Annotated in this window: 45 protein-coding genes, 9 tRNA genes, 1 other RNA gene and 1 pseudogene (1 of these 56 cut by a window edge); 49 read left to right on the top strand and 7 right to left on the bottom strand. The window is 47.6% G+C overall.

Annotation, left to right across the window (positions count from 1 at the left end; translation table 11 throughout):
• Positions 1-79 precede the first annotated feature (79 nt).
• From GC097_RS18555 to GC097_RS18520, 8 genes are all read left to right on the top strand, one after another.
• Positions 80-171, top strand: a tRNA-Ser gene (locus tag GC097_RS18555).
• A 28-nt stretch (positions 172-199) separates the two neighbouring features.
• Positions 200-276: transfer RNA gene (locus GC097_RS18550), tRNA-Met, on the top strand.
• A gap of 16 nt (positions 277-292) precedes the next feature.
• Positions 293-368, top strand: a tRNA-Val gene (locus GC097_RS18545).
• A gap of 6 nt (positions 369-374) precedes the next feature.
• A tRNA-Thr gene (locus tag GC097_RS18540) sits at positions 375-450 on the top strand.
• A 28-nt stretch (positions 451-478) separates the two neighbouring features.
• Positions 479-555, top strand: a tRNA-Asp gene (locus GC097_RS18535).
• Positions 556-599: 44 nt separating this feature from the next.
• Positions 600-672, top strand: a tRNA-Phe gene (locus GC097_RS18530).
• Positions 673-718: 46 nt separating this feature from the next.
• Positions 719-800 (top strand) — tRNA-Tyr (locus GC097_RS18525).
• 9 nt (positions 801-809) lie between these two features.
• Positions 810-882 (top strand) — tRNA-Lys (locus GC097_RS18520).
• Between the two features lie 285 nt (positions 883-1167).
• Here the strand turns inward: GC097_RS18520 and GC097_RS18515 are convergent.
• On the bottom strand, positions 1168-1470 hold the full coding sequence (locus tag GC097_RS18515) for an MTH1187 family thiamine-binding protein (RefSeq protein ID WP_171684783.1): 303 nt from the start codon (positions 1468-1470) through the stop codon (positions 1168-1170).
• A gap of 194 nt (positions 1471-1664) precedes the next feature.
• Entirely contained in the window at positions 1665-2261 is a 597-nt protein-coding gene (locus tag GC097_RS18510) for a gluconate 2-dehydrogenase subunit 3 family protein (protein ID WP_171684782.1), read from the bottom strand.
• 209 nt (positions 2262-2470) lie between these two features.
• Between GC097_RS18510 and GC097_RS18505 the strand changes: the two genes are divergently transcribed.
• From GC097_RS18505 to GC097_RS18390, 24 genes are all read left to right on the top strand, one after another.
• A complete protein-coding gene (locus GC097_RS18505; protein ID WP_171684781.1) occupies positions 2471-3586 on the top strand; it encodes a PucR family transcriptional regulator in 1116 nt (371 codons plus the stop codon).
• A 113-nt stretch (positions 3587-3699) separates the two neighbouring features.
• Positions 3700-4821, top strand: a complete 1122-nt coding sequence (locus GC097_RS18500) for an ABC transporter ATP-binding protein (RefSeq protein ID WP_171684780.1) — start codon at positions 3700-3702, stop codon at positions 4819-4821.
• A gap of 182 nt (positions 4822-5003) precedes the next feature.
• Positions 5004-5945, top strand: a complete 942-nt coding sequence (gene hprK, locus GC097_RS18495; protein ID WP_171684779.1) for an HPr(Ser) kinase/phosphatase — start codon at positions 5004-5006, stop codon at positions 5943-5945.
• Positions 5946-5987: 42 nt separating this feature from the next.
• Positions 5988-6965, top strand: a complete 978-nt coding sequence (gene lgt, locus GC097_RS18490) for a prolipoprotein diacylglyceryl transferase (protein ID WP_171684778.1) — start codon at positions 5988-5990, stop codon at positions 6963-6965.
• A complete protein-coding gene (gene ppaX / locus GC097_RS18485; RefSeq protein ID WP_171684777.1) occupies positions 6943-7602 on the top strand; it encodes a pyrophosphatase PpaX in 660 nt (219 codons plus the stop codon). Before lgt ends, ppaX begins: the two co-directional genes overlap by 23 nt.
• Positions 7599-8093, top strand: a complete 495-nt coding sequence (locus tag GC097_RS18480; RefSeq protein ID WP_171684776.1) for an acyltransferase — start codon at positions 7599-7601, stop codon at positions 8091-8093. Before ppaX ends, GC097_RS18480 begins: the two co-directional genes overlap by 4 nt.
• Before the next feature lie 222 nt (positions 8094-8315).
• Positions 8316-9530 (top strand): ATP phosphoribosyltransferase regulatory subunit, encoded by a 1215-nt coding sequence (locus GC097_RS18475; RefSeq protein ID WP_171684775.1) that lies wholly within the window; start codon positions 8316-8318, stop codon positions 9528-9530.
• Positions 9531-9605: 75 nt separating this feature from the next.
• Positions 9606-10244, top strand: a complete 639-nt coding sequence (gene hisG, locus GC097_RS18470) for an ATP phosphoribosyltransferase (RefSeq protein ID WP_171684774.1) — start codon at positions 9606-9608, stop codon at positions 10242-10244.
• A gap of 18 nt (positions 10245-10262) precedes the next feature.
• Positions 10263-11549: a histidinol dehydrogenase gene (hisD, locus tag GC097_RS18465; RefSeq protein WP_171684800.1), complete on the top strand. Its 1287-nt coding sequence runs from the start codon at positions 10263-10265 to the stop codon at positions 11547-11549.
• The gene (gene hisB / locus GC097_RS18460; protein WP_171684773.1) at positions 11549-12157 is read left to right on the top strand and encodes an imidazoleglycerol-phosphate dehydratase HisB; all 609 of its coding nucleotides are present in this window, start codon (positions 11549-11551) and stop codon (positions 12155-12157) included. The genes hisD and hisB overlap by 1 nt, the downstream gene beginning before the upstream one ends.
• 2 nt (positions 12158-12159) lie before the next feature.
• Complete coding sequence (gene hisH, locus GC097_RS18455; RefSeq protein WP_171684772.1) at positions 12160-12762, top strand: imidazole glycerol phosphate synthase subunit HisH; 603 nt, start codon at positions 12160-12162, stop codon at positions 12760-12762.
• 75 nt (positions 12763-12837) lie between these two features.
• The gene (gene hisF / locus GC097_RS18450) at positions 12838-13596 is read left to right on the top strand and encodes an imidazole glycerol phosphate synthase subunit HisF (RefSeq protein ID WP_171684771.1); all 759 of its coding nucleotides are present in this window, start codon (positions 12838-12840) and stop codon (positions 13594-13596) included.
• Positions 13593-14249, top strand: a complete 657-nt coding sequence (gene hisIE, locus GC097_RS18445; protein ID WP_171684770.1) for a bifunctional phosphoribosyl-AMP cyclohydrolase/phosphoribosyl-ATP diphosphatase HisIE — start codon at positions 13593-13595, stop codon at positions 14247-14249. The genes hisF and hisIE overlap by 4 nt, the downstream gene beginning before the upstream one ends.
• A gap of 26 nt (positions 14250-14275) precedes the next feature.
• Complete coding sequence (hisJ, locus tag GC097_RS18440) at positions 14276-15082, top strand: histidinol-phosphatase HisJ (protein ID WP_171684769.1); 807 nt, start codon at positions 14276-14278, stop codon at positions 15080-15082.
• Positions 15083-15157: 75 nt separating this feature from the next.
• Positions 15158-16108 carry a ribose-phosphate diphosphokinase gene (locus GC097_RS18435; RefSeq protein ID WP_171684768.1) on the top strand — a complete coding sequence of 317 codons (951 nt, stop codon included), beginning with the start codon at positions 15158-15160 and terminating at the stop codon, positions 16106-16108.
• 102 nt (positions 16109-16210) lie between these two features.
• Positions 16211-17947, top strand: a complete 1737-nt coding sequence (locus tag GC097_RS18430; RefSeq protein ID WP_171684767.1) for a tetratricopeptide repeat protein — start codon at positions 16211-16213, stop codon at positions 17945-17947.
• 101 nt (positions 17948-18048) lie between these two features.
• Positions 18049-18996 (top strand): thioredoxin-disulfide reductase, encoded by a 948-nt coding sequence (trxB, locus tag GC097_RS18425; RefSeq protein WP_171684766.1) that lies wholly within the window; start codon positions 18049-18051, stop codon positions 18994-18996.
• A gap of 154 nt (positions 18997-19150) precedes the next feature.
• Positions 19151-20098, top strand: coding sequence for an ROK family glucokinase (locus GC097_RS18420; RefSeq protein ID WP_171684765.1), 948 nt, complete (start codon positions 19151-19153; stop codon positions 20096-20098).
• Between the two features lie 76 nt (positions 20099-20174).
• Complete coding sequence (gene rapZ, locus GC097_RS18415; protein ID WP_127458363.1) at positions 20175-21062, top strand: RNase adapter RapZ; 888 nt, start codon at positions 20175-20177, stop codon at positions 21060-21062.
• 32 nt (positions 21063-21094) lie between these two features.
• A complete protein-coding gene (gene mgfK / locus GC097_RS18410; RefSeq protein WP_171684764.1) occupies positions 21095-22078 on the top strand; it encodes a gluconeogenesis morphogenetic factor MgfK in 984 nt (327 codons plus the stop codon).
• A 5-nt stretch (positions 22079-22083) separates the two neighbouring features.
• Entirely contained in the window at positions 22084-23016 is a 933-nt protein-coding gene (gene whiA, locus GC097_RS18405; protein ID WP_171684763.1) for a DNA-binding protein WhiA, read from the top strand.
• 148 nt (positions 23017-23164) lie between these two features.
• Positions 23165-23434: an HPr family phosphocarrier protein gene (locus GC097_RS18400; protein WP_028555561.1), complete on the top strand. Its 270-nt coding sequence runs from the start codon at positions 23165-23167 to the stop codon at positions 23432-23434.
• Between the two features lie 210 nt (positions 23435-23644).
• Entirely contained in the window at positions 23645-25414 is a 1770-nt protein-coding gene (locus GC097_RS18395; protein WP_171684762.1) for a stalk domain-containing protein, read from the top strand.
• Between the two features lie 96 nt (positions 25415-25510).
• Positions 25511-25702 (top strand): hypothetical protein, encoded by a 192-nt coding sequence (locus GC097_RS18390; protein ID WP_171684761.1) that lies wholly within the window; start codon positions 25511-25513, stop codon positions 25700-25702.
• A 138-nt stretch (positions 25703-25840) separates the two neighbouring features.
• Here GC097_RS18390 and clpP read toward each other — a convergent pair whose 3' ends face one another.
• On the bottom strand, positions 25841-26422 hold the full coding sequence (gene clpP / locus GC097_RS18385; RefSeq protein ID WP_127457107.1) for an ATP-dependent Clp endopeptidase proteolytic subunit ClpP: 582 nt from the start codon (positions 26420-26422) through the stop codon (positions 25841-25843).
• Positions 26423-26570: 148 nt separating this feature from the next.
• A tRNA-Arg gene (locus tag GC097_RS18380) sits at positions 26571-26642 on the bottom strand.
• A gap of 235 nt (positions 26643-26877) precedes the next feature.
• Here GC097_RS18380 and GC097_RS18375 point away from each other — a divergent pair.
• The 16 genes from GC097_RS18375 (at position 26878) to GC097_RS18300 (ending at position 43901) form a co-directional block, all read left to right on the top strand.
• Positions 26878-27900 (top strand): sugar-binding transcriptional regulator, encoded by a 1023-nt coding sequence (locus GC097_RS18375; RefSeq protein WP_171684760.1) that lies wholly within the window; start codon positions 26878-26880, stop codon positions 27898-27900.
• Between the two features lie 78 nt (positions 27901-27978).
• On the top strand, positions 27979-28983 hold the full coding sequence (gap, locus tag GC097_RS18370; protein ID WP_127457105.1) for a type I glyceraldehyde-3-phosphate dehydrogenase: 1005 nt from the start codon (positions 27979-27981) through the stop codon (positions 28981-28983).
• Between the two features lie 137 nt (positions 28984-29120).
• Complete coding sequence (locus tag GC097_RS18365; protein WP_167053106.1) at positions 29121-30302, top strand: phosphoglycerate kinase; 1182 nt, start codon at positions 29121-29123, stop codon at positions 30300-30302.
• Positions 30303-30327: 25 nt separating this feature from the next.
• On the top strand, positions 30328-31080 hold the full coding sequence (gene tpiA / locus GC097_RS18360; protein WP_171684759.1) for a triose-phosphate isomerase: 753 nt from the start codon (positions 30328-30330) through the stop codon (positions 31078-31080).
• Position 31081: 1 nt separating this feature from the next.
• Positions 31082-32620, top strand: coding sequence for a 2,3-bisphosphoglycerate-independent phosphoglycerate mutase (gene gpmI, locus GC097_RS18355; protein WP_171684758.1), 1539 nt, complete (start codon positions 31082-31084; stop codon positions 32618-32620).
• A gap of 36 nt (positions 32621-32656) precedes the next feature.
• Positions 32657-33949 (top strand): phosphopyruvate hydratase, encoded by a 1293-nt coding sequence (eno, locus tag GC097_RS18350; RefSeq protein WP_171684757.1) that lies wholly within the window; start codon positions 32657-32659, stop codon positions 33947-33949.
• An 86-nt stretch (positions 33950-34035) separates the two neighbouring features.
• Positions 34036-34752: a M50 family metallopeptidase gene (locus GC097_RS18345; RefSeq protein WP_171684756.1), complete on the top strand. Its 717-nt coding sequence runs from the start codon at positions 34036-34038 to the stop codon at positions 34750-34752.
• A gap of 108 nt (positions 34753-34860) precedes the next feature.
• On the top strand, positions 34861-35097 hold the full coding sequence (gene secG, locus GC097_RS18340) for a preprotein translocase subunit SecG (RefSeq protein WP_145668116.1): 237 nt from the start codon (positions 34861-34863) through the stop codon (positions 35095-35097).
• 162 nt (positions 35098-35259) lie between these two features.
• Positions 35260-35970 carry an alpha/beta hydrolase gene (locus GC097_RS18335; RefSeq protein ID WP_246294323.1) on the top strand — a complete coding sequence of 237 codons (711 nt, stop codon included), beginning with the start codon at positions 35260-35262 and terminating at the stop codon, positions 35968-35970.
• 41 nt (positions 35971-36011) lie between these two features.
• On the top strand, positions 36012-38936 hold the full coding sequence (gene rnr / locus GC097_RS18330) for a ribonuclease R (protein WP_171684754.1): 2925 nt from the start codon (positions 36012-36014) through the stop codon (positions 38934-38936).
• Positions 38937-39033: 97 nt separating this feature from the next.
• The gene (smpB, locus tag GC097_RS18325; RefSeq protein WP_171684753.1) at positions 39034-39516 is read left to right on the top strand and encodes an SsrA-binding protein SmpB; all 483 of its coding nucleotides are present in this window, start codon (positions 39034-39036) and stop codon (positions 39514-39516) included.
• A gap of 168 nt (positions 39517-39684) precedes the next feature.
• Positions 39685-40049: a transfer-messenger RNA gene (ssrA, locus tag GC097_RS18320) on the top strand.
• Positions 40050-40183: 134 nt separating this feature from the next.
• Positions 40184-41320 (top strand): DUF262 domain-containing protein, encoded by a 1137-nt coding sequence (locus GC097_RS18315; RefSeq protein WP_171684752.1) that lies wholly within the window; start codon positions 40184-40186, stop codon positions 41318-41320.
• Positions 41317-42438, top strand: a complete 1122-nt coding sequence (locus tag GC097_RS18310) for an AAA family ATPase (protein ID WP_171684751.1) — start codon at positions 41317-41319, stop codon at positions 42436-42438. The genes GC097_RS18315 and GC097_RS18310 overlap by 4 nt, the downstream gene beginning before the upstream one ends.
• A 3-nt stretch (positions 42439-42441) precedes the next feature.
• Entirely contained in the window at positions 42442-43392 is a 951-nt protein-coding gene (locus tag GC097_RS18305) for a hypothetical protein (protein WP_171684750.1), read from the top strand.
• A gap of 173 nt (positions 43393-43565) precedes the next feature.
• Positions 43566-43901, top strand: a complete 336-nt coding sequence (locus GC097_RS18300) for a helix-turn-helix domain-containing protein (RefSeq protein ID WP_171684749.1) — start codon at positions 43566-43568, stop codon at positions 43899-43901.
• Between the two features lie 27 nt (positions 43902-43928).
• On the opposite strand, the gene GC097_RS33940 is transcribed toward GC097_RS18300, so the two are convergent.
• Together GC097_RS33940 and GC097_RS33935 are read right to left on the bottom strand one after the other, a co-directional pair.
• Complete coding sequence (locus tag GC097_RS33940) at positions 43929-44282, bottom strand: hypothetical protein (RefSeq protein WP_216625811.1); 354 nt, start codon at positions 44280-44282, stop codon at positions 43929-43931.
• Positions 44283-44420: 138 nt separating this feature from the next.
• Positions 44421-44609, bottom strand: coding sequence for a hypothetical protein (locus GC097_RS33935; protein WP_216625810.1), 189 nt, complete (start codon positions 44607-44609; stop codon positions 44421-44423).
• 227 nt (positions 44610-44836) lie between these two features.
• Between GC097_RS33935 and GC097_RS18290 the strand changes: the two are divergent.
• A pseudogene (locus tag GC097_RS18290) lies at positions 44837-44998 on the top strand (IS5/IS1182 family transposase); the annotation flags it as partial.
• Positions 44999-45271: 273 nt separating this feature from the next.
• On the opposite strand, the gene GC097_RS18285 reads toward GC097_RS18290, so the two are convergent.
• Positions 45272-45863, bottom strand: partial view of a DMT family transporter gene (locus GC097_RS18285; RefSeq protein ID WP_246294332.1) — the 3' portion only. Its footprint extends 323 nt past the window's final position; the window shows 592 of its 915 coding nt (coding positions 324-915); its start codon lies off the right edge, out of view; its stop codon occupies positions 45272-45274.

Here is a 45863-nt window from a genome sequence, read left to right as displayed (position 1 = left end):
TTTAAACCTAAGGATTCAACTTTACAAACGTTTCGTATCTAGTTTTCAGGGAATAATAATCCTTGATTATATATGTCTTGGAGAGATACCCAAGTGGCTATAAGGGGACCCTCTGCTAAGGGGTTAGACTGCGTAAGTGGTGCGAGGGTTCGAATCCCTCTCTCTCCGCCAGTTCCAAACATATATATCCCTTTTATGTGGCGGCGTAGCTCAGCTGGCTAGAGCGTACGGTTCATACCCGTAAGGTCGGGGGTTCGAGCCCCTCTGCCGCTACCATAAAACCAATCCAGATGGAGGCTTAGCTCAGCTGGGAGAGCATCTGCCTTACAAGCAGAGGGTCGGCGGTTCGATCCCGTCAGCCTCCACCATCTTATGCCGTTGTAGCTCAACTGGTAGAGCAACTGACTTGTAATCAGTAGGTTGGGGGTTCAAGTCCTCTCGACGGCACCATTTTGTATGGTGCAACTTGAATTGTCATGGAGCCGTGGTGTAGAGGCCTAACATGCCTGCCTGTCACGCAGGAGACCGCGGGTTCGAATCCCGTCGGCTCCGCCATTCATGTTTTTTCTTGAATGGGACAAACTATTGGAAGTACATAAGGCTCGGTAGCTCAGTCGGTAGAGCAGAGGACTGAAAATCCTCGTGTCGGCGGTTCGATTCCGTCCCGAGCCATTGAGATGGTTGTGCTGCTTACACGCAGTACGGTTATCTCGCATCTGGAGGCTTAGTGAAGTGGCTAAACACGGCAGACTGTAAATCTGCTCTCTCCGAGTTCGGTGGTTCGAATCCATCAGCCTCCATTTCCTTAAGAGCCATTAGCTCAGTTGGTAGAGCACCTGACTTTTAATCAGGGTGTCGTAGGTTCGAATCCTACATGGCTCACTTTTATAAGCAAACACAGAAGACCATGAGGGTCTTTTTTTGTTTTAAGAGGAGTTTCTCCAGTTAATTCCTATCAACTTAGCCTATCTTTACCGATTAACAGTAAAATCTCCTGTTAAATTGTTTTCTAAACGCTGTATCAGGTTAATTAGTATCAAATAAAAGGAGAATTTCCTGCTAATCGATTGATAGCACTAAGAACCAAAGTATTTAGCGGTAGTTTTTCCCTGTATTCAACTGCGCGGTCAAATACACAAAAAAAGCATCCCTAGTTGGGATGCTTTTTTAATTTAACTTCTCGGCGACCGACTGCATTTTCTGAGTCATCGATGCTGCTTTGTCGCGGCGATCGTCAATTTTGATAGAGGTGGAGACGCGCTGTGCACCATTTGTGAAAGGAACTTCATGCACGGCACGAATAACTTCAAAAAGCCGCTCTAGGGGGCCTTCCAAGATGGTGCCCATGGGGGTCATTTCAAAGGTGACATCTGTGTGCTTTTCCAATTCCTTATGTAAATCTGCAACATAACCGCTAAGGCTGGTGGTTGCCGTCCCAATGGGGATAATGGTGAATTCCGCGATAGCCATGGATGTGACGATCTCCTTTTCTCATATTGTCCCTGGGCGCACGTGGCGCAGCATGGAAGCAAATTCGCTCTCACTCATTTTAATTGAGTTAGCATCAGTAATGCAATCTAAAGGAGAGTGCCTAGCGAGCACTCCGCCAGCTACGCTTGCCCCAACAACATAAGATATCTACGGCTCTCGCACATATCTCCTCTTCACAGCGTTTTAACGGCCTCCCAAGGGTCAAGTAGGCCCGGGTTCGCGCGAACATATCCACGGGGATAGGCCGGACCGCCATAACCGATTTCGGACCATATCAAAGGATGAGAATAATAGGCTTCAACACTGAGCGTAAGGAGTTTTTGAAATAAGGCTTTCTGTGGGATGCCATCCCAATTCGCAGTAGGAGGATAGCTGCCGCTGCTGATTTGGAGCATGATTTGACGCTGTGATTGCTCATCCAGATGGATGAAAGGTTTACTGCTGGCGATCCAGCCGGTCTCATCAATGCCTTTGAGTCCTTGACGCAGGAGGGTGCGAATAGGGGGAACGTTGACGTTGCGCTGAGCCTCGCCCTTGTCCTCAGCAAGGACTTTATCGATATGACACAGGACGTATTGAATAATGTCTCCCCGGTGATCATCCATAAGCAGCCCGCACCAAGCTCGCAGGGTTTCAGCTTCAACAAGCGTGAGATACTGATATCCATTTTCGCGCAGTAAGCGGGCGTTTACGATGTCCCGTGTGTGGGCGTCCCATTCCTTTTGCTCATCCATGACGTTATAAGTCGGATAATGGCTCTGAGTTGTCATTGTCAATCAACCTCCATAAATGGCGTATGTCCACCCTTGTACAATTATTTCCAAAAAAGCGAAGTTTATGAGCACGCTAATCTTTCGTAAATTTTCCACCCCACGCTTACGCAGCCTAGACGCAGGAGGGTTCTTTCCCATTAGGCTAGTGACATATGGTACAATAGAGAGATAGAGATAGAAGAAGCTAGGAGCAGGGAGCGAGGCAGATGGATTGGGAGCGCATAAAAGAGCGTTTGGAAGCGGTTTTACAGACACCTATGCACATCGGTTTGATATCTGAAGCAGATTGGACGCACTTGTCCGAAGAACAAGCTGAACATCCGGCAAGCTTTTGCCGAAGTATTGAGCGTGGTCAAGATGTATTGTTTTATTTAGCTAAGGAACACAAAGATATACGGGTTCTGCAGATAGCTGGAGCAAAGCTGACGGCTTCTGAGCGCAAACTCGTAGAGATGACCGTCGAATCCAAGCAAGCACAAGAGAAGAAGCAAAGGGGCGCGTTTCTGTCTGAAGACGAAAGAAAAGCGTATCAGTTAAGGGATTGGCTGCTGCTGCAGATGGAACGCGGCTCCACTTATGCGGAGCTTCCGGATGCGCTTGCTTCGCAATCCTCTCTCTATTCAACGAAGATTCCGCTGCTCTTATACGGGGACTACTCCCAAAATCAAAGCGTATCCTACGCTGATCTGAAGAAGCTGCTGGAATCTTTCTTTGAATCGGAAATCATTCTGATTCCTTTGCTGGACAAAGAATGGCTGATTCTGGCGCCGGAAGGCTTGCTTACGAGCGGCAGCGAAGAGCGCGAGGGCGACGAAGAAGAAAGTGTCGAACAAATTCTGGATGCCCTTGGCTCAGGTCTGTATGAAATGCTTGCCAATGAATGGGTAGGGGAGTGCCATCTCGCGATCGATTATCCGGTGAAACCCGCGAAATCACTGTTTGCGACTATTCTCAAGCTGAGGGAAACGATCATGCTGGGCCGTTCTTTTCATGTCGGAAGCTTCATTCATCTTCGGTGGGAGCTTCGTTTGGAAAAGCTGCTTCATCTCATCGGGGAAGAGGAGAAAGCCGAATTCCTGGAGCAGGTGCTGCGCGGCACCGACCATGCGCTTGATGCGGAGACGGTGACGACGCTTGAACACTTTTTCTCCTTGGACTGCAATGTGAGCGAAACAGCTAAGAAGTTGTACATTCACAGGAACACGCTGCTGTACCGGCTGGACAAGTTCAAAAACGAGACCGGATTGGATGTCCGTACGTTCAATCATGCGGTTTTAGTGAGACTTGCTCTATTATTGTACAAAGTAACGAAAAGAAAGTGATTTTTTTGTAGGTATTGTGCATAGTCAGTCCGGCATTCGTGGGGTAAGATGAGTATAGTCAAAAGTTGATGAACAAGTAATGTACATCGATAAACCGTAGGGGGAATGAACACATGGCAGGCGTACGTTTAAATCATATCGTAAAAAAATATTCTGGTGCAGAAGAATCCACGGTTAAGGATTTCCATCTTGAAATTGAAGATAAAGAGTTCGTCGTATTGGTTGGAGCATCCGGTTGCGGAAAATCCACAACTCTTCGTATGATCGCAGGATTAGAGGAAATCACTGAAGGTGAACTTTACATCGGAGACCGCCTTGTAAATGATGTTGCTCCTAAAGATCGCGATATCGCGATGGTTTTCCAATCCTATGCCCTTTATCCGCATATGACTGTTTATCAAAACATGGCGTTCGGTTTGAAACTTCGTAAATTCAAAAAAGCAGATATCGATGCTCGCGTTCGCGAAGCAGCGAAAATCTTGGATATCGTTCACTTGCTGGACCGCAAGCCTAAAGCTCTTTCCGGTGGTCAACGTCAACGTGTTGCCTTGGGCCGTGCGATTGTTCGTGAGCCGCAAGTATTCTTAATGGATGAGCCGCTTTCCAACTTGGATGCGAAACTTCGCGTACAAATGCGTGCGGAAATCACAAAATTGACAAAACGTCTTGGTGTTACGACAATCTACGTAACGCATGACCAAATTGAAGCAATGACAATGGGCGATCGCATCGTTGTTATGGATAAAGGTATCATTCAACAAGCAGCTACACCTGAAGAAATTTACAACTTCCCAGTGAACATCTTCGTTGCGGGCTTCATCGGATCCCCATCCATGAACTTCATGACAGGTTCATTGACACAAGAAGGAAGCGGAATTTTCTTCAAAGCAGGTTCCGTTAACGTTGAAGTACCAGCTGGCAAAGCACAAGTATTGAAAGATAAAGGCTACGTTGGCAAAGAAGTGATTCTGGGAGTTCGTCCAGAAGATATCCACGAAGAGCCAGTATTCTTGGAAGCATCCCCGAACACAGTATTCAACGTAAACGTTGAGTTGACTGAGAACTTGGGTCACGAAATGTACTTGTACCTGAACGGTATCGGCTCCAACACCGTTATCGCTCGTGTAGACGGCCGTTCCGGAATCAAAGAAGGCACAAACGTGAAATTGGCTTTGGATATGAACAAAGTTCATTTCTTCGATAAAGAATCCACATTGTCCATCTTAGCTAAATAAGTTGGATCAGAAAGGCCAGCCGATAACGGCTGGCTTTTTTTCTTTTGATGCGAAAGATGGAGTTTGTGAACACTTTAGTTGATTTCGGTATCGTATTCCATTACGATGAAACTACTGGAAAGAAAAGAGTATGAGCAGATGAAGCAGGTTTTGCTCAGGCAAAACGCAGAGGAGATAGGACGATGGCCAAAAAGGTGAAGGTTTCCGAATTAGTGGAACAACTCCATATGGAGGTTCTTGCAGGTGAATCTGGACTTAAACGTGCGATAACAACCGGAGATTTGTACCGTCCCGGTCTCGAAATGGCGGGATATTTCAACTATCACCCGAGAGAACGTATCCAAATGCTAGGGAAGACGGAAGTCACCTTCATGGAAATGTTAACGACAGGTGTTCGCCGGAATCGCGTAGAGCAGCTGTGTGCTCCCGAAGAAACACCTTGCATCATTGTGACAAGAGGGCTCGATGTTCCGGTCGAACTGTTGGAAGAAGCAACGAAGCGAGATCTTCCGGTGCTGCGCAGTCAAATGTCGACGACCATTTTTGCAAGCCGTCTAACAGGGTTTCTGGAGAATAAATTAGCGCCAAGCACAACGATTCATGGTGTACTCGTCGACGTATACGGTATCGGTATGCTGATTACAGGAAGCAGCGGTATCGGGAAAAGTGAAACGGCTCTTGAACTTGTAAAAAGAGGGCATCGCCTCATTGCCGATGATGCGGTGGAAATTCGCCAAAACGGCGATAAAGTGCTGACAGGGAATGCACCGGAGCTGATTCGTCATTTGCTGGAAATTCGCGGTGTAGGTATCATCAATGTGATGACCTTATTCGGCGCGGGTGCCGTTCGTAATGTGAAGAAGATTTCCGTTGTGGTGAAATTGGAAAATTGGCAGCAAGACAAGCAGTATGATCGTTTAGGCTTAGATGAGGAGCTGACGCGCATCATCGACACGGATCTGCCGCTCGTAACAATTCCGGTACGACCAGGCCGAAATTTAGCAGTTATCGTAGAAGTGGCTGCGATGAACTACCGCTTGAAACGGATGGGGTATAACGCGGCGCTTCAGTTTACGAATAAATTGACGGAATCGCTGAACGAGGATTACGAAGACTTTGATTGAGAGCCTGGTATCGTAATATCTTACATTTAAAGGAGTGAAACTATGTTAGAAAGTGTTGCATTTTCCCTTGGACCGATACATGTCCGCTGGTATGGCATTATTTTAGGTACAGCAGCATTAGTCGGGTTGTTATTGGCCATTCAAGAAGGGAAACGATTCAAGCTTATTCCTGATTTTTTCATGGATTTATTGCTGGTCGGCGTGCCTTCGGCGATTATTGGGGCAAGATTATACTATGTTGCCTTCCAATGGTCGGATTATAAGAACAATTTAGCTGAGATCTTCATGATTTGGCATGGAGGGATCGCCATCTACGGCGCGTTAATCGGGGCCATTATCGGCGTGTTCTTCTACGTCAGAGCCAAAGGCTACAATTTCTTGCGGATTGCAGATATTTGTGCGCCTGGTTTAATTGTAGGTCAAGCTATTGGCCGCTGGGGCAACTTCATGAATCAGGAAGCGCACGGAGGTCCTGTTTCGGAATCTTTCCTGAGAGATACGCTGCATTTGCCGAATTTCATCGTGAATCAAATGAATATTCAGGGCACGTTTTATCATCCGGCGTTTCTTTATGAATCCTTATGGAACCTTGTAGGCTTATGTGTACTCTTGTGGCTTCGCCGCAGACCATTCCTCCGGACCGGGGAGCTGTTTTTCAGCTACTTCATTTGGTACTCCATCGGTCGTTTCTTCATCGAGGGAATCCGTACGGATAGTCTGGATTTCACAGGCCCTTCATGGCTGGCATCTCTAATGAACTCGCTTTGGTCTCCAATGACCGTTGTCTTTGAGCCGGGTGTAATGACATATGGCGGAAACATTAGATTCTCGCAGCTTTTAGCGTTCCTGCTTGTGATCGTTATGGTCATCGTCATTATCGTTAGACGGAAAAAAGGGTATGCCAATGTTCGTTACGCGGACCCCATTGTTTCTTCCAAAAAGTTAGAGAAAAACAAAGTAGTGAAAGATCAAGAGCAGCAGGATAAAGGAGCAGATTATGATTCAAACCGTACTGTTTGACCTGGATGGCACGATTGTCGATACCAATGAGTTGATTGTTCAATCTTTTTTGCATAGCTTGGAAGGCGAAACGCCAGAGCCTTTGAGCCGGGATCTGATTATCCCGAATATGGGACGTCCGCTCGTCGAGCAAATGGAGTTTTTTACAGGCAAAAAAGAAGTTGAAGAGCTGATCAAGAAATATAGAACGTTTAATTTGTCGAAGCATGATGAGCTGGTTAAAGAGTTTCCTAATGTCCATACCGTCATGAAGAAGTTGTACGAAAACGGCATTAAGATCGGCATCGTGACCAGCAAAATCAGACAAACGACGCTAATGGGTCTGAAGCTGTGCGGACTAGATCAATATGTGAGCACAATCGTTACCGTTGAAGATGTCAAAGAAGCGAAACCGCATCCGGAAGGGATACTCGCTGCGCTTCAAGTACTGGGAGGTACGCCGGATCAAGCCGTGATGGTGGGAGACAGCCATTATGACATTGAGGCCGCGAAAAATGCGGGAGTTACCTCAGTCGGCGTTACATGGTCATGGAAAGGGCGTTCTTATTTGGAGGCGTACAATCCGGATCACCTGATTGACGATATGTTTGACCTGCTACCTATCGTGGGTCTTACGTCGGATGTGGATGCCCGTTGAGAAAAACGGATAGGTACCCGGTTGAGGGACCTAATGCCCTATGGCAAATCTATCATACCGTCAGCAAATGGAAGGCGATCCGCAATTTCGTTTTCATTCAGATTACGCGGTACTCGCCTTCGCTGCGGATGAAAAACTGGATCTACCGGAATATCCTCGGGATGAAGGTGGGGGAGCACACCGCTTTTGCCTTGATGGTGATGGTGGATGTGTTTTTTCCAGAGAAGATCCATATTGGGAATAATACGATTATCGGGTATAACACGACGATACTGGCCCATGAATATTTGACCAAAGAATACAGGCTTGGGGATGTTCATATCGGCTCCCATGTGATGGTCGGGGCGAACACCACAATTCTTCCGGGTGTAACGATTGGAGACTATGCTATCATTGGCGCAGGATCAGTGGTACACAAGGATGTGGCCCCGCATAGCTTCGTCGCCGGGAACCCGCTGCAAACGATACGTCAATTGCAAAATGAGAAATAAGGAAGGAGAGTTGTGCGCTAAAGAGCTGTGCGGCTCTCTTTCTTTGCGCTTATATAGATTTGTAAATTTTGGGAAAAAGGGAAAGAGGCAATTGACGGTACTAAGGTTCCGTGATAAAATATCCGTACATTCTTTATTTTGGTAGCATGGTAGCACGTTAACGTACTAAAGTAAACAAAAAAGAGAAATCAGAACTGAATTCCAAGATGTTGAGGTGAGACGGTGTCAAAGCCAAAAGTATTTGAAAAGCCGTTAGGGGTCAAAGATTATTTGCCTGAGGCGGTTACGAAGCTGCGCAATATAGAATACCGTGTACTGGCTTGTATGGAACGCTGGGGATACAACCAGATTCTTACACCCACACTTGAATATTACGATACCGTTGGGGTGGCAAGCTCCACAGAAGATAAGAAGCTTTTTAAATTGCTTGACCGTAAGGGGAAGACATTAGTTCTGCGCTCAGAATTGACAGCGCCGATTGCGCGTGTAGCTTCCTCACTGTTAAAAGAACATGCGTTCCCACTTCGTCTATCCTATCACTCGAACGTCTTCCGTGCCATTGAAGAGGAAGCGGGGCGGGACTCGGAATTTTTCCAAACCGGTGTGGAGCTCATCGGAGACGCTACATCGGAAGCTGACGCAGAGGTAGTAGCCTTAGCCATTGCTTCCCTGCAAGCCGCAGGCGTGGGCACATTCAAAATTGCGCTCGGCCATGTCGGCTTCCTCAACGGTCTGTTCCAGGAAACGCTGGAAGGGCGCAGTGACGCGCAGCAGAGCCTGAAGGAGCATTTGCTAGGCCGTGATTATGTCGGATACCGTGACGCGATTAAGTCGTTGGCGCTTACGCCAGAAGTAGAGCGGGAGCTTATCGGCGTCTTAAGACTTAGAGGCGGAGACGAAATCTGTGAACAGGCCAGATTGGTGTCTAAGCACCCGATCGCGCAGGATGCGATCCGGCATTTATGTGAAGTGTGGGATGTGCTGAAAGCTTACGGGGTAAGCGAGCATGTCGTTATTGATTTAACGATGATTGGAGATTTCTCGTACTATACAGGTATGACGTTTGAAGGCTATGCGGCTGATTTGGGCTTCCCTGTTTGCAGTGGCGGCAGATATGACAATTTGCTGAGTCAGTTTGGGCGTCCTGCGCCGGCAACGGGTTTTGCGTTGAAGACGAATCGCATCCTTGAAGTAACCGGGGAAGACGTTGTTGCAGCGCCAAGGCGCATACTGATTGCTTACGATGCCGAGCACCGTGAAGAAGCGCTTCAATTGGCGAAATCAAAGCGGGCCAGCGAGGATGCGGCTGTGATTATTACGCAATTGGTGAGCGAGCCTGAGAGCTGGTCGAAGAAACTGACGGCGAAAACGATGGACGGCGACTACGAAGTTTGCGGCACGAAGTATCAGGATGTTATGACGTTGTTGGCCCAATAAAGCAAACACAATGCGGAGAGGCGGGAACTGCACTGCTGAAGTCCTCTCCCGTTGATCGGAAGGTAGGTTGGAACGGTGGATGAAATTCTTAAAGTAGCGATGCCGAAAGGCCGTATTTATAAACAGGCAGCGAAGCTTTTTCATAAAGCGGGGCTGCCGATTCCGGAAGACTTGGAAGAAGGACGCCGTTTAATTATTCCGGTGCCTGAAGCGAGAATGGAATTCATTTTGGCCAAACCCGTGGATGTTCCGACGTACGTCGAATACGGCGTTGCGGATATCGGGGTTGTTGGCAAGGATGTGCTGATGGAGGAAAATCGTAACGTTTACGAGCTACTTGATCTAGGCATCGCACGCTGCCGCATGTCGGTTATCGGGCTGCCGGACTGGAAGCAAGTGATCAATCCCCGGGTAGCGACGAAGTATCCGAATGTGGCGTCACAGTATTTCCGCGAGCAAGGGCAGCAGGTGGAGGTCATTAAGCTGAACGGTTCCATCGAACTAGCGCCGCTAATCGGTCTTGCTGACCGCATCGTCGACATGGTCGAAACGGGTCAAACGCTCAAGGAGAACGGACTTGTGGAGCAAGAGGAGATTTTTCAAATTACGAGCCGCTTAATTGCGAATCGGGTTAGCTACCGTATGAAGAACGAGTCCATTCAGCGGTTGTGTGATATGCTGCAGGCGGTGCTTCCTGCGTTCACGAAGGTTTAGATAGAGAGGAAGATGGATATGCGGATACTACCCGCCTCGGAATTTGAATTGAAGCGAGAGGTCGAATACGGTTCACCCGAGCAAAATGAGACCGTCCGCCGCATCATCGAAGAAGTGCGGCAGGACGGCGATGCCGCGCTGCGGCGCATGGCACAGCAGTTCGACCGCGTCGAAGTCGCTGAGCTTCGCGTCAGCGACGAAGAGATCCAGGCGGCATACGCGCAAGTCGACGCCGGGTTTCTGGCGGCGCTGCGTCAAGCCGCCGCTAATATTCGTGCGTTTCATGAGAAGCAGAAACGCACGTCGTGGATGGACCTGCAGCCGGACGGCAGTCTGCTGGGCCAAATCATCCGACCGCTGAAGCGGGTCGGATTGTACGTGCCCGGAGGGAAGGCGGCGTATCCGTCCTCCGTGCTTATGAACGCCATCCCCGCGATCGTGGCGGGGGTGCCGGAGATTGCGATGGTGACGCCTCCGGCCACCGCAGGGGAAGAGGGCATTAACCCGCATATCCTCGTGGCGGCAGCCGAAGCGGGTGTGAAAGAGATTTACCGCGTAGGCGGAGCTCAGGCGGTAGCGGCACTGGCCTACGGGACGGAGTCGATCCAACCGGTCGACAAAATCGTCGGCCCCGGCAACATCTACGTTGCGCTGGCGAAGCGCTTCGTGTTCGGCGTCGTCGATATCGACATGATCGCCGGGCCGACAGACATCGTGGTGCTGGCGGACGAACACGCCGATCCCGAATACGTGGCGGCTGATTTGCTGGCGCAAGCCGAGCACGATGAGATGTCACCGGCGATTCTGGTGACACCGTCGCAAGAACTCGCCGAGTCGGTGCGGCTCGAGCTGTGGCGGCAGCTGGATGTGCTGCCGAAGAAAGCGATCGCTGCGGTGTCCACAGCGACCAAAGGGGCGATCCTCCTCGTGGATAACTTGGACGAAGGCGTTGACGTAGTCAACCGCTTGGCGCCGGAGCATTGCGAGCTGTTGGTGCAGGAGCCTTTCAACCTGTTGCCGCGCATTGAGAATGCAGGCGCTATTTTCTTGGGGGCGTACAGCACGGAGCCAGTCGGCGATTATTTTGCCGGCCCTAACCATGTGCTGCCGACGAACGGAACCGCCCGATTCTCATCGCCGCTGAATGTGGACGATTTTCTGAAAAAATCAAGCGTTATTCACTATAGCAAGGAAGCGCTCCTCGCGAACGGAGATATGATTATGACTTTGGCCCGGAATGAAGGGCTGGAAGGTCACGCGAGAGCGGTGGAAGTACGACTGAAGAAGGAAGGGAAGTTGACCTAATGGCTGAACAGGATAATGGGAGGGCCCGCTCGGCGAGTGTAGCCCGCAAAACGAATGAGACTGACATTAAACTTTCGTTCCAAGTGGACGGAACCGGGATTTCGGAGATCCAGACGGATGTTCCTTTCTTGAATCATATGCTCGACTTATTCACGAAGCATGGGCACTTCGATTTGAAAGTGGATGCGAAAGGCGATATCGAAATTGACGACCATCATACGGTTGAAGATATAGGGATTTGCTTGGGTCAGACGCTGCGTGAGGCGCTCGGCGACAAAAGAGGCATCAAACGCTATGCGAGCGTATTCGTGCCGATGGATGAGGCGCTTGCGCAGGTTGTCATTGATATCAGCAACCGGCCGCATTTTGAATACCGTGCACAGTATCCTACTGCTAACGTGGGAAGCTTTGAGACGCAGCTTGTTCACGAGTTCTTATGGAAGCTGGCGCTGGAAGCCCGCATCACGCTTCATGTTATCGTGCATTACGGGCAAAACACGCATCACATGATTGAAGCGGTGTTTAAAGCGTTAGGCCGTGCCATAGATGAAGCGACATCGATTGATCCTCGGGTGCAGGGGGTTCCTTCGACGAAGGGAGTGCTGTAGGAATGATCGCAATTATTGATTATGGCATGGGGAACTTACACAGCGTCAGCAAGGCGGTAGAGCGCCTTGGATATGAAGCTGTAGTGACCGGCGATGCCGAGCAGATTCTTGCCGCAGAAGGAGCGATCCTGCCTGGCGTGGGCGCCTTCGGCGATGCAATGGAGCAGCTTCGCGAGTCGGGGCTGGGCGATGTGGTGAAGCGGTACGCGGCGACCGGCAAGCCGCTGCTCGGCATTTGCCTCGGCATGCAGCTGCTGTTCGCTTCCAGCGAGGAGCACGGGGATCACGAGGGGCTGGGCCTTCTACCCGGTTCGGTTGTGCGCTTTCGCGGCGACTATAAGGTGCCGCATATGGGTTGGAACAAGCTGAGCTTCAAGCAAAGCGGGAGTCCGATTTTCCAAGGGATTGAAGAAGGACACGTGTACTTCGTGCACTCTTACCACGCCAAGCCTGAGCGCGAAAGCGACCTGCTGGCGGTGACGGACTATTATCAGCAGGTGACGGCGATTGTCGGCAGAGACAATGTATACGGCATGCAGTTTCACCCTGAGAAGAGCGGCGATATCGGCATGCAGCTGTTGAAAAACTTCCTGGCCCTGTGTTAGGAATAGGCGGGGAATAGCAGTTTTGCAATAATAGAATCCATGGCTAGGCTCTGAAGTTAAGAAGGAGGTGCCAACATGTTAGCCAAAAGAATTATCCCTTGCCTCGACGTCAAGGACGGCCGGGTGGTCAAGGGCGTTAATTTCGTGAATTTGCGCGATGCTGGCGACCCGGTGGAGTTGGCGGCGATTTATGATAAAGAAGGCGCTGATGAACTCGTGTTTCTCGATATTTCGGCATCCGTCGAAGGACGCGCAACGATGGTGGAGGTTGTCCGTCAAACGGCGGGAGAGATCACGATTCCCTTCACGGTAGGGGGAGGCATCTCCAGCGTGGACGATATGAAGCGGCTGCTGCGTGCCGGAGCGGATAAGATCGGCATCAACACGGCGGCGGTTCGTAACCCTCAGCTTGTATCTGACGGGGCGCGGAAGTTCGGCTCCCAGTGTATCGTCGTAGCCATTGACGCGAAGTTCAACGCGGAGTGGGGCGAGTGGGAAGTATTCACGCACGGTGGGCGTAATGCCACGGGCATTAGAACGCTGGAGTGGGCGAAGCGCATGGAAGAGCTTGGCGCAGGCGAAATCCTGCTGACCAGTATGGACGCGGACGGAACGAAAGACGGGTTCGACTTGAAGCTTACGCGCGCTGTTTCCGAGCTGCTCACGATTCCTGTGATTGCTTCCGGCGGAGCGGGCAAAACGGAGCATTTCTACGATGTATTTACCGAAGGCAAAGCCGACGCGGGGCTGGCGGCTACGATTTTTCACTATAAAGAGCTATCGATTCAAGGGGTCAAGGCTGAACTGAAAGGTAAAGGGGTTGAAATCCGATGACATTTTCACTGGAACAAATCAAATATGACGCACACGGACTTGTACCTGCCATTGTGCAGGATGCCGTCAGCAAAGAAGTACTCATGCTGGCTTATATGAACAGCGAGTCTTTGGAGCGTACGATTCAAACAGGTGACACTTGGTTCTGGAGCCGTTCCCGCGGGGAGCTTTGGAATAAAGGGGCAACTTCCGGTCATACGCAAAAGGTCAAAGCACTTCGCTACGACTGTGACGCGGATACGCTGCTTGTTCTTGTAGAGCAAGTGGGTCCTGCCTGCCACAACGGCACTTATACATGCTTCACGGAAAACATTCCGGTTGAAGGCGCAGCGCAAGAAGGAACGGAGACGGCGGTCTCCGGAGATCGTTTTGCCATCCTGGGCGAGCTGGAAGCGGTCATCGCGTCGCGTGACGCGGAACGTCCGGAAGGCGCGTATACGACTTACCTTTTTGAGAAAGGCGTCGATAAGATTCTCAAAAAAGTAGGCGAAGAAACCGCTGAAGTCATTATTGCTGCCAAAAATAAAGACAATGACGAGCTTCGCTATGAAGCGAGCGATCTTATTTTTCACTTAATGGTCCTTTTACGTAATAATAAATTGCCATTGGATGATATTATGAAAGAGCTTGCGAACCGGCATGTCAAAAAATAAATAAAACGACCTGGAGTGAATTCACGATGTTGATTGATTATCATACACATCATGTGCGCTGCGGTCATGCCTCCGGGGAACTGGAGGAGTACGTCAAACGCGGCATCGAGATCGGGCTCACGCAATTAGGGCTGTCTGATCATATGCCGCTTTTGCATGTGGATCCGCAAACGTATTGGCCTGAGATGGCGATGCCGATGGAGGAATTGCCTCGCTATGTCGAAGAGTGCTTGTTTTTGAAAGAAAAGTATAAGGATCAAATTGATATTCGCGTCGGCCTTGAGGGCGATTACATTGAAGGGCATGAGGCGGAGATCGAAGCGATCATCAAGGCGTATCCGTGGGATTATGTGATTGGCTCCGTTCATTTTCTGGGCGAGTGGGACATCTCGGATTTCCGGCAGATCGCAGGCTGGGAAGGCAAGGATATTTATGAGGTTTATACCCAATACTACGAGGCAGTGAAGAAAGCAGTCCGTACCGGTTTCTATGACTATATCGGCCATATCGATATGATTAAGCGGTTTGGTTATGTGCCGGAACGCGACACCTGGGAGCTCGAGAAAGCTGCGCTTGATACGGTGAAGGAGTGCGGGCTTGCGCTTGAGTTGAACGCTTCGGGGCTTCGCCATCCGTGCAAAGAGATGTTTCCGAGCCGCCGCATGCTGGAGTACTGCCATAAGGTGGGAATTCCAGTAACGCTTGGTTCGGATGCCCATCAGCCCGAAAGGCTGGCCCAATTTTTGGATGAAGCAAGATCCCTGCTCAAAATGATTGGATTTAACGAAATAGCCACATTTCATGCACGAAATCGACATCTTGTGACTTTTTAAATTCGACAGCTTTCATGTATAATGAGTAGGGCGTGAACAATTTATTTAATGAACCTTCGGAGGTAACCATTAACCATGCATAGCGACAATGTTAAAATTTTTTCCGGATCTTCGAATCCGAAGCTTGCGGAACGTATTTGTAAAGAGCTCGGCCAGCCGCTTGGACAAATCAAATTATCCCGTTTTAAAAGCGGAGAAATTTACTGCCTTTACGAAGAAACTATTCGTAACTGTGACGTATTCCTGGTACAAACCTTTTCCCATCCGATTAATGAACATATGATGGAACTCTTGGTCATGATGGATGCGGCAAAAAGAGCTTCTGCAAGAACGATCAACCTTGTCATCCCTTACTATGGTTACTCTCGTCAAGAACGCAAAGCTGCTCCCCGCGAGCCTATTTCTGCTAAATTAGTAGCCGACTTGTTCAGTGCGGCAGGGGCCAACCGTGTTGTGACGATTGACCTGCATGCACCGGCGATTCAAGGCTTCTTCAATATCCCGGTGGATCACCTGACGGCACTTGACGTCATCAGTGATAGCATCAAAAAGAAAAATCTGTTTAACCCGATCATCGTTTCTCCGGATGCAGGCCGTGCGACGACTGCCGAGAAAATGGCTAACATCCTGGATGCTCCGTTCGCGATGATGATCAAGAAGCGCCCTGAGCACAATGAGGCTGTTATTACTCACGTTATCGGTGACGTTGCAGGACGCACGCCGATCATTATTGAGGATCTGATCGATACCGGAACGACGATTGTAAACGTTGTAGAGGGCTTGAAGGAAAGAGGAGCGCTTGACGTTTATATCTGTGCGACGCATCCTGTCTTCTCCGGACCTGCTCTGCAGCGCTTGGATCACCCGAACATTAAAGAGGTTATCATCACGGACTCCATCGCGATTCCGGAAGGCCATTCCGATAAGTTCAATGTCCTATCAGTCGCTCCATTGCTGTCGGATGCCATCCGCATTATTAATGACGGCGGTTCCTTGTCCTCCCTGTTTAAATACGGCGGCGTTTAAGCCGAATAGACAGACCAGATCTTACCTTCGGATTATGTTTTTGGCTTCCAGGCGATCTATGGTATAATTTGAGTGTAATCAAATTGCCGGAGGTGTCTTGCTATGGAAAAGATTAAGCGTGTGTCCGAAGCGCCAAAACCTAAAGTAATCTCAATAAACATGGATGCCGCATTCTTTTTCGAGAGAGCGGTTCAATCTTTGGATCGGTTTCATTATGATAAGGCATTGAAATATTTCCGGCGGGCTGCAGAGTATGAGCAGGATAACCCTGTGAATCACTGTAACCTCGCGGGTGTTCTCTCCGAAATGGGCAATTATGACGAGTCGAACCAAATTTTGCAGCATATCCTTGATACGATCGATCCCGAGATGACGGAATGTCACTTTTATATGGCAAACAACTACGCCAATATGGAAAATTTCGAGCAGGCAGAACAAGCATTGGTTCGGTATTTGGAAACTGATCCTACAGGACAGTTTATGGATGAATCCGAAGAAATGATGGAAATGCTGAGCTACGAGCTTGAACGGCCCGCCCCTCTCACTAGCATTAAGAGTCGAGAAGGGCTCTTCGAGCATGATAAAGCCCGCGCCCTTCTGGAAGAAGGGAAATTCGCCGAAGCCGTGAGGCAGCTGGAGAATTTGGTGAAGAATCAGCCTGAGTTCACTGCGGCGCGGAATAATTTGGCTCTCGCTTATTACTATATGGGTCAATTTGAAAAGGCGATGGAAACGATTCGCGCGGTGCTCGAAATCGATGCCGGGAATTTGCATGCGCTGTGCAATATGGCTATTTTCCATCAGCATTTCGGTAATAAGAAAGAGCTGGCCGAACTGACCGAGCTCTTGTGCAAAACGTATCCGTTTCAGCAGGATCATGTATTCAAGCTTGCCACAACGATGGGGATTCTTTCTCAGCACGAGAAGGCATACCATCTGTTCAAGCGATTGCTGAAAGCGGGGGATGGTACGACAGATCCTTGCTTGTATCATTATGCAGCCGTAGCCGCTTGTCATATCGGTCGTTTCGAAGAAGCCTACCGGTATTGGAAGCAGACGCAGAAGCTGGATCCCGGCGCGGAAATCTCCAAGTTTTACTTGGAGCAACTGCGCACGCGAGAGAAAGCCGAGGGCCCGTTAACTTGGAGCTACCATTACCATCTGCCCTTTGAAGAGCAGTTCCGTGCGCTGGAGAAATCCGCGCAGGGCATTCCCGATCAATTGAAGAAAGACCCGCTCGTCAGGTCCTCTTTCTTCTGGGCATTGCGCCACGGCGATATCGAGACGAAGCTGCAGGTCATTCAAGCTTTCGGTCTGATTGCCGACGGTGAAGTGAGAGAGGCTTTGCAGGACTTCATTCTGGATCGCCAGGAAGACGACTATTTGAAGAAAGTCGCCATTTTCGTGCTTCGCAGCATGGGAATCCGCGAAGCCATTCCTGCCTTCCTTGAAAACGAAGAGATTATGGTCGAGGCTTCTCCATACTCGCCTCATCTGCCCGTTTGGGATGCGAAATGGCAGAGTGTGATGGAAACGGCGCTTTCTCATATGCATAAGCGCTATGATATGGTGCAACAGTATGATCTAGAAATACTGTGGGTTGAATTTCTGACGAAAGTGTATCCGAACGTGCCAAAAATTCAGAAGTCGGAAGGTTGGGCAGCGGCGTTAGAGTACTTGATCGCGAAAATGCATCGCCGCGCCATCTCTTATCAGGAGGTTTCTGCGCGCTATGGCGTGACTGTTTCTACGGTCAGTCGCAACGTGAAGTTGATTGATGATACTTGCGGCTTGCGCGAGAAGATGGAAGCCATTTTCAACAAATTTACGAGCATTTGATAGCTAGGGTTTTGCCGTGTCGCAAGACCCGGCTTTCATACATATAAGCATGCTTACTAAAGATAGCTTTCCGAGTGGAGAGCACCTAGGAGGGAAACCGAATGTACAAATCAGTCGTCGTAGGAACAGGACCATCCGGTCTAACAGCAGCCATTTACCTAGCTCGTGCTAACCTAAGCCCGCTCGTCATCGAAGGGCCGGAGCCAGGCGGTCAATTGACCACTACCACCGAAGTAGAGAATTTCCCAGGTTTCCCTGAAGGGATCATGGGCCCTGAGTTAATGGAAAATATGCGCAAGCAAGCAGAGCGTTTTGGCGCTGAATTCAAGACGGGTTGGGTCAACTCGGTTGAACTGACCAATCGTCCATTCAAGCTGCAAGTCGAAGGTCTGGGTGAGATTGAGACGGAAACGCTGATTATCTCCACAGGTGCTTCCGCCAAACTGCTCGGTATCGGCAATGAGAAAGAAAATATCGGACGCGGCGTAAGTACTTGCGCAACGTGTGACGGTTTCTTTTTCCGCGGCAAAAAGATTATCGTCGTCGGCGGCGGAGACTCCGCCATGGAAGAGGCGAACTTCTTGACTCGCTTCGCTTCCGAGGTGCGTCTGGTTCACCGTCGCGATGAGCTTCGCGCCTCCAAAATTATGCAGGACCGCGCGCGCGGCAACGAAAAAGTGAAATGGTCCTTGAACAATACGCCTCTTGAGGTCGTTTCCGGCGAGAAGGGCGTTACCGGCCTGAAAGTGAAAAACAACACCACCGGAGAAGAAGAAATTATCGAGACGGACGGTATTTTCGTAGCCATCGGCCATACACCGAATACGAAGTTCTTAGGCGGACAAATTGATACGGATGAGCAGGGCTACATCATGGTGAAGCCGGGCACGACAGAGACGAATATTCCCGGCGTTTTCGCTTGCGGCGACGTTCAGGATACGAAGTATCGCCAAGCGATCACGGCAGCGGGAAGCGGATGCGCAGCAGCCCTGGAAGCTGAGAAATTCCTTGAAGGCCATATCGTACACGATTGGAGCCAATCGCTTTAAAAGGGTACAGCAAACGTGGAAGGCTATGCTTTCCACGTTTTCTCATTTCTTTGGGGAAATAGTTGAATCTTGACCTGTCTACAGGGTTGTCTTATAGTTTAAACAGGAGCGTATGCCCGAAAATTTTAATGATTATTCATGAGGTGACCTTGCAATGTCAAATCAGATTTATATCGGTGTAGATTTAGGCGGTACGAATATCAAAGTCGGTATCTGCGACGAGCAGGGTAAGCTGCTGCAAACGTTAGAAGGTCCAACAGGCGCGGAGAACGGCGCTGAAGCAGTAATAGAACGGATTGCGCAGCAAGTACGCCAAATTGTCGAAGAATCCCCGTTTGAGTGGGAGCAGGTGGCAGGTATTGGCGCAGGTTTAGCCGGATTCATGGATATTCCGGAAGGATTCGTTAAATTCTCTCCAAATTTGCAATGGCATAATGTCCCTGCGAAGAAAATATTAGAAACACTGCTGGGTAAAACCGTGAAGATCGACAACGATGCCAATGTGGCTGCATTAGGCGAAGCATGGGCAGGAGCGGGAGCAGGCATTCCGAATGTGGTCTGCTATACGCTTGGAACCGGTGTTGGCGGCGGCATTATTATTAACGGTAAAATTTATCAAGGCTCTGCAGGGATGGCTGGCGAGCTTGGACATATGTCCGTCGTGCCTGATATCGAAGCGATTCAGTGCGGTTGTGGACAAATGGGCTGTCTCGAGACGGTATCCTCCGCAACAGGTATCGTTCGTATGGCCAAAGAAGCGGTGGAACGCGGTGAGCGTACATCCTTAGCGCTTCATGAGAAAATTGAAGCTAAGCATGTATTCGATGCAGCGAAAAGCGGAGATGAAGTGTCCCTTCGCATCGTAAACCGTGCTGCCTACTATCTTGGACGCTCCATGGCGGCAATGGCCGTTATCGTTAACCCGAAACGTTTCATCATCGGCGGGGGCGTATCCAAGGCAGGAGAAATTTTGTTCCAGCCTATTCGCGAGACTTTCAAGAAATATACACCTGAGACAGCCGGTGAGGGCGTTGAGATTGTTGCTGCAACACTTGGTAATGACGCTGGCGTCGTAGGCGCTGCCGGATTGAACTTACGTTAGTCAGACAAGTACAGGTTCGCATGGCTGACGGTAGGAACCTCGGCCTGCGAAAGCACTCCAAAGGAAGGTGTCATTCATGGAAGAGAACCACCCTTTAGCGAAACTGGTCATTATTACGGGAATGTCGGGTGCCGGAAAGACAATTGCGGTGCAGAGCCTAGAGGATCTCGGATTTTTCTGTGTCGATAATTTACCCCCTGTCCTCATTCCTAAATTCGCTGAGTTGATCGTACAGTCGATGGGGAAAATCGGCAAAGTCGCACTGGTGATTGATTTGCGGGGGCGTGAATTTTTCACTGCACTTCAGGAGTCGCTTCGTTATATCCATGAGAATTATACACTTAGCTATGAAATTCTTTTCTTAGATGCTACCGATGCGACACTTGTTCAACGTTACAAAGAAAGCCGCCGCCGTCATCCGCTTGCTCCGGAAGGAGCTCCGCTTGAAGGTATCGGGCTTGAGCGCAAGCTGCTTGAAGAGCTGAAAGGCCTTGCTACACAGGTTATCGACACCAGCACGTTAAAGCCGGTGCAGCTTAAAGAAAGAATTATTTCCCGGTTTACCAATTTGGAAACCAACCGCATATCTATAAATGTAATCTCCTTCGGATTTAAGTATGGTGTACCTATTGATGCTGATTTAATCTTCGATGTTCGCTTCTTGCCGAATCCCCATTATGTGGAGCAGCTTCGCCCGCAGACAGGTCAAGACCCCGATGTGTACGACTACGTGATGAAATGGACCGAGACGCAGGAGTTCCTGACCAAGCTGCTCGATATGCTGAATTTCTTAATGCCTCAGTACAAGAAGGAAGGTAAAAGTCAGGTTGTCGTAGGGATCGGCTGCACAGGAGGCAAACATCGTTCCGTAGCGATTACCGAATATCTCGGTAAAGTGCTTGGAAACAGTGAAACGGAAGCTGTGCGTTTGAGCCATCGAGACGCCGAGCGGGACCGCGTATAAGTGTGTCTAACGATTAAGAGGGTGAATGAAGGATGAAATATGAAAAATCACAGCGCACTCCCAGAATAGTCGTGATCGGCGGCGGCACAGGTCTTTCGGTTATGCTTAGAGGTTTGAAAGAAAAGCCGGTTGATATTACAGCTATCGTGACGGTAGCTGACGATGGAGGCAGCTCCGGCATTCTTCGCAATGAGATGCAGATGCCGCCTCCGGGCGATATTCGCAACGTGCTGACCTCGCTAGCTGATGTAGAGCCGCTGCTGTCGTTAATGCTGCAGTATCGATTTCAGGTGGGAACAGGTTTAGCCGGACATAGTCTGGGAAATCTAATATTAGCGGCCCTCACTGATATTACCGGTGATTTCGTTACGGCAGTGCAAGAGATGAATCGGGTGTTTGCGGTCCGCGGCCGGGTGATACCGGCGTCAAACCAAGCTATCGTGTTGAAAGCGATTATGGAAGATGGTACCTTAGTCATAGGGGAATCCAAGATTCCCAAAGCTGAAGGACGCATCAAGCGAGTGTTCCTAGAACCCGCTAACGTGACGCCTCTTGCGGATGCCGTTCAAGCTATCCGCGAAGCGGATGCCATTCTTTGCGGTCCCGGCAGTTTGTATACCAGCTTGCTGCCCAATCTGCTTGTTCCCGGTATTGCCGAAGAGATTGCCAAATCGAAGGCTGTCAAGCTCTTCATTTGCAACGTCATGACGCAGCCGGGGGAAACGGACGACTATTCGGTCAGTGATCATCTCGACGCGATTTATGATCACCTCAAAGAGCATCTGTTTGACTATGTCATCGTGAACAATGGTGAAATTCCGCCGCAAGTCCAGGCCAGATATGCCGAAAAAGGGGCGAAGGCGGTTCACCTGGATTTGGATGAAGTCACGAAAAGAGGGTATCAGGTTATTGCTGACCGGCTCGTGCTGTTCCGCACGTACCTTCGTCATGATGCCGAGAAATTGAGTGACCATATTTATCAGCTCGTCGAAAGCTGGATGTTAAGGAAGAAGTGAGTCTCATGTCCTTTGCGGCAACAACCAAAAAAGAATTGACCTTAATAACGGAAGCGGAAGCGTGTTGTGAAAAAGCGGAGCTGTCTGCTTTGATTCGCATGAACGGGTCGGTACAGTTAACGAACCAACGCGTTGTTCTCGATATTTCCACCGAAAACGCCGCTATCGCCAGACGTATATACTCGCTCATCAAGAAGACGTACAAACTGCACACAGAGTTGCTTGTGCGCAAGAAAATGCGTCTCAAGAAGAACAACGTATATATTGTTAGAGTACCCGGTCAAGTGCAGGAGCTGCTCAGCGATCTGAAAATTGTTTCTGAAGGGTTTATTTTTACGACAGGAATCAACAAAGAGATCATTAAGGGTAACTGCTGCAAACGCGCTTATCTCCGCGGCGCCTTCATGGCTGGCGGATCGGTGAACAATCCCGAGGGTTCTTCCTATCATCTGGAAATTGCCTCGATTTATGAGGAGCATTGCAAGGCATTGGCGCATCTGGCCAACAAATTCGACTTGAATGCCCGCTTTATCGAACGCAAAAAAGGGTTTGTTCTGTATATTAAAGAAGGCGAGAAGATCATTGAGTTTCTCAGCATCATTGGGGCCCATCAAGCGCTGCTGCGCTTTGAGGATGTCCGAATTATGAAGGATATGCGGAACTCGGTGAATCGGATTGTCAATTGTGAAACGGCGAATTTAAACAAGACGATCGGTGCCGCGGTCAGGCAGATCGAAAACATTCGTCTTCTGCAGAGAGAAGTCGGACTCGATAATTTGCCTGAGAAGCTGAGAGAGGTTGCTGAAATCAGACTTCAGCATCCTGATCTGAATCTGAAAGAAGTTGGCGATATGCTCAAGGGCAGCGTCAGCAAATCCGGCGTGAACCATCGTCTGCGAAAAATTGACGAATTGGCCGAAAAACAGCGAAATTCCTAGCTTTATAGGGATGGAACACTATGTAAATAAGTTTTTCTCATTTTTTCTAGTGTACTTCAGGGAAAAATGCTATAATGTTATAACATAAGGAATAGCACTGTTATCAGTAGTAATTCATATAAGCTCCACACTAGGGGGAATTAGTTCCATGTCCAGACGTCCAGTCGTTGTGAAGTTGAGAACAGGACTTCATGCCAGACCTGCGGCATTGTTTGTTCAAGAGGCGAATAAGTTTTCATCAGAGATCTTCGTTGAGAAAGATGAAAAGAAAGTGAATGCTAAGAGCATCATGGGAATTATGAGTCTTGCGATCAGCACAGGGACCGAAGTCTTCATAAGTGCAGAAGGTTCGGATGCCGAGCAGGCTGTAAACGCTTTAGTCACTTTAGTCAGCAAGGAAGAATTGGAAAACCAATAATCCTTCAAAAGCTTCCTTTCGAGGAGGCTTTTTTGCAAGTGGCCGCTGCTTGGGCAGCAAAGGCGAATAAGTGTCAAACTTGTTAACTTTTAGGGGAATTAGCAACCTTTTTCTCTTAGCTACGTCTAATGAACGTGGTTATTGAAGGAAAGGGCTATTTGCCATTCCCTCAATTGTGCAAACTAAGGTTATAAAGGAGCCAGGGAGAGAATGAAATGGAATGCTTTAAAGAAAGAAATCACTGTCATGCTTGCTTTGCTAGTGTTTCTGGCCAGCGCAATAACGGCACCGGCGGCGCATGCGGTATCGACAAGCTCGTCCTTAATTTTACTTTATATCGATAAGTCAGAAGCTTTCGTGAATAAGGATCAAGTTCATCTGGACGCGCCATCTACGATTATTAACGGGAGCACTTTCGTTCCGGCCAAATTCCTAGGGGACACATTGGGTTTCAAGGTGGAGTGGAATGACGATTCCCGCACCATTCAAATGACACCTCCGGGCTATAATATCGTGCTGGATGCCGATCATAAGATTGTAACGACCAATGGCGAGGATACGCCGTTCAATTCGGTTGCTGCGATTGTGAACGGAAAGCTTCTTGTGAAGCTGACGTGGCTTGCGGATTATATGGGTGCGAAGTACACATACAACAATGAATTGCGCCGTGTAGAAATCGTCCACTTCAAGGCGCCAGAGGGCATCTACATCGATCAAGACGGCAATTCCCGACCTGTAGCCAAGTTTACAACGGCGAAGCCTACATACCGTCTTGGAGAGCCTGTGAAGTATATAGACTTAAGCTATGACCCTGATGCGGAAGGCATTGCGTCTTACAATTGGGTAGGCAAAGAGGAAGTCTTTTTTAAGCCGGGGACATATCCGATTACTTTGACGGTGAAGGATCGCCACGGGCATGAAAGCAAATTGTTCAAAAGCTATGTGACCGTCGTGAATGAATCTTATTTAACACAAGTCGAATACCCGATTTATACGACACCGGTGGGTGGTTTCATTAAGTCAAATTGGTCAACGATTTGGAACAATTTCAATGAGCTGCCGCTGCTTCCGAGGAAAGTGACAGAAGTGACTGGACGCACGCTGCTGGTGAGCGATAGTCCGGAAGAGTTTACAGAGAAAGGCATTCTGTATCAGGATAACATCAATGGGCAAGCCCGTCTGTATGCCGACCATATCAACGGGACCAAACAAAAAATGACGATGGCGATTTTCGCTACGAACAACACAGATAAACCGGTAACGATCAAAACAACGAATAAAGGAGAGGTTTATCCTTCCGTTTACGCCAATTTGATTGGCAGTGAAGCTTCCGTAGATTTCCTTCTGAACAATGTGTACTCGGAAGAAATGACGGTTCCTCCACATGAGTCCTATGTGTATGCGAAACTTCCGGACTTCTATCCGGGGCAGGGCGTCAACTTGTTCTATGACGTAGAAACGAATGGCGAACTGCAAATGTCTTTCGCAGTAACCGATCAAAAGCTGACCTCAACAACGGTGAAAGAGCTTCCGCTTCTGGCATTCAATGGCCATGTGCGCGGGACGTTCCCGGTATCGGAGATCAAGTGGGATATCGATGCATCGAGCTTTAACAAGACTTCCGTACTGACCATTGGCGACAACAAAACCGATCCGTTCGTCAAAGGCTATGATGTGGTACGGAAGCAGAACGTGGAGAACGGCGGAAATTACGGCGTAGTGTATAAAATCCATACGGATAAGCCGCGCAAAATGGCGGTTATGATTATGGCCAAAGGCGGCGTATTCAAAGGGCCGTTCAAAATTAACGGCGAAATCATTCCGGTTCCGTATTCCGGCGTAATTACAGCCTTCGACGGCATGGAAGTGCTGGCCCGTACGACAGGTACGGAGGACGCGCTGGACATCGAGTTCACGCCTCCGGCGGGCTCGGCGTTCCCGATTGACCTGATTTTCTATCCGTTGGATGAGAAGAAGTAAAAGATGATAAGAGCTTTGGAGACCCTTATGTGCGAAATCGGAAGATTTTCGGGCTGACAGGAGTCTTCGAGGCTCTTATTCATTGGCAGAGGTCTGTTGTCCGAGCGGCAGCATCCACCGAATCTAATGGACACCATCGCCCTTATTTCGGCAAATTCGGAGCTATTTCAGATTAAACGGACTTCACTGCTGTTAATTGCCACTTCCCCAGTCGGATCATACTTGGAATTGGTGAATAGCGGCTTTGGAGTCCGTTTGAATTTCAAACTGCCGCAATTCAAAGAATAGGAACTGCTGAGTCCGTTAGATGTACAAGCCGGAGCGATTACGTCGGTAAGACTTGGCAACGGGAATAGTTCTCTGAACGCAAAAAACCAGCCGATAGGCCGCTCGTAGAGCAGTCCATTCAGGCTGGTTTTTCGATGATTAGACGCGCTCGATCACTTTATCGATGAGTCCGTATTCGGCAGCTTCGGCAGCGCTCATGAAATTGTCGCGGTCGGTATCTTTTTCGATACGCTCGAACGTTTGTCCAGTGCGCTCAGCAAGGATTTTGTTCAAGTTATCTCTCATTTTCAAAATACGCTTTGCGCGAATTTCGATATCAGAGGCTTGACCTTCCGCACCGCCAAGTGGTTGGTGGATCATGACTTCGCTGTTCGGAAGCGCGTAACGCTTGCCTTTGGCGCCTGCCGTCAGGAGGAATGCGCCCATGGAAGCGGCCATACCCACGCAAATCGTGGAAACGTCCGGCTTGATGAACTGCATCGTGTCGTAGATCGCCATACCGGCTGTAATGGAACCGCCGGGGCTGTTAATGTATAGCGAGATATCTTTATCAGGATCTTGTGCGGCCAAGAAAAGTAACTGAGCAATGATGGAGTTCGCGACAACATCGTTGACACCCGTGCCTAAGAAAATAATGCGATCCTTCAGCAAGCGAGAGTAGATGTCATATCCTCTTTCACCGCGCGCGTCCTGTTCGACGACCATTGGGATAAAACTCATGAGAATGACCTCCTTGGGGTGGGTAGATGGTTTATTTACAGTATCTACAAGTATGATAACGAAAAAACCTCCGAAGGTCAAGAAAGGTCAAACTAACAACAAAAAAAATCAGTCGGATGACTGATTTCTCTTGCCTGTACGCTATTTACGCGCCCGAAAGGAATCGAACCTTTATCTCAGGCTTCGGAGGCCTACGTCATATCCATTGGACCACGGGCGCATGTCTCGAAAAAAGCGAAGCAAGGGTTATTATATGTCACCTCCGCGCAAAAAGCAAGACATAAACCCATACCGTACATTTTTCAGAAAATTGTATGAACAATTGTTGAATGTTAAACGGTTATTGGTTATAATAAGCGTGTAAGGCCATTTTTTTTCACCTGGGTGGGACATAAAATGTATACCCGGGACATAAAACGTCCAACACTGGATCAGGAGCGTCGAACGTCGATATTATGAGAGAAATTCTTGACATTCAGAAAAAGCTCTTGCCGGATCTTATGGACATCATGAAGAAGCGGTACTCGATCCTGCATCATATTTTGGTTTCCGGTGTTGTCGGACGCAGAACGCTGGCCTCTTCGCTCGATATGACGGAGCGGGTGCTTCGCGGTGAGGTCGACTTCCTTAAGGAGCATGGGCTGCTGGAATCGGACGCCTCAGGGATGAAGATCAGTGAGTCCGGCCGTCAACTGCTCGAAGATATGCTTCCGATCATTAAGATTGCTTTCGGATTGACGGATTTGGAAGAAAGCATCGCCAAAGCTTACGGTCTTTCGCAAGTCATTGTGGTTCCAGGCGATACGGACACTTCGGTCTTCACCAAGAAGGAGCTCGGACGCGCAGGAGCGGCGGCATTGCGCAAATATGTTGCCAAAGGCGACATTATTGCGGTGACCGGCGGTTCAACGATGGCGCAGATTGCGAATAACCTCGCGATATCGTCTTCCATGAAAGGCAACTGGTTCGTACCGGCTCGAGGCGGACTTGGCGAAAGCGTGGATATGCAGGCGAACACGATCGCATCCATTATGGCCAAGAAGACAGGCGGGAAATACAGACTGCTGCATGTGCCGGACCATTTGGGCGAGGAAGCTTACCAAACGCTCATCCAAGATCCGCAGATACAGGAAGTTGTTGACGCCGTGCGGAGTTGTCGCATCGTTGTTCACGGTATCGGAGATGCTATGGTCATGGCTCGCAGACGTAAGGTAGATGCCGAAACGACGCGCAGCTTGCAAGCTGACGGGGCTCTAGCAGAGGCTTTCGGGTACTATTTTGACCGTCAAGGAAATGTCGTGCACAAGATGCCGACAGTCGGACTGCGGCTCGAGGATCTGCAGCATGCGGAAGTCGTGATTGGCGTAGCAGGCGGTAAAAGCAAGGGTGAAGCGATCGCTTCCGTACTCAGGCATGGTCAGGAAGATGTGCTCGTGACGGATGAAGCGGCAGCTATTGAAATTATGAAACATGTGTAATGAGACATCATAACGTATGCTTTTATCGGCTGCGTTTTGAAATATATAAATCTTTGTTAATCTTAGGAGGAATTCGCTATGGTAAAAGTAGGTATTAACGGTTTCGGACGTATTGGTCGTAACGTGTTTCGCGCAGCTTTGAACAGCTCAGAAGTACAAATCGTTGCAGTAAATGATTTGACTGACGTTAAAACACTGGCTCACTTACTGAAATATGACACAACTCACGGTAAACTAGACGCTACAGTTGAAGCTGGCGAAGGCGAATTGATCGTTAACGGTCGTTCCATCAAGGTTTTTGCTGAGCGTGACCCTGGGAACCTGCCATGGGCATCTGTAGGCGCTGAAATCGTTGTTGAATCCACTGGTATTTTCACAGCGAAAGAAAAAGCATCCCTTCACTTGAAAGGCGGAGCTAAGAAAGTTATCATTTCCGCTCCAGCATCCGACGAAGATATCACAATCGTACTTGGCGTTAACGAAGACAAATACGATCCAGCAGCTCACACAATCATCTCCAACGCATCTTGTACGACAAACTGCTTGGCTCCTTTCGCGAAAGTTATCAACGATAGCTTCGGAATCGTAAAAGGTATGATGACGACTGTTCACTCCTACACAAATGACCAATCCGTGCTTGACGTTCCTCATAAAGACCTTCGTCGTGCTCGTGCAGCAGCTGAGAACATCATTCCTTCCAGCACTGGCGCAGCAAAAGCAATCGGTCTTGTTCTTCCAGAACTTAAAGGCAAATTGAACGGTATGGCTATGCGTGTTCCTACACCTAACGTATCCGTAACTGATTTGGTTGTTGAACTTAAAGTTAACGTAACTGTTGACGAAGTTAACGCAGCTCTGAAACAAGCTTCCGAAGGCCCTCTTAAAGGCATTCTGAACTACACAGAAGAGCCGCTTGTATCCAGCGACTTCAATGGCGACCCAGCATCTTCCACAGTTGATGCATTGTCCACAATGGTAGTTGGCGACAACATGCTGAAAGTGGTTTCCTGGTACGACAACGAGTGGGGCTACTCCAACCGTGTAGTTGACTTGGCAGCTTTCATCGCGAAAAAAGGTCTGTAATTTCATAAATCACACACTAACAACCACATGAAGAGGAGAAGCGATTCTCCTCTTTATGTGCGATTTATCCCCATATAAGGTTAATAAGAAGCAGAAAGTACGGAAGTAAACCATACACGTTCAGGAGGCTTTGACTTATGAGTAAGAAAAGTGTTCGCGATGTTGAAGTAGCTGGTAAAAGAGTATTCGTCCGCGTTGATTTCAACGTACCTGTAGAAAATGGTCAAATTACGGACGATACACGGATCAGAGAAACGCTCCCTACGATTAAATTTTTGGTTGAGCAAGGCGCTAAAGTCATTCTTGCTGCTCACTTTGGTCGTCCAAACGGACAAGTGGTTGAAGAGCTCCGTTTAACGCCAGTTGCTGCAAAATTGGCTGAGCTTCTTGGCCAAAACGTGATCAAAGCGGATCAATCCGTTGGTGAAATCGTGAAAGCGCAAGTGGATGCGCTTGAAAATGGCGACGTTCTCTTGCTTGAAAACGTTCGTTTCAACGAAGGCGAAGAGAAGAACGATCCTGAATTGGCCAAAGCTTTCGCTGATCTGGCTGATCTGTTCGTGAACGATGCATTCGGTGCTGCTCACCGTGCACATGCTTCGACTTCAGGCATCGCGGCTTACATCCCGGCTGTTTCCGGTCTTTTGATGGAGAAAGAGCTTGATGTTCTAGGCAAAGCGCTGAACAACCCTGAGCGTCCTTTCACAGCGATCGTCGGCGGATCCAAAGTGAAAGACAAAATCGCTGTCATTGAAAACCTCCTGAACATTGCAGACAACGTCTTAATCGGCGGCGGTCTGTCCTATACATTCTTGAAAGCACAAGGCTATGAAATCGGTAAATCACTTCTAGACAATTCGAAGCTTGATTTGGCGCTTAGCTTTATTGAGAAAGCCAAAGAAAAAGGCGTTAACTTCCTGCTTCCTGTAGATATCGTGGTTACGGATAAATTCAGCGCAGATGCGAACACACAAATCGTTGATATTGATAGCATCCCGGCAGATTGGGAAGGCATTGACATCGGACCAAAAACGCGTGAACTTTACGCAGACGTGATTGCAAAATCCAAGTTGGTTGTTTGGAACGGGCCGATGGGCGTATTTGAAATCGAGCCGTTCTCCCACGGTACACGTGCTGTAGCGCAAGCTTGTGCAACAACAGAGGGTTACACGGTAATCGGCGGCGGCGATTCTGCTGCAGCTACAGAGAAATTCCATCTTGCTGAACAAATGAACCACATGTCCACAGGCGGCGGAGCTTCCTTGGAGTTCATGGAAGGTAAAGCATTGCCAGGCGTCGTAGCCTTGAACGATAAATAATTTATTTTCAAAGGAGAGCATTCCAATGAGCAGAAAACCGATTATCGCGGGTAACTGGAAAATGTTCAAAACGGTTTCCGAAGCAGTCAGCTTCGTGAACGAAGTAAAAGGCAGCACGATCGAAAGCGTAGAAAGCGTAATTTGTTCTCCTTTCACGAACCTGCCGGCACTAGTTGAAGCTGTAAAAGGCACAGACGTGCATGTAGGCGCACAAAACCTGCATTTCGAAGACAATGGCGCGTTCACAGGCGAAATCTCCGGCGTAATGCTGAAAGATCTTGGCGTGGAGTATGTCATTATCGGACACTCCGAGCGCAGAGCTTACTTCGCTGAGACGGACGAAATCGTGAATAAGAAAGTCGTTGCGGCTTTCAAACACGGCTTGAAACCGATCCTTTGCGTAGGCGAGAAGCTGGAAGAGCGCGAAGCGGGTCAAACGAAAGACGTATGCAAAGTGCAAACGGAAGCGGCTTTTGCCGGCCTTAGCGCAGAGCAAGCGGCGCAAGTGGTTATCGCTTATGAGCCGATCTGGGCTATCGGTACTGGCAAGTCATCTACAGCTGCTGATGCACAAGACGTTATCGGCTACATCCGTGAGCTTGTGAGCGGCCTATACGGCGCTTCCGTGGCAGATGCGGTTCGCATCCAATACGGCGGCAGCGTGAAGCCTAACAACATTGCTGAATACATGGCGCAACCTGATATTGATGGCGCTCTTGTCGGTGGAGCAAGCTTAGAGTCTGCTTCCTACATCCAACTCGTCCAGGGGGCGAAGTAACATGTCCAGACCGAAACCGGTAGCACTCATCATTCTCGATGGCTTCGGACTTCGTTCGGAAGAGCAGGGCAATGCCGTTGCTCATGCCAAAAAGCCAAACTATGACCGTTACTGGTCAAGTTATCCACATACAACCTTAACTGCATGCGGCGAAGCTGTAGGTTTGCCTGAAGGCCAGATGGGGAATTCTGAAGTAGGACACCTGAATATCGGCGCAGGCCGTATCGTGTATCAGGATCTGACGCGGATTTCCAAATCGATTCGTGACGGTGAATTCTACGACAACGAGACGATCTTGGGCGCTGTCCGCCATGCCAAAGAAAACGGAAAGAAACTGCACCTTTACGGGCTGCTTTCCGATGGTGGCGTACACAGCCACATTCAGCATTTATTTGCTTTGCTGGATCTTGCTAAGAAAGAAGATTTCCATGAAGTGTATATCCATGCCTTCCTCGACGGCCGCGACGTAGCTCCGGATTCTGCGAAGAGCTACATGGAAAGCCTTCTGAACAAAATCGCGGAAGTCGGCGTAGGCAAAATTGCGACCGTTCAAGGACGCTATTATGCCATGGATCGCGATAAACGTTGGGAGCGTACGGAGAAATCCTACCGCGCCATGGTTTATGGCGAAGGCCCTGCGTACACCGATCCGATGAAAGCTATTGTCGAATCCTATGAGAAATCCATTTTCGATGAGTTCGTCATGCCTACCGTTATCGTTGGCGAGGACGGCAAGCCTGTAGGTCTTGTTGAATCAGGCGACGCCGTGATCTTCTTCAACTTCCGTCCTGACCGTGCGATTCAGCTGTCCCAAGTCTTCACCAATGAAGACTTCCGGGGATTTGACCGCGGTCCTAAAGCCGCTAAGAACTTGTACTACGTATGTCTGACGCTGTTCAGTGAGTCCGTAGACGGTTTCGTAGCTTACAAACCGAAGGATCTTGACAACACGCTCGGTGAAGTACTGGCTCAGAACGGTTTGAAGCAGCTTCGCGCAGCGGAAACCGAGAAATATCCGCACGTAACGTTCTTCTTCAGCGGCGGACGCGACGCGGAATTGCCTGGTGAAACGCGCTTGCTTATTCCTTCGCCGAAAGTTGCTACCTACGACCTGCAGCCGGAAATGAGCGCCTATGAGCTGGCGGATGCTGTCGTTAAAGAGATCGAAGCGGAGCGTCATGACGCGATCATCCTTAACTTTGCAAACCCTGATATGGTTGGTCACTCTGGCTTGCTGGAGCCAACAGTGAAGGCGATCGAAGCGACAGACGAGTGCTTAGGCAAAGTGGTCGAAGCGGTTCTGGCCAAAGGCGGCGTTGTGTGCATCACAGCCGATCACGGGAATGCCGATGTGGTCACGAATGCGGACGGTTCACGCAATACGGCGCATACGACGAATCCGGTCCCTTTTATTGTTACGGACAAATCTGTTACACTAAGAGATGGCGGAATTTTGGCAGATATTGCCCCGACATTGCTTGACTTCTTAGAGGTTAAACAACCGGAGCAAATGACCGGGACAACCATCCTTAAGAGATAGCAAACAACTTATTTTATAAAAGGAGTGTTTTCTACAATGACTATTATTTCTGATGTTTATGCACGCGAAGTACTGGATTCCCGCGGTAACCCAACGGTTGAAGTTGAAGTTTATCTAGAGTCCGGCGCTTTCGGCCGCGCGATCGTTCCTTCAGGCGCATCCACAGGCGCATACGAGGCTGTTGAGCTTCGTGACGGTGACAAAGGCCGTTACCTGGGTAAAGGCGTTCTGAAAGCCGTTGACAACGTGAACGAAATCATCGCTCCTGAAATCATTGGTTTGGATGCTCTTGACCAAGTTGGCATCGACACCAAAATGATCGAGCTTGACGGTACTCCGAACAAAGCGAAATTAGGCGCTAACGCGATCCTAGCTGTTTCCATGGCTGTTGCTCGCGCAGCTGCTGACGCTTTGGATGTTCCTTTGTACACATACCTTGGCGGATTCAACGCTAAAACACTTCCAGTTCCAATGATGAACATCATCAACGGTGGGGCGCATGCCGACAACAACGTTGACGTTCAAGAGTTCATGGTTCTGCCAGTTGGCGCTCCTACGTTCAAAGAAGCTCTTCGCATCGGCGCAGAGATTTTCCATAGCTTGAAATCCGTATTGAAAGACAAAGGTCTTAACACAGCTGTTGGCGACGAAGGTGGATTCGCTCCTAACTTCACATCCAACGAAGAAGCAATCACAACCATCCTTACAGCGATCGAAAAAGCCGGTTACACACCAGGCGTTGACGTATTCTTGGGTATGGACGTTGCTTCCACAGAATTCTTCAAAGACGGTAAATACGTGCTTGAAGGCGAAGGCAAAACGTTCACATCTGCTGAGTGGGTTGACTTCCTTGCTGCATGGGTTGATAAATACCCGATCATCACAGTTGAAGACGGCTGCTCCGAAGACGATTGGGAAGGTTGGAAATTGCTTACTGAGAAATTGGGCAGCAAAGTTCAACTCGTTGGTGATGACTTGTTCGTTACGAACACAGAGCGTCTTTCCACAGGTATCGAGCAAAACATCGGTAACTCCATCTTGGTAAAAGTAAACCAAATCGGTACGCTGACTGAGACTTTTGATGCGATCGAAATGGCAAAACGCGCTGGTTACACAGCGGTTATCTCCCACCGTTCCGGTGAGAGCGAAGACAGCACAATCGCTGACATCGCGGTTGCTACAAACGCTGGTCAAATCAAAACAGGTGCTCCTTCCCGTACAGACCGCGTTGCGAAATACAACCAACTTCTTCGTATCGAAGACGAATTGTTCAGCGTAGCTCAATATGCTGGCAAAAAAGCGTTCTACAACTTGAGAAACTTTAAATAAGTTGTATAGTGGCAATAATTAAATAACCAAGGCTGGTCGGTGACTCTGTCACCTGCTCGCCTATGCAACCGAGGGGGTCGCGTGCTATGAGTAATTGGGTGAAGACTATTTTATTTCTAATAGGTTCCGCATTGCTTACGCACTGGATCCCCTCTTCTTTTTTTCGCAACCTGGACACGATGGTTCATGAGTTTGGGCATGCGGTGGTGACGCTGGCACTGTCCGGTCAAGTGCAGCGGATCGAGTTGTATGCCAATCATAGCGGGGTTACGCTGTCTGCAATTTCCGGGGCCAGATCGTGGTCGATCATTCCGGTCGCTTTGGCGGGGTACATGACAGCTTCCCTGTTCGCGTGGTTTCTGTTCTCAGCCTTTGCAAAAGGGAGGCAGCATATCGGCTTTCTGGTTATGATCGTGATATCCGCCATTTCACTGCTCTTGTTCGTTCGCAATGGATTCGGCATTATGTTTTTAATCGGCTTTATTGCATTGACGGTGATCATGATGGCTATTCCACTAAATTGGCTGCGCAACTTCTATTATTTGCTACTCGCTTTTTTATGCTTGGAAGAGTCTGTATTCGGTCCGATCTATTTAATTCAGGCTGCAGCGAGGAATACCCGCCAAGCGGGAGATGCTACGAATTTGGCGCTTCATACGGGGGTTCCGGCTATGGTGTGGGCGATTCTGTTTACCCTTTTTGCGCTGTGGTGCGCAAAGCAAGCGGTGCAGGCTTTCCTGGGGCGAAGCAAGCGGGCAAGAAGCTCGAGCCGCCAATCACCGGCACCATCCTATCGCGATTAAAGGGTTTTCACGTCGGATTAGCTATTTTGTTGTAATCTAGGACGAACTGTGTTAAACTACTCATGCTAGTTGTATAAGCAAAGTACAGGCAATTGGGGTGCTAATCACATGTTAATTTTTATGAAAATTTTGTTAATCATAGCTTCAGTCGGATTAATTGCGATTGTTCTTTTACAAAAAGGTAAGAGCGCAGGTTTGTCCGGTGCCATCTCCGGTGGTGCGGAGCATTTATTTGGTAAACAAAAAGCACGCGGTTTGGAGCTTTTCTTGTCCCGTTTCACAATGGGGCTTGCTGCTGCATTTTTCATTCTTTCCATTGTCGTAGCATACGTAGTGAAGGCCTAACACACATAAAACGATAACAGCAGGGGAAATCTACTCCTGCTGTTTTTTCATTTTAAGCGTGCCTACAGGTAGGAGATGTTTCCCATCGAGAGCAGAATTTACAAGTCGACTGAGCCTTTTTTCTGGACAGGCAGAGGTAAGAAGCAGGAGATTGGCATATTAATGATTCATGGGTTCACGGGATCACCCTCTGAGTTTAGACGCATTGGGTATGAACTGCGGGAGGAAGGCTACACCATTCAAGCGGTGAGACTTCCCGGACATGGAACCACACCCGAAGACATGATACGAACCGGATGGACGGATTGGTATGGGCATGTGCTGGAGAGTTACGATGAGCTTGCTGCAGCATGCAAAAGCGTAGTGGTCATGGGGCATTCGATGGGCGGGTTATTAGCGCTGAAGCTGGCAGTGGAACGTCAAGTAGCCGGTGTCATATCGTTGGCTACGCCGATTTTTTTGACGTCAAGAAAGTCAGCTCTGGCGGTCATTATGCAGTATTTTAAGAAATACATAGACAAGAAGCCCAAAACATTCTCCACGCTATTAGATGAGTCATGTGCATATACCAAAACGCCGATTCGCTGCGTCGTTAGTTTGCGAAAGCTGTTAAAACATGTGAAAAGCTTGCTGCCTCAAGTAGAGGCGCCGGTATGGATCGGGCAAGGGAGCAGGGATGGCGTCGTCCATCAGGGAAGCGCAGCGTTTCTGCATGAACGCATTCGCTCCAAAGTCAAAGAGCTTCGCTATTATGCGAAATCCTCGCACGGTTTGCTTCTGGATCAAGAGAGAGAGCTTGTGTATGCCGATATTGCCGCGTTTATCCTTTCGCTTCAAGTGGCATACTATGGAGTAAAGGAACAGGCACGGTGAATTTGAGCGAGGCTCAACAACAACAAGAAGGTGAAGAGAAGATGATTAAAGAACAAGATATTATCAGTTTGCTGCAAGAAGAGGCTTATAAGCCTATGTCCTATAAAGAGCTTGAGAAGCATTTCCGTATTGAAGGTGCGAATGAGTTTAAGGACTTTATTAAATTATTGAATCAATTAGAGGAAAGCGGTCACATTGTCCGTGGCGGGAATGACCGTTATGGCGTGCCAGAACGCATGAATTTGGTGAGGGGAAGACTGCAAGCGCACGCGAAGGGCTTCGCTTTCTTAATTCCCGAAGACCGGGAGCATCCCGATGTCTACATTAATGCGCATGATTTGAATACCGCAATGAACGGCGACATTGTATTCGTGAAGGTGACGTCCAGAAGCCAAGGCGGAGGCCGCTTGGAAGGCGAAGTTGTGCGTGTAATTACGCGTGCTAATACGCAGATCGTAGGTGTTTTTCAAGGACAGGAGACGTACGGGTTCGTTATTGCTGATGATAAGCGTGTGACACGGGATATTTTCATCCCTCAGCATGCTTTCAATGGCGCTGTAACAGGGCAGAAGGTCGTTGTCAAGATTGTTAACTATCCGGAGGGACGCTCTGCGGCTGAAGGGGAAGTTATTGAGATTCTTGGTCATAAGGACGATCCGGGCGTTGATATTTTGGCGATTGTACGCAAATTCCAGCTGCCGGAGGCTTTCCAAGAGGAAGTGCTGGAAGAAGCGGAAGCTGCACCCGATGCGATTACTGAGGATGAGATTGTAAGCCAGGGCCGCCGCGATCTTCGTTCGAAGCGGATTGTCACGATTGACGGTGAAGACGCCAAAGATTTGGACGATGCCGTTAATGTGGAGCTTTTGGAGAATGGAAACTACCGCTTAGGCGTCCATATCGCTGATGTGAGTTATTATGTGCGGGAAGGTACTGCTTTGGACATCGAGGCTTATAACCGCGGCTGCTCCGTGTATCTGACCGATCGTGTCATTCCGATGCTGCCGCACCGGTTGTCCAATGGGATCTGTTCGCTTAACCCGCAGGTAGATCGTTTAACGATGTCTTGTGAAATGGAGTTCGACGAGAACCTGAAAGTCGTGAATCATGAGGTTTTCACGAGTGTGATCAAGACTAGCGAGCGTATGACCTATACGAATGTGCGTAAACTGCTTACAGGCGAAGCAGAGCCGGAGCTTGTGGAGCGTTATGCGTATTTGATGGACGATTTTAAACGGATGGAAGAGCTGGCAGCGAGATTGCGCTCCAGACGGATGAAGCGCGGGGCGATTGATTTTGACTTTGAGGAGTCTAAAATTATCGTGGATCCTGATGGCAAGCCGATCGACATTGTGAAGAGAGAACGCTCGGTCGCGGAAATGATGATCGAAGAATTCATGCTGGCTGCGAATGAAACGGTAGCTGAGCATTTCTCGTGGATGAAAGTACCTTTCTTATACCGTGTCCATGAAGATCCGGATGCTGAGAAGCTGATGAATTTCATGGAATTCGTAACAAACTTCGGATACTCGGTCAAGGGAAAAGGCAATTCAGTGCATCCGCGCGCGCTGCAGACGTTATTGGAAGACATTAAGGGGACGCCAGAAGAGACAGTCCTTAGCAAAATAATGCTCCGCTCGATGAAGCAGGCCCGTTATGATGCGCAAAGCTTGGGGCATTTCGGTTTGGCGGCGGAATTCTATTCGCACTTTACCTCTCCGATACGCCGTTATCCCGACCTCATTATTCACAGGGTTATTCGCGAGGTTCTGGAAAGCGGAACTTTATCGGATACCCGTCATGAATATCTTGCTTCCCGTATGAGCGATATTGCTCAGCAATCCTCGGAACGCGAGCGTGTCGCTGTAGACGCAGAGCGTGAAACAGAAGCATTGAAGAAAGCTCAGTATATGCTGGATAAAGTCGGCGAGGAATTCGAAGGCATCATCTCCAGCGTGACAGGTTTTGGGATGTTCGTAGAGCTAGACAATACCGTTGAAGGTTTGATTCGGTTAAGCGATTTGACAGATGATTACTATAACTTCCATGAGCGGCAGTTTGCTCTCGTTGGGGAGCGTACGTCCAAGATCTATCGGATCGGCGATGAAATTAAAGTCCGTGTGGCTCGCGTGAATATGGAGGAGCATACGATTGATTTTGAATTGCTGGATATGAAGCCTCGCAAAGAGGGCGGGTTCAGACGCGGTGGCGGCGGTAGTGGCAAGCCGTTTAAAGGGGCTGCTGGATTTAAAGGCTTCCGTGGTAAACCGGGTGCTGGCGCAGGTAATGGTCAGGGAAAAGGAAAATCAGGGAAAGACAAAACTGGTAAAGATAAAACAGGTAAAGACAAAACAGGTAAAGATAAAGGCGGCTTCGCCGTTAAAGGTAAGGGCGGCTATGCCAATGCTCAAGGGAAAAAGCGTGATGGCGCTACGGCTGACGGAGCTGTCGATGCAAACGCTGGGCAAGGGCGAGGCAAAAGAAGACGCGGTGACGCTGTCGATGGCTTAGCGGTGAATACCGGGCCGGCAGCAGAAGGTCAGGAACAAGGGCGTCGCAAAGGTGGAGCTGCTCGTAGGATTGAAGAGGCGGCTAAGGCTGGCGTTGAAGGCGCAGCTGGAGCAGGAGCTAAGGGCGCTGGCGTCGAAGGCGCAGCTGGGCAAGGCAAACCGCGGCGCGGGAAGGCCGGCAGTACGCCGTGGAGCGACAGCCGCGGCAAAGGGCGTGGCGGCAAGGCACGCGGTCCTAAGCTGAGCGAAGGCGGCAGCTTGAGCTCAAGGCTTGAATCTGTCGGCGCAGGGCGGACAGATAGCGGCGCAGGGCGCGGCGAGGGCAAGCGCGGCCGCGGTGCGGTATCGCTGGGTGGCGAAGCCCCAGCTAGTGATTGGGCGAGCGGCGTGAACGCGCTCGCCAAGGGGGGACGTCGTCGGAGTGACGACGATGGTAGTAAGAAGCGGCGGCGATAACGCCGCTTCTTGCTTTTCGGTCTTGATCTTGCTACAATAGGATGCACATTGTAGCATTATTTACCCGCGTCATCCGTATGCGGGAGGAGGATCTCACGTGGCAACCAAAAAGGCCGATGGCAAATTGCTCGCCCAGAACAAAAAGGCATCACACGACTATTTTATTGAAGAAACGTATGAATGCGGTCTTGTCCTGACCGGCACGGAGATCAAATCCTTGCGAGCAGGTAAGGCTAACATTGGCGACAGCTTCTCGACCATTCGCAATGGCGAAGCTTTTGTCCACAATATGCATATCAGCCCTTTCGAGCAAGGCAACCGCAGCAATCCGGAAGATCCAACGCGGACGCGGAAACTCCTTTTGAAGAAAGTGCAAATCGCCAAAATACTAGGACAAGCGAAGCAAGAAGGATATACCGTCGTTCCTTTGAAGGTGTATATTCGCAATGGTTACGCGAAGCTTCTGATTGGCATAGGTAAAGGTAAGAAACAGTATGACAAGCGGGAATCCGCAGCGAAAAAGGATGCACAACGAGATATCCAGCGTGCACTGCGTGAGAAACAAAAGATCGCTAGATAGTTGGGCTGAGTCCAGACTGGAAGTGAGCACCTCGACTTCCATGAACCTAGTCGTTCATTTTTTTTCAACTTGTGGTATACTAATTTAGCAGCAAAGATTTAAATGTAACCTAGTTCCAACTTGCAGCGTCTTAACCTTCGCCGTCTATGACGGATATGAAGGCAATCCGGGGGTGTTCTTGGATTCGACGGGGATAGTTTGGGCTCGGGTTGCGGGTAGTGGGGCCGCGTCCACTATAAAACGCTAAAGCCTATTAAATGGCAAAACACAAAACAACTACGCTTTAGCAGCTTAATAACCTGTTAGCGTGCTCCTCCTCAGCATCGCCCATGTGACTGGGATAGGGGCTCAACTATAGTGGGATACGACGTTTGGTCTCCGCCTGGGGTCGGACGTAGGAAGACAATCAGGCTGACCCAACGCATAGCCGGTTACGGGGCGCTGCTCGGGTGACATCAAAACTGTGACTACACCCGTAGATGCCTGTGTTGCGATATTTTCGGACAGGGGTTCGACTCCCCTCACCTCCATATGTTAAATCCACAAAAAGTTTACCGTATAGTTTCGGTAAACTTTTTGTGTTTTTAAATCATTTACAACTATGTATTTTAGTTAGGGCTAAGGATATAATTAGAAAGAGATACTAGTATTAAGTGGGGTGTAGCATATGACTGAAATGGAGCAGTTATCCTTGTTTGATTACTTTGCTAAGGACAAGGATGAAGTTGAAAAGACAGATGACTCTAGTGAAAACTTAATTACGGATCCATTTGACCCGGCCAAAATTGATATTACACAAAGATCACTAACTGTTGATTTACTAGTTAAAAGGTTAAGAGAAAAAGAAATAAATCTATTGACTGATTTTCAACGTAAGGGTGGATTATGGGATGATTCTCAGCAAAGTAGATTAATTGAGTCACTAATAATTAGAATTCCTCTCCCAGCCTTTTATTTTGATGGTAGTAATGATAATAACTGGCTTATTGTTGATGGGCTCCAGCGTCTTACGGCTCTAAAAAGATTTGTAATTAATCAAGATTTAAAACTTCATAATATGGAGTATGTAACTCAATTTGAAGGACTTCTATTTGGTGAGCTGCCAAGGCATATACAACGAAGAATTGAAGAAACGCAAATTATAGCATTTGTAATAAATGACGGGACACCGGAAGAGGTGAAGTATAACATATTTAAAAGGATTAATACAGGGGGAGTTCCTTTGACTCCTCAGGAAATACGACATGCTTTAAATCAAGGAGCAGCATCTAATTTTCTTAAGAATTTAGCTGAAAGCCAAGAGTTTCTAACAGCTACTTGTCATTCTGTTAAGACAGAAAGAATGGAAGATCGAGATTTTGTTTTAAGGTTTCTAGCATTTACCATGACTTCATACAAAAGTTATTTTCCAGATCTCGAGAATTTTCTTAATTCTGCAATGAGCTCTCTTAATAAAAAGACTGAGAATGAGTTGACTGACTTACAAAATAAATTTAAAAAGGCAATGATAAATTCTGCATCAATCTTTGAAGACGATGCTTTCCGAAGAAGATACAAAGCTAGCGATGGTCGAAAGCAGATGAACAAGGCTTTATTTGATACTTGGTCAGTTAATTTAGGGCTTCTCAATGATGAACAATGCGAAAAAGTAGTCAATAATCGCGAATTAATAAAAGAGAAGTTTATAGAATTAATGAAAGATAAAGATTTTGATGGAGCAATTTCACAAGGTACTGGGGATCCAAGACGTGTACAGTACAGGTTTTCAAAAATAGAAAGGTTGATAAAGGAAGTGTTAGCATGATATCGAAGTTACATTTACAGAATATAAAGTGCTTCCAAGATCAGGAAATAAAACTTAAACCGTTAACACTTTTGACGGGATTAAACGGTGCTGGAAAATCTACTGTAATTCAATCATTGCTTTTACTTAGACAATCTTTTTTACAAGGCACAATTCACAATCAGGGATTATCTCTAAATGGGGATTTGCTGTATATAGGTCTCGGACAAGATGTATTAAACGAAAATGCCGAAGAAGAGACAGTTAGTATTATGTTGGAACAAAATAATGTGGAAGAAATAAAATGGGTTTTTGGATATGATAAATCCACTGATATATTACCTACTATCTCAAGCAATTACGATAATCAATTTGTAGAAATTTTTTCGGAAAAATTCCAGTATTTAAGTGCTGAGAGAATAGGACCACGTACATATTTTAATAGGTCAAATTATAAAGTAAAGCAACAGAATACCATTGGTATTAACGGAGAATATACAACACACTATTTGTCAGTTTTTCAAAACGAAACAATACATAATAAATTATTAATTCACCCAGATGGTGTTTCAGAGAGTTTGAAATCTCAAATAGATGCATGGCTTAGTATTATTACACCTGGGACAAAAGTTGTTATCGGTGATCATACAGAAATGGACATCTTAAGTTTAAGATACAGATTTACTAGTGATCGAGATATAAGCAATTCATTTAGAGCCACAAATGTGGGTTTTGGACTGACGTATACATTGCCTGTGTTAGTTTCATTGCTCGCTGCTAAACCAGGATCCATATTACTAATAGAAAATCCTGAGGCACACCTGCACCCCAAAGGTCAATCAATTATTGGGAAATTAATGGCCTTTGCTTCAATGGGAGGTGTCCAAGTCATTACAGAAACACATAGTGATCATGTATTAAATGGAATTAGGTTAGCTGTTCACAGTAGACAAGTTAGTCCTGATAATATATCAATTAATTTTTTTAATAAACGAGAGCTTCACGGCAAACCGTATCATTACATAGAAAATCTAATAATTGATAGGAACGGTCGTATAGATAGTTGGCCTGAAGATTTCTTCGATGAATGGGATAAAAGCTTAGATCAATTGCTTTTTACTTCCGAAGGAGAAATATGACCAGTGGAATTAATATTTAATGAATTATCAATATCAGAACCAACTAATAGTCTTGTTGTAGCTCGAGAAAGAATGAAACATTTTGTTTTATTATTACAGCAGCTATTTAGTCGCGGTTTAAGTAAAGATTTAAGAGTAGCAGATGATTTTATTCATTTGTGCATTGCAAATGAATACAAAATTATACAATGGCTGAATGATCAAGATGTAGACCTAGAATTAAAAAGATTCTTTAAAGCTAGAGTTAGTAGAAGACCATACATCGATGCACATAACGAATCGAGCTTGTATGAAAATTTTCTTTCATCTGAATTTAAATACAAAGAGAAAGTTTGTAAGGGCCTAGGTGTTGCCCATTTAGTAGATGGAATAGCAATTAGCTTAGTGTCTGGGGAAGAGTGGGACACTCATATTCTTGCTCTTAAATTCGTGGAGTTAAATTCATTAGGTGAATTATTTGAAGATGACATTGAAATTCGCCATATTAGTGACTTTAAACATCTTAATCTACATAAGCCATTTTTTGAGATTCGGAAAAGATTAGCCAGTGAGGATACAGAATGGAGAAATAATTTAGAGGAAATATTCCCATTACTAACATTTTGTGATAGGTCATTAGCTCAGCTATTTGAATTCGGCAAAGGAGAACTAATCCTTAAACAGATCAGGAATAGGTTATTCGAATTGAATGACTACTTTACAAAATGGGTAGAGGGTGGGTTTGATAGTCAGCTATTGCCATTCAAGGTTACTCCAGAAAGCCAAAGAACATTAGATCATTATAGAGAGGAACATACCTTTTTATGTCCTGACGGAGAGCACAAGACATTTTCTTGGCATTTAAGGATGACTCCGGGTGCGGGTAGGATCTTTTTTATTCCTGACGAAAAAACAAGAAAATGTATTATTGGACATATTGGAAATAAGTTGAAAACAGTGAACGACCCAACATAAGTACGCTACGGCGTGTTGTGGATTTACCAAGCCACGGCTCACCTCCATAAAAGTACCTACGGCAAAGAAATGCTTCAAATTCTAACCGTGGTAAGTGCAAAGGTCCAAACAGAAAAGTCCTCATAATTGAGGGCTTTTCTGTTATTTTGGCACTAACAAAGGGGATTTCAAAATTGAACGATATTGGACAGAGAATAAAACAAATTCGAAAATCAAATGACTTGACTCAAATTGAATTTTCGAAATTAATTGGGATTAGTCAAGGTACGCCCAGTGAGATCGAGAAAGGGAAATCTAAGCCAGCAGTTGAAACATTACAGCAGTTAAGTAAGATCTTTCAAACGGATTTGAATTGGTTAGTGATGGATGATTTTGAAAAAAATAGTTTTTCGAATTTACAGGTTGAAATGCTTGTGAAAGTAAGAGAACTTGATTCCGGTATTCAAAATGAAATTCTTGAATTTATCGAATTCAAATTAACTCGATTAATCAATAAAACAACCAGGTAGATATATAGTTGTTTTCTCTATCTCGTGCTAGATCTTATTGAACACGGGGGAGTGCCCGGATGCTTTCTCTACACCGGTCTTCAGATTGTCCGGGGTAAGTACACGAGTGAACCCGCCAAAGAAGTGATACATATTGATATGAGCCGTAATCCAGCTCTCCCTGATCTTGTGAAGCGAAGGCTTCCACGTATGCATATTGGCTGTAGGCAAGCACTCCAACAAAAAATACATCGTGATAATTTCGCCAGTCTCGCGGTCAATGATGAACGCCGTTTGGCCGGCCCAATCCACTTCGAGCTGTTCGCCTGGCGTGTACCCAAACGCATGGTTGCATTCGTCTTCGAGGTGAACTGCTGATAGTGGTGGCAGAACTGCGAACACATTGACGGGATCTCTTTACTCGACCTACAGTTCTCGCAATACTCATTCCAGAGTAGACTAAGCGTCACGCCGCTCTTAGCCATCTCCCTATGGATGTACTCGTAATCCGGATGCTTTCGAGTTGACGGTTTCTCGGCTTCAGAAAACAGGCGCTGACGGAGTTCTGCCATCCGTTAGATCCTTCTCTAACGGCCAAACGATTCCAAGCTCTTCTGCTCGTTGAATGATTTTGGGGACGTTATTGCGCGAGTAGGCACGACTGACAGCGATGTTACGCTGGCTGATCCCTTGACTTTGAAGCCGCAGGATTTCACGATATTGGGTCATTGTATGACCTCCTCAAGAATGATTTGCGCTGTCTTTCGACAAACACATAAAGTTCATTCTAGCAGTGGTTCATGCGATGGCTCTCACCCCCGGAAGTGTGGCTCAAAAACGACGGAGGGCTGGTTCTCTCTCGCCGGAGTATTCAGTCAGGGGCTTATATGTACTTTCAAAAAACATTTGCTCACATTGAAGGGAATCTCAATTTAAGTGAATCACAAGTTCAAAGAAAAAGAGAAGAACGCTACAAAATTGAAGCAAAGAAAAGTGAACTCAAGCACAGGCACGGGTATGATATAGCCACATCCTCGGGTCTATTAGGGATGGAGTTCCAAGGTGCTATGGCCATATTCACGGATAATCTAAAGCGAATATTAAAGCTGATGAAATAAGAAATTATCCATATAGGCCTGCTTAGATAACGAAAAGACGACCCCCACCCAAAAAAACTGGGAATGAAGGTCGTCCTTTGATTCGTGCCTCTTAGCTATTCCGAAAAAATACAAGTTTTTCAGTGGCCTCCTATCAGGGAGTGTTTTTTTTATAGAACTTCTCTTTTATTGGGGTTGCGCTAACATAACGCGAATTTCGTACGCTAAAGCCACGAGTCCAGCAAAATCTAGGATTTTTTGTACGCTAAGCAATGCAGTACAAGATCAATTGTGTCATATAATGGTTTCATCAACTTTTATCGATGATGGTTTTGTTCTTTCCCGTCTTTGTTTATAACTACTTTGGTAAACTGTAAGCGCCACAACTGAAGAGAAAAGAAGTATACATCCAATAATATTAAGAGGCGAAAGATCCATTCCAAAGAAAGGCCAGGAAAAAAGTGCAACTAAAACAGGGCTGAATGAGCGGATAATACTTGAGAATGTGAACGAAATAAATTTAAGTGCATAAAAAAGGAGAAATGTCCCAAGAAACCCACACAATGCTGAAAGGATGAAAAGGATACTCGTAGAAAATGTTATTTGAGAGGTTGCAAATTGAATTTTCACAAAAAACATTCTATAAGACAAAATCACTATAGTAGCCACAAGATTATTATAAAGCATAGAAGCAAGATAATGTGTTTTTCCTTCTTTAAATTTAATCAAAATATTCGTAAGAGAAAAGCAGAAAGTATATAAAAATGAAAATATAACACCAATAAAAATCAGTTTATCAGAGCTCTCCTTTGAAACAAATAAAAATGTACCTAAAATTGCAAAAACTATAAAAACAATTTCTACTTTTTGTATTTTTTCTTTAAGA

The organism is Paenibacillus planticolens (genome assembly GCF_013141725.1).
In the GTDB taxonomy this organism is placed as follows: Bacteria; Bacillota; Bacilli; order Paenibacillales; family NBRC-103111; genus Paenibacillus_E; species Paenibacillus_E planticolens.
Note: the sequence above shows the minus strand (reverse complement) of the source record. Positions and strands in the feature narration are given on the sequence as shown.

What these genes read in the sequence shown, in the direction of transcription:
- GC097_RS18515 (WP_171684783.1), bottom strand. Translation starts at nt 1,470, where the DNA reads ATGGCTATCGCGGAATTCACCATTATCCCCATTGGGACGGCAACCACC.
- GC097_RS18510 (WP_171684782.1), bottom strand. Translation starts at nt 2,261, where the DNA reads ATGACAACTCAGAGCCATTATCCGACTTATAACGTCATGGATGAGCAA.
- GC097_RS18505 (WP_171684781.1), top strand. Translation starts at nt 2,471, where the DNA reads ATGGATTGGGAGCGCATAAAAGAGCGTTTGGAAGCGGTTTTACAGACA.
- GC097_RS18500 (WP_171684780.1), top strand. Translation starts at nt 3,700, where the DNA reads ATGGCAGGCGTACGTTTAAATCATATCGTAAAAAAATATTCTGGTGCA.
- hprK (WP_171684779.1), top strand. Translation starts at nt 5,004, where the DNA reads ATGGCCAAAAAGGTGAAGGTTTCCGAATTAGTGGAACAACTCCATATG.
- lgt (WP_171684778.1), top strand. Translation starts at nt 5,988, where the DNA reads ATGTTAGAAAGTGTTGCATTTTCCCTTGGACCGATACATGTCCGCTGG.
- ppaX (WP_171684777.1), top strand. Translation starts at nt 6,943, where the DNA reads ATGATTCAAACCGTACTGTTTGACCTGGATGGCACGATTGTCGATACC.
- hisD (WP_171684800.1), top strand. Translation starts at nt 10,263, where the DNA reads ATGCGGATACTACCCGCCTCGGAATTTGAATTGAAGCGAGAGGTCGAA.
- hisB (WP_171684773.1), top strand. Translation starts at nt 11,549, where the DNA reads ATGGCTGAACAGGATAATGGGAGGGCCCGCTCGGCGAGTGTAGCCCGC.
- hisH (WP_171684772.1), top strand. Translation starts at nt 12,160, where the DNA reads ATGATCGCAATTATTGATTATGGCATGGGGAACTTACACAGCGTCAGC.
- hisF (WP_171684771.1), top strand. Translation starts at nt 12,838, where the DNA reads ATGTTAGCCAAAAGAATTATCCCTTGCCTCGACGTCAAGGACGGCCGG.
- hisIE (WP_171684770.1), top strand. Translation starts at nt 13,593, where the DNA reads ATGACATTTTCACTGGAACAAATCAAATATGACGCACACGGACTTGTA.
- hisJ (WP_171684769.1), top strand. Translation starts at nt 14,276, where the DNA reads ATGTTGATTGATTATCATACACATCATGTGCGCTGCGGTCATGCCTCC.
- GC097_RS18435 (WP_171684768.1), top strand. Translation starts at nt 15,158, where the DNA reads ATGCATAGCGACAATGTTAAAATTTTTTCCGGATCTTCGAATCCGAAG.
- GC097_RS18430 (WP_171684767.1), top strand. Translation starts at nt 16,211, where the DNA reads ATGGAAAAGATTAAGCGTGTGTCCGAAGCGCCAAAACCTAAAGTAATC.
- trxB (WP_171684766.1), top strand. Translation starts at nt 18,049, where the DNA reads ATGTACAAATCAGTCGTCGTAGGAACAGGACCATCCGGTCTAACAGCA.
- GC097_RS18420 (WP_171684765.1), top strand. Translation starts at nt 19,151, where the DNA reads ATGTCAAATCAGATTTATATCGGTGTAGATTTAGGCGGTACGAATATC.
- rapZ (WP_127458363.1), top strand. Translation starts at nt 20,175, where the DNA reads ATGGAAGAGAACCACCCTTTAGCGAAACTGGTCATTATTACGGGAATG.
- mgfK (WP_171684764.1), top strand. Translation starts at nt 21,095, where the DNA reads ATGAAATATGAAAAATCACAGCGCACTCCCAGAATAGTCGTGATCGGC.
- whiA (WP_171684763.1), top strand. Translation starts at nt 22,084, where the DNA reads ATGTCCTTTGCGGCAACAACCAAAAAAGAATTGACCTTAATAACGGAA.
- GC097_RS18400 (WP_028555561.1), top strand. Translation starts at nt 23,165, where the DNA reads ATGTCCAGACGTCCAGTCGTTGTGAAGTTGAGAACAGGACTTCATGCC.
- GC097_RS18395 (WP_171684762.1), top strand. Translation starts at nt 23,645, where the DNA reads ATGAAATGGAATGCTTTAAAGAAAGAAATCACTGTCATGCTTGCTTTG.
- clpP (WP_127457107.1), bottom strand. Translation starts at nt 26,422, where the DNA reads ATGAGTTTTATCCCAATGGTCGTCGAACAGGACGCGCGCGGTGAAAGA.
- GC097_RS18375 (WP_171684760.1), top strand. Translation starts at nt 26,878, where the DNA reads ATGAGAGAAATTCTTGACATTCAGAAAAAGCTCTTGCCGGATCTTATG.
- gap (WP_127457105.1), top strand. Translation starts at nt 27,979, where the DNA reads ATGGTAAAAGTAGGTATTAACGGTTTCGGACGTATTGGTCGTAACGTG.
- GC097_RS18365 (WP_167053106.1), top strand. Translation starts at nt 29,121, where the DNA reads ATGAGTAAGAAAAGTGTTCGCGATGTTGAAGTAGCTGGTAAAAGAGTA.
- tpiA (WP_171684759.1), top strand. Translation starts at nt 30,328, where the DNA reads ATGAGCAGAAAACCGATTATCGCGGGTAACTGGAAAATGTTCAAAACG.
- gpmI (WP_171684758.1), top strand. Translation starts at nt 31,082, where the DNA reads ATGTCCAGACCGAAACCGGTAGCACTCATCATTCTCGATGGCTTCGGA.
- eno (WP_171684757.1), top strand. Translation starts at nt 32,657, where the DNA reads ATGACTATTATTTCTGATGTTTATGCACGCGAAGTACTGGATTCCCGC.
- GC097_RS18345 (WP_171684756.1), top strand. Translation starts at nt 34,036, where the DNA reads ATGAGTAATTGGGTGAAGACTATTTTATTTCTAATAGGTTCCGCATTG.
- secG (WP_145668116.1), top strand. Translation starts at nt 34,861, where the DNA reads ATGTTAATTTTTATGAAAATTTTGTTAATCATAGCTTCAGTCGGATTA.
- GC097_RS18335 (WP_246294323.1), top strand. Translation starts at nt 35,260, where the DNA reads ATGATTCATGGGTTCACGGGATCACCCTCTGAGTTTAGACGCATTGGG.
- rnr (WP_171684754.1), top strand. Translation starts at nt 36,012, where the DNA reads ATGATTAAAGAACAAGATATTATCAGTTTGCTGCAAGAAGAGGCTTAT.
- GC097_RS18315 (WP_171684752.1), top strand. Translation starts at nt 40,184, where the DNA reads ATGACTGAAATGGAGCAGTTATCCTTGTTTGATTACTTTGCTAAGGAC.
- GC097_RS18310 (WP_171684751.1), top strand. Translation starts at nt 41,317, where the DNA reads ATGATATCGAAGTTACATTTACAGAATATAAAGTGCTTCCAAGATCAG.
- GC097_RS33935 (WP_216625810.1), bottom strand. Translation starts at nt 44,609, where the DNA reads ATGACCCAATATCGTGAAATCCTGCGGCTTCAAAGTCAAGGGATCAGC.